The organism is Streptomyces sp. CA-210063 (genome assembly GCF_024612015.1).
Lineage (GTDB): Bacteria > Actinomycetota > Actinomycetes > Streptomycetales > Streptomycetaceae > Streptomyces.
The window spans coordinates 10,050,737-10,108,407 of the sequence record NZ_CP102512.1 but is presented as its reverse complement, the minus strand read 5'-3'; the positions used below and the strand labels follow the sequence as shown (position 1 = coordinate 10,108,407).

Annotated in this window: 38 protein-coding genes, 1 pseudogene and 1 riboswitch (2 of these 40 running past the window's edge); of the genes and pseudogenes, 27 read left to right on the top strand and 12 right to left on the bottom strand. The window is 72.2% G+C overall.

Going from position 1 to position 57,671, the window contains the following annotated elements:
* Positions 1-300, bottom strand: partial view of a DUF1775 domain-containing protein gene (locus JIX56_RS44020; protein ID WP_443031993.1) — the beginning only. It extends 471 nt beyond the left edge of the window; 300 of the gene's 771 nt are visible here — the first part of the coding sequence; the start codon lies at positions 298-300; its stop codon lies beyond the left edge, outside the window.
* Between the two features lie 276 nt (positions 301-576).
* A riboswitch (cobalamin riboswitch) is annotated at positions 577-758 on the top strand.
* A gap of 30 nt (positions 759-788) precedes the next feature.
* On the opposite strand from JIX56_RS44020, the gene JIX56_RS44015 reads away from it, so the two are divergent.
* Genes JIX56_RS44015 through JIX56_RS44000 form a run of 4 tightly spaced genes read left to right on the top strand, consistent with a single transcriptional unit; the run spans position 789 to position 3,572 of the window.
* Positions 789-1,499, top strand: a complete 711-nt coding sequence (locus tag JIX56_RS44015) for an energy-coupling factor ABC transporter permease (RefSeq protein WP_257549561.1) — start codon at positions 789-791, stop codon at positions 1,497-1,499.
* On the top strand, positions 1,496-1,945 hold the full coding sequence (locus tag JIX56_RS44010; RefSeq protein ID WP_257549559.1) for an energy-coupling factor ABC transporter substrate-binding protein: 450 nt from the start codon (positions 1,496-1,498) through the stop codon (positions 1,943-1,945). Before JIX56_RS44015 ends, JIX56_RS44010 begins: the two co-directional genes overlap by 4 nt.
* 6 nt (positions 1,946-1,951) lie before the next feature.
* Positions 1,952-2,707, top strand: a complete 756-nt coding sequence (gene cbiQ / locus JIX56_RS44005) for a cobalt ECF transporter T component CbiQ (RefSeq protein WP_257549557.1) — start codon at positions 1,952-1,954, stop codon at positions 2,705-2,707.
* Between the two features lies 1 nt (position 2,708).
* Complete coding sequence (locus JIX56_RS44000) at positions 2,709-3,572, top strand: energy-coupling factor ABC transporter ATP-binding protein (protein WP_257549555.1); 864 nt, start codon at positions 2,709-2,711, stop codon at positions 3,570-3,572.
* 18 nt (positions 3,573-3,590) lie between these two features.
* Here JIX56_RS44000 and JIX56_RS43995 read toward each other — a convergent pair whose 3' ends face one another.
* From JIX56_RS43995 to JIX56_RS43970, 6 genes are all read right to left on the bottom strand, one after another.
* A complete protein-coding gene (locus JIX56_RS43995; RefSeq protein WP_257549553.1) occupies positions 3,591-4,436 on the bottom strand; it encodes an amidohydrolase family protein in 846 nt (281 codons plus the stop codon).
* Between the two features lie 74 nt (positions 4,437-4,510).
* A complete protein-coding gene (locus JIX56_RS43990; protein WP_257549551.1) occupies positions 4,511-4,822 on the bottom strand; it encodes an L-rhamnose mutarotase in 312 nt (103 codons plus the stop codon).
* Positions 4,819-5,817 (bottom strand): aldo/keto reductase, encoded by a 999-nt coding sequence (locus tag JIX56_RS43985; RefSeq protein ID WP_257549549.1) that lies wholly within the window; start codon positions 5,815-5,817, stop codon positions 4,819-4,821. The genes JIX56_RS43990 and JIX56_RS43985 overlap by 4 nt, the downstream gene beginning before the upstream one ends.
* The gene (locus JIX56_RS43980) at positions 5,814-6,584 is read right to left on the bottom strand and encodes an SDR family NAD(P)-dependent oxidoreductase (RefSeq protein ID WP_257549548.1); all 771 of its coding nucleotides are present in this window, start codon (positions 6,582-6,584) and stop codon (positions 5,814-5,816) included. Before JIX56_RS43980 ends, JIX56_RS43985 begins: the two co-directional genes overlap by 4 nt.
* Positions 6,581-7,918 (bottom strand): L-fuconate dehydratase, encoded by a 1,338-nt coding sequence (locus tag JIX56_RS43975; protein ID WP_257549546.1) that lies wholly within the window; start codon positions 7,916-7,918, stop codon positions 6,581-6,583. The genes JIX56_RS43980 and JIX56_RS43975 overlap by 4 nt, the downstream gene beginning before the upstream one ends.
* A gap of 11 nt (positions 7,919-7,929) precedes the next feature.
* On the bottom strand, positions 7,930-8,982 hold the full coding sequence (locus JIX56_RS43970; RefSeq protein WP_257549544.1) for a fumarylacetoacetate hydrolase family protein: 1,053 nt from the start codon (positions 8,980-8,982) through the stop codon (positions 7,930-7,932).
* Positions 8,983-9,392: 410 nt separating this feature from the next.
* On the opposite strand from JIX56_RS43970, the gene JIX56_RS43965 reads away from it, so the two are divergent.
* The 4 genes from JIX56_RS43965 to JIX56_RS43950 all read left to right on the top strand — a co-directional run bounded on the left by JIX56_RS43965 (position 9,393) and on the right by JIX56_RS43950 (position 13,960).
* Positions 9,393-10,439: a sugar ABC transporter substrate-binding protein gene (locus JIX56_RS43965; RefSeq protein WP_257551464.1), complete on the top strand. Its 1,047-nt coding sequence runs from the start codon at positions 9,393-9,395 to the stop codon at positions 10,437-10,439.
* Between the two features lie 91 nt (positions 10,440-10,530).
* A complete protein-coding gene (locus tag JIX56_RS43960; RefSeq protein WP_257549542.1) occupies positions 10,531-12,162 on the top strand; it encodes a sugar ABC transporter ATP-binding protein in 1,632 nt (543 codons plus the stop codon).
* Between the two features lie 2 nt (positions 12,163-12,164).
* Positions 12,165-13,205, top strand: a complete 1,041-nt coding sequence (locus tag JIX56_RS43955; RefSeq protein WP_257549540.1) for an ABC transporter permease — start codon at positions 12,165-12,167, stop codon at positions 13,203-13,205.
* A gap of 47 nt (positions 13,206-13,252) precedes the next feature.
* Positions 13,253-13,960, top strand: a complete 708-nt coding sequence (locus JIX56_RS43950) for a FadR/GntR family transcriptional regulator (protein WP_257549538.1) — start codon at positions 13,253-13,255, stop codon at positions 13,958-13,960.
* A 76-nt stretch (positions 13,961-14,036) separates the two neighbouring features.
* Here JIX56_RS43950 and JIX56_RS43945 read toward each other — a convergent pair whose 3' ends face one another.
* Positions 14,037-15,377 carry a phytase gene (locus JIX56_RS43945; RefSeq protein WP_443031992.1) on the bottom strand — a complete coding sequence of 447 codons (1,341 nt, stop codon included), beginning with the start codon at positions 15,375-15,377 and terminating at the stop codon, positions 14,037-14,039.
* Positions 15,378-15,510: 133 nt separating this feature from the next.
* Positions 15,511-16,767 (bottom strand): DUF418 domain-containing protein, encoded by a 1,257-nt coding sequence (locus JIX56_RS43940; protein WP_257549534.1) that lies wholly within the window; start codon positions 16,765-16,767, stop codon positions 15,511-15,513.
* 189 nt (positions 16,768-16,956) lie between these two features.
* On the opposite strand from JIX56_RS43940, the gene JIX56_RS43935 reads away from it, so the two are divergent.
* Together JIX56_RS43935 and JIX56_RS43930 are read left to right on the top strand one after the other, a co-directional pair.
* Positions 16,957-17,634 (top strand): response regulator, encoded by a 678-nt coding sequence (locus tag JIX56_RS43935; RefSeq protein ID WP_257551463.1) that lies wholly within the window; start codon positions 16,957-16,959, stop codon positions 17,632-17,634.
* Positions 17,631-18,752 carry a sensor histidine kinase gene (locus JIX56_RS43930; RefSeq protein WP_257549533.1) on the top strand — a complete coding sequence of 374 codons (1,122 nt, stop codon included), beginning with the start codon at positions 17,631-17,633 and terminating at the stop codon, positions 18,750-18,752. The genes JIX56_RS43935 and JIX56_RS43930 overlap by 4 nt, the downstream gene beginning before the upstream one ends.
* Before the next feature lie 85 nt (positions 18,753-18,837).
* Here the strand turns inward: JIX56_RS43930 and JIX56_RS48225 are convergent, their stop codons facing one another.
* Together JIX56_RS48225 and JIX56_RS43915 are read right to left on the bottom strand one after the other, a co-directional pair.
* A complete protein-coding gene (locus JIX56_RS48225) occupies positions 18,838-20,997 on the bottom strand; it encodes a 2-oxo acid dehydrogenase subunit E2 (protein WP_443031991.1) in 2,160 nt (719 codons plus the stop codon).
* Between the two features lies 1 nt (position 20,998).
* Complete coding sequence (locus JIX56_RS43915) at positions 20,999-22,123, bottom strand: thiamine pyrophosphate-dependent dehydrogenase E1 component subunit alpha (protein ID WP_443032086.1); 1,125 nt, start codon at positions 22,121-22,123, stop codon at positions 20,999-21,001.
* A gap of 357 nt (positions 22,124-22,480) precedes the next feature.
* On the opposite strand from JIX56_RS43915, the gene JIX56_RS43910 reads away from it, so the two are divergent.
* The 8 genes from JIX56_RS43910 (at position 22,481) to JIX56_RS43875 (ending at position 46,918) form a co-directional block, all read left to right on the top strand.
* Positions 22,481-23,818 (top strand): cysteate synthase, encoded by a 1,338-nt coding sequence (locus JIX56_RS43910; RefSeq protein ID WP_443031989.1) that lies wholly within the window; start codon positions 22,481-22,483, stop codon positions 23,816-23,818.
* 288 nt (positions 23,819-24,106) lie between these two features.
* Entirely contained in the window at positions 24,107-31,786 is a 7,680-nt protein-coding gene (locus JIX56_RS43905; RefSeq protein ID WP_257549531.1) for a non-ribosomal peptide synthetase, read from the top strand.
* Between the two features lie 6 nt (positions 31,787-31,792).
* Positions 31,793-38,278 (top strand): non-ribosomal peptide synthetase, encoded by a 6,486-nt coding sequence (locus JIX56_RS43900; RefSeq protein WP_257549529.1) that lies wholly within the window; start codon positions 31,793-31,795, stop codon positions 38,276-38,278.
* 84 nt (positions 38,279-38,362) lie between these two features.
* On the top strand, positions 38,363-42,343 hold the full coding sequence (locus tag JIX56_RS43895) for an amino acid adenylation domain-containing protein (RefSeq protein ID WP_257549528.1): 3,981 nt from the start codon (positions 38,363-38,365) through the stop codon (positions 42,341-42,343).
* On the top strand, positions 42,340-42,552 hold the full coding sequence (locus tag JIX56_RS43890) for an MbtH family protein (protein WP_257549526.1): 213 nt from the start codon (positions 42,340-42,342) through the stop codon (positions 42,550-42,552). The genes JIX56_RS43895 and JIX56_RS43890 overlap by 4 nt, the downstream gene beginning before the upstream one ends.
* Positions 42,553-42,587: 35 nt before the next feature.
* Positions 42,588-43,301, top strand: a complete 714-nt coding sequence (locus JIX56_RS43885; protein ID WP_257549524.1) for a thioesterase II family protein — start codon at positions 42,588-42,590, stop codon at positions 43,299-43,301.
* Between the two features lie 11 nt (positions 43,302-43,312).
* A complete protein-coding gene (locus tag JIX56_RS43880; RefSeq protein ID WP_257549522.1) occupies positions 43,313-44,137 on the top strand; it encodes an SDR family oxidoreductase in 825 nt (274 codons plus the stop codon).
* 72 nt (positions 44,138-44,209) lie between these two features.
* A complete protein-coding gene (locus tag JIX56_RS43875; protein ID WP_257551460.1) occupies positions 44,210-46,918 on the top strand; it encodes a non-ribosomal peptide synthetase in 2,709 nt (902 codons plus the stop codon).
* On the opposite strand, the gene JIX56_RS43870 is transcribed toward JIX56_RS43875, so the two are convergent.
* Positions 46,912-47,166: an alpha-L-rhamnosidase C-terminal domain-containing protein gene (locus JIX56_RS43870; RefSeq protein WP_443031988.1), complete on the bottom strand. Its 255-nt coding sequence runs from the start codon at positions 47,164-47,166 to the stop codon at positions 46,912-46,914. The two genes, JIX56_RS43875 and JIX56_RS43870, sit on opposite strands and share 7 nt — an antisense overlap.
* On the opposite strand from JIX56_RS43870, the gene JIX56_RS43865 reads away from it, so the two are divergent.
* The 9 genes and pseudogenes from JIX56_RS43865 to JIX56_RS43825 form a co-directional block, all read left to right on the top strand.
* Positions 47,066-47,824: a substrate-binding domain-containing protein gene (locus JIX56_RS43865; protein ID WP_257549520.1), complete on the top strand. Its 759-nt coding sequence runs from the start codon at positions 47,066-47,068 to the stop codon at positions 47,822-47,824. The genes JIX56_RS43870 and JIX56_RS43865 overlap by 101 nt on opposite strands.
* A gap of 110 nt (positions 47,825-47,934) precedes the next feature.
* Positions 47,935-48,429, top strand: coding sequence for a MarR family winged helix-turn-helix transcriptional regulator (locus JIX56_RS43860; protein ID WP_257549518.1), 495 nt, complete (start codon positions 47,935-47,937; stop codon positions 48,427-48,429).
* Between the two features lie 214 nt (positions 48,430-48,643).
* Positions 48,644-48,808, top strand: a pseudogene (locus JIX56_RS43855) (transposase); the annotation flags it as partial.
* 357 nt (positions 48,809-49,165) lie between these two features.
* Positions 49,166-50,305, top strand: coding sequence for a LacI family DNA-binding transcriptional regulator (locus JIX56_RS43850; protein ID WP_443031987.1), 1,140 nt, complete (start codon positions 49,166-49,168; stop codon positions 50,303-50,305).
* 277 nt (positions 50,306-50,582) lie between these two features.
* Positions 50,583-51,935, top strand: a complete 1,353-nt coding sequence (locus JIX56_RS43845) for an ABC transporter substrate-binding protein (RefSeq protein ID WP_443031986.1) — start codon at positions 50,583-50,585, stop codon at positions 51,933-51,935.
* A gap of 1 nt (position 51,936) precedes the next feature.
* Complete coding sequence (locus JIX56_RS43840; protein ID WP_257549516.1) at positions 51,937-52,833, top strand: carbohydrate ABC transporter permease; 897 nt, start codon at positions 51,937-51,939, stop codon at positions 52,831-52,833.
* Positions 52,830-53,759 (top strand): carbohydrate ABC transporter permease, encoded by a 930-nt coding sequence (locus JIX56_RS43835; RefSeq protein WP_443031985.1) that lies wholly within the window; start codon positions 52,830-52,832, stop codon positions 53,757-53,759. Before JIX56_RS43840 ends, JIX56_RS43835 begins: the two co-directional genes overlap by 4 nt.
* Positions 53,760-53,807: 48 nt before the next feature.
* Positions 53,808-55,943: a beta-galactosidase gene (locus JIX56_RS43830; protein WP_257549514.1), complete on the top strand. Its 2,136-nt coding sequence runs from the start codon at positions 53,808-53,810 to the stop codon at positions 55,941-55,943.
* Positions 55,944-55,995: 52 nt separating this feature from the next.
* Positions 55,996-57,671: the 5' portion of an RICIN domain-containing protein gene (locus tag JIX56_RS43825; RefSeq protein WP_257549512.1), read on the top strand. It continues 130 nt past the right edge of the window; 1,676 of the gene's 1,806 nt are visible here — the first part of the coding sequence; the start codon lies at positions 55,996-55,998; its stop codon lies beyond the right edge, outside the window.

The following is a 57,671-nucleotide window of genomic DNA, read 5'->3' as shown; positions in this document are numbered from 1 at the left end:
GCCGTCGGGTCCCTTGTCGTAGGTGATGTCGGCGGGGACGATGCCCTCGGGCAGGATCACCTCCAGTTTGGTGATGCCGGCGGAGGAGGACTCCGACTCCGCGAAGAAGGTCAGTTCGACGTTCTGGTCGAGGGCCCGGGCGCCCTCCGCCTCGACCTCCGTGTGGGCCGCGGCCGGTCCCGCGGTGGCGACGGTGACCGCCAACACGACGGCGGTGAGAACGCCGAGACGGCGTGTGCTGGGTGCCAAGGTCGGGCGGTGCACAGCTGACTCCCTTGTGCCGATGGGTGAAGGCTGCATTCAAGCGCAGGGCGAGGGGCCCGGCCAAGGGCGGCCGGGGCCGTACCGGGAGGGCGGTCCGGCCCCGCCGGGAGGGCGATCGGGCCCCACCGGGAGGGCGATCGGGCCCCACGGGAGGAGCCGGCGCACCGGCAAAGCCGTCGTATCCAGGCAAGGGCGTCCGCTCTCCCCGGTGGTGTGTGCCGCAGGTGACGCAAGGGGTGTGCGCCGGGGTGTGTGCTGTTCACCATCGCTTTCGCGCCCCCGGCTCCGCTTGTCAGCGCCCTTGTGCGGGCACTACTGTCACCACGCCTTGGTGAACGGGAAATCCGGTGTGATGCCGGTGCGGCCCTCGCCACTGTGATCGGGAAGTCCGGCTCCAGTCCTCACGGACAGCCACTGGGTCCTAGACCCGGGAAGGCGGAGCACGGGCGGTGTCACCCGTAAGCCAGGAGACCGGCCAAGGCGCGTCAACCATCCACGAGGTGCTGGAGAGGGTCTGCTGAGCCATGCACATAGCCGAGGGTTTCCTTCCTCCGGCGCACGCGATCGCCTGGGGGGTCGCGTCCGCGCCGTTCGTCGTCCACGGAGTACGGTCACTCACCCGTGAGGTCAGGGAGCATCCCGAGAGCACACTGCTGCTCGGTGCCTCGGGGGCCTTCACCTTCGTCCTGTCCGCGCTGAAGCTCCCGTCGGTGACCGGGAGTTGCTCCCACCCCACCGGCACCGGCCTGGGCGCCATCCTGTTCCGGCCACCGATCATGGCGGTGCTGGGCACCATCACCCTGCTCTTCCAGGCCCTGCTGCTCGCGCACGGCGGCCTGACCACGCTCGGCGCCAACGTCTTCTCGATGGCGATCGCCGGGCCGTGGGCGGGTTACGGCGTCTACCGGCTGCTGCGGCGGTTCGGCGTGCCGCTGATGGTCACGGTGTTCTTCGGCGCGTTCGTCGCCGACCTGGTCACCTACTGCGTCACCAGCGTGCAGCTGGCGCTCGCGTTCCCCGACCCGAGCAGCGGCTTCCTCGGCGCGCTCGGCAAGTTCGGTTCGATCTTCGCCGTCACCCAGATCCCGCTCGCGGTGAGCGAGGGTCTCCTCACCGTGCTGGTGATGCGTCTGCTGGTGCAGTCGAGCAAGGGCGAACTGACCCGGCTCGGCGTGCTCCTGACCGGCAAGCAGGACCGGACCGAGACCGACGAGACCGAGGCGGTGGCCCGATGAACCGCAACACGAAGATCAACGCCCTGCTGCTGATCGTCGTGGCCGCGCTCGCCGTCCTGCCGCTGGCCCTCGGCCTCGGCGACCACAAGGAGGAGCCGTTCACGGGCTCCGACGGCGAGGCGGAGACGGCGATCACCGAGATCGAGCCGGACTACGAGCCCTGGTTCTCCCCCTTGTACGAGCCGCCGTCCGGTGAGATCGAGTCGGCGCTCTTCTCCCTCCAGGCCGCGCTGGGCGCGGGCGTCCTCGCCTACTACTTCGGTGTGCGCCGGGGCCGGCGCCAGGGCGAGGCGCGAGCCCGGGCGCGACTGGACGCGGCCGGGAACACCACCACGAGCGAGGCGACCGCGGTGAGCGCGACGGCGGCGGCCGCGACCGCCAGGACCGCGACCGGTGACGAAGGCCCGCCCGGTGGCGCCGCCGAGTCCACCGCGGGCCGGGTCTGATCCCGCGTGCTGCCGATCGACGCGGCGGCGCACAGCAGTCGCTGGCGCCGCCGCCACCCCGTGGACAAGGCCTTGCTCGGACTAGGTCTCACGGTCCTCGCGATCTCCCTGCCACCCTGGCCCGGCGCCGCCCTCGTGCTGCTGACCGCCCTCGCCGTGCTGCTGGGCCCGGCGGGCGTCCCCGGCCGTCGGCTGTGGCGCGCCTATCGGGTGCCGCTGGGCTTCTGCGTGACCGGGGCGCTGCCCCTGCTGGTCCAAGTGGGCGGGCCCGACGGGTTCGTCACCCTGGCCGAGGGCGGTCCGGTCCGCGCCGGGGAGCTGCTGCTGCGCACCTCGGCCGCCTCCCTCGGCGTCCTGCTGTTCGCCTTCACCACGCCCATGTCGGACCTGCTGCCCCGGCTGGTGAAGGCCGGGGTGCCCGCACCGGTCGTGGACGTCGCGCTGGTCACGTACCGCATGAGCTTCCTTCTCCTGGACTCGGTGCGCCGGATCCGGGAGGCGCAGGCGGCCCGGCTGGGGCACACCACACGGGCCGCCACCTGGCGTTCCCTCGCCGGGCTGGGCGCCACCGCGTTCGTACGGGCCTTCGACCGGGCGGCTCGCCTCCAGACCGGGCTGGCCGGACGGGGGTACGACGGCACCCTGCGCGTCCTGGTGCCCGAGGCCCGGGTCTCCGCCCGCTTCACCGCGGCCAGTGTCGCCCTGCTCGCGGCCGTGGCCGCCCTCACCTTCGTACTGGATTCGTCCTGGAAAGGCCGCTGACATGAGCGAGCCCGTGCTGGTCGCCCTACGGGGCGCGTCCTTCGCGTACGAGGACGGCCCGGCCGTGCTCAGCGATCTCGACTTCGCGGTGCACGAGGGGCGCGCGCTCGCCCTGCTGGGCCGCAACGGCAGCGGCAAGACCACGCTGATGCGGCTGCTCAGCGGTGGACTGCGGCCCCGTTCGGGCGAGTTGGCGGTCCAGGGGCGGCCGGTGACGTACGACCGCAAGGGTCTGACCCGGCTGCGGACGACCGTCCAGTTGGTCGTCCAGGACCCGGACGACCAGTTGTTCGCGGCGTCCGTCGCGCAGGACGTGTCGTTCGGGCCGCTGAACCTCGGGCTGTCCGACGCGCAGGTGCGGGCCCGGGTGGAGGAGGCGCTCGGCGCGCTCGGGATCAGCGCCCTCGCCGACCGGCCCACCCATCTGCTCTCCTACGGGCAGCGCAAGCGGACCGCCATCGCCGGCGCGGTCGCGATGCGGCCCCGGGTCCTGATCCTCGACGAGCCGACCGCCGGGCTCGACCCCGACGGCCAGGAGCGGCTTCTCGCCACGCTGGAGGAGCTGCGCCGGTCCGGCACCACCGTCGTGATGGCCACGCACGACGTCGACCTCGCCCTGCGGTGGGCCGACGACGCGGCGCTGCTCACTCCGTCGGGCGCCCGCACGGGCCCGGTGGCCGCGATGCTCGCCCGCACGGACCTCCTCCAGCAGGCGGGGCTACGGCTCCCGTGGGGCATCGCGGTCGCTCGACTGCTGCGCGAACAGGGGCTGTTGACGGGTGAGGAGCCCGGTCCGCGTACGCCGGAGGAGCTGGCCGCCATGGCGGGGGCGCACACCGCTCCCCCGCTACCGGCCGACGGCTGAGTTTCCGGCGAGGCCGCTTCAGATCCGCAGGCCGTAGGTGCGGATCGCGGTGCCCCCGAAGACCTCCCGGTCTTCGGCGAGGCTCACCGCGGACACCAACGACTCGGCCACGTCGATGACTTCCACGTAGTCGGAGGCGAGCAGGCAGACGGGCCAGTCCGAGCCGAACATCAGCCGCCCGGGGCCGAAGGCGTCGAGCACGGTGTCGGCGTACGGGACGAGGTCCGCGACGGACCAGGAGGTCCAGTCGGCCTCCGTGACCAGGCCGGAGAGTTTGCACACGGTGTTCGGCAGGGCGGCGAGCCGCCGTATCTCCCCCGCCCATGGCTCCAGTTCGCCGGAGGCGATGGGTGGCTTCCCCAAGTGGTCCAGGACGAAGGTGAGTTCGGGGAGCCGGGCCGCCGCCTCCACGGCGGCCGGGAGCTGGTGGGGTGTGACCAGGAGGTCGTAGACGAGTCCCGCGTCGGCGACGGCGGACAGGCCCCTGGTGACGTCCGGGCGCACCAGCCAGCGCGGGTCCGGTTCGCCCTGTACCTGGTGGCGGATGCCCACCAGGTACTCGCCGCCCGGCCCTTCCCGCAGCTTGGCGAGAGCGTCGGCGACATCGGGAGAGGTGAGGTCGGTCCAGCCGACGACCCCGGCGACCAGGTCGCTGTCGGCGGCGAGGGCCAGGAACTCGGGGGTCTCCTCGGGCACGGTGATCGTCTGCACCAGCACGGTGGCGGTGACGCCGGCGAATCGTGCCGCCGCCTCCAGCTCGCGGAGGGTGAAGTCGCGGCGCAACGGGGCGAGTTCGGGTCCGGTGATCCAGTCCTGGTCCCGGATCGAGAGGTCCCAGACGTGGTGGTGGGCGTCGACGATCACGGGGCGGGCGTCCGTGTCTGCCCCGGCTCCCCCGGATTTCGTACCGTTCGCAGGCCCGGGTACGTCCGCGCCGCTCACAGTTCCCACACCGCGGGCAGTCCGGCGTCGGAGCCCTCCGCCGAGTAGTCGTGGACGACGTCGAGGAGGTCGGCCATGCGGGCCTGCCAGGCGATGTTGACCGGCAGTTTCTCCAGTTCGGCGATCATCGCCGCGTAGTCCTCGACCTCCAGCAGATGGAAGAGGTCGGTGCCGCTGCGCCAGATCGTCCACTCGCTCACCCCGGCGGCGCGGATGGCGGTGGTCAGTTCCTCGGGGACCTCGCGATGGGCCGCCTCGTACTCCTCGATGCGGTCGGCGCGGACCTTGGTGTGCAGGGCGATCCTCACGACGGCTCCTTTTCTTCGAGAGGCACGGGGGCTTCAGGGGCCAGCAGGCCCTCCGCGCCCAGGTCGTCCCAGAGGGCGGCCGGTACGGGGCGGCGGAACTGCTCCACGGTGTCGCGGACCTCGCCGGGGGAACGTGCGCCGCTGAGGACGCTCGCGACGGCCGGATGGCCGAGCGGGAAGCGGAGGGCGGCGGCGCGCAGGGGCACACCGTGGCGTTCGGTGACCGCCTTCAGGCGCAGGGCCTGGTCGAGTACGGGTTCCGGGACGGGCGCGTAGTTGTAGGTGGCGCCCGGCTTCGGGTCGGTGAGCAGGCCGGAGTTGAAGACGCCGCCGATGAGGACGCTCCGGCCGCGGGTGGCGGCCTCGGGGAGCAGTTCGGCGAGGCCTTCCTGTTCCAGGAGGGTGTAGCGGCCGGCGAGCAGGACGACGTCGATGTCGGTCTCGCGCAGGAAGCGGGCCGGGAGCGCGGACTGGTTCATGCCGACGCCGATCGCCCCGACGACGCCTTCGCCGCGCAGCCGTTCGAGTGCCGGATAGGCCTCGTCGAGGGCCTGCTCGGCGTGGTCGTCGGGGTCGTGGAGGAGGACGATGTCCACCCGGTCCAGCCCGAGACGGTCCAGGCTGGCTTCGAGGGAGCGGCGGACGCCGTCGGCGCTGAAGTCCCAGACGCGGCGCAGGGTCGCCGGGACGGCGAAGCCATGGGCGAGGTCGTCGCCGCCTCCGTCGTCGGGCACGAGCAGGCGCCCGACCTTGGTGGAGACGGTGTACGTGTCCCGGGGGCGGTCGCGCAGGGCGGCGCCCAGGCGGCGTTCGGACAGGCCGAGGCCGTAGTGGGGTGCCGTGTCGAAGGTGCGGATCCCGGCGTCCCAGGCGGCGTCGATCGCGGCGGCGGCCTCCTCGTCGGGCACCGGGCGGTAGAGGTTGCCGATGCACGCGGCGCCGTACGACAGTTCGGTGACGCGGACATCGGTGCGGCCGAGGATCCTGGTCCTCATGAGCCCGCCGGGCGGAGCCGGAGCCCCTGCATACCGCCGTCGACGGCGAGGGCGGTGCCGGTGACGGAGGCCGCGGCGGGGCTCGCCAGATAGACGATGGCGGCCGCGACCTCGTCCGCGGTGACCAGGCGGCCCATGGGCTGGCGGGCGTTGAGGGCGGCCCGCTCCGCCTCGGGATCGTCGGCGGCGTCGAGGAGCCGGCCCACCCACGGGGTGTCGGCGGTGCCGGGGTTGACGCAGTTGACGCGGACGCCCTCGCGGACGTGGTCGGCGGCCATCGCCAGGGTCAGCGAGAGGACCGCGCCCTTGCTGGCGGAGTACAGGGCGCGCTGCGGCAGGCCGGCGGTGGCGGCGATGGAGCAGGTGTTGACGATCGCCGCGGTGCCCTGACGGGCAGTGGCCGCGTCGCGCAGATGGGGCAGGGCCGCCCGGCTGGTGCGCACCATGCCGAGGACGTTGACGTCGAGGACCCGCTGCCACTGGAGGTCGGGGTTGTCCTCGACGGTGCCCTGCGCGCCGATGCCCGCGTTGTTGACAAGGATGTCCAGGCCGCCGAACCGCTCGACGGCCTCCGCGACGGCGGCCCGTACGGAGGCGTCGTCGGTGACGTCGGCCTTGAGGCCGAGCAGCGGGGCCGACGCCCCGGAGGGGTCGAGGTCGAGGACGGCCACCGCTGCGCCGCGTGCGGCCAGCAGCCGGGCGGTGGCCAGCCCGATTCCGGACGCGCCACCCGTGACGATCGCGCGGAGACCTGTCAGATCCGTCATGCGACTTCCTCCTGTCCAGCGAGGTCGGCGGCCCAGAACGTGCCGTCCGGGTAACGGTATTCGGCGAGGGACCCGGGGTGCATGGTGGCGGAGAAACCCGGGGTCAGGGGGGCGACGTAGTGGCCCTCGCGCATCACCACGGGGGCGGTGAAGTGCTCGTGGAGGTGGTCGACGTACTCGATGACCCGGTCGTCGGTGGTGCCGGAGAGGGCCAGGTAGTCGAACATCGACAGGTGCTGGACCAGTTCGCACAGGCCCACGCCACCGGCGTGCGGGCACACCGGGACGCCGAACTTCGCGGCGAGCAGCAGGATCGCGAGGTTCTCGTTGACTCCGCCGACGCGGGCCGCGTCGATCTGGAGGACGTCGATGGCCTCGGCCTGGAGGAGCTGCTTGAAGACGATGCGGTTCTGGACGTGTTCGCCGGTGGCGACCTTCACCGGCGCGACGCCCCGGCGGACGGCGGCGTGGCCGAGGATGTCGTCGGGGCTGGTGGGTTCCTCGATCCAGTACGGGTCGAAGTCGGCGAGGGCCTGGGTCCACTCGATCGCCTCGCCGATGTTCCAGCGCTGGTTGGCGTCGATGGCGATGCGTACACCGTCGCCGACGGCGGCGCGGGCGGTGCGCATACGGCGGAGGTCGTCGTCGAGGTCGGCGCCGACCTTGAGCTTGATCTGGGTGAAGCCGTCGGCGACGGCCTGCTTGGCCAGCCGGGTGAGTTTCTCGTCGGAGTAGCCGAGCCAGCCCGGTGAGGTGGTGTAGCCGGGGTAGCCGCGCTCCAGCAGGGTCGCCTCGCGCTCCGCGAGACCGGTGCGGCCCTCGCGCAGCAGTTGGAGGGCGTCCTCGGGGGTGAGGGCGTCGGCGATGTAGCGGAAGTCGACCTGGGAGACCAGCCACTCGGGTTCGGCGTGGGCGAGGAGGCGCCACAGGGGCTGCCCGGCGCGCTTGGCGGCCAGGTCCCACACGGCGTTGACGACCGCGCCGATGGCCATGTGCATCACGCCCTTCTCGGGGCCGAGCCAGCGCAGCTGGCTGTCCCCGATCAGGTCGCGGTTGACCGAGCCGGGGTCGGCGCACAGCTCCTGAACCGAGCGGCCCAGGAGGTGGGGCCGCAGGGCGCCGATGGCGGCGACCTGGACATCGTTGCCGCGGCCGATGGTGAAGGTGAAGCCATGGCCTTCGAGGCCGTCGTCGGCGTCGGTGCGCAGCACGACGTAGGCGGCGGAGTAGTCGGGGTCCGGGTTCATCGCGTCCGAGCCGTCCAGCTCCCGCGAGGTGGGGAAGCGGATGTCATAGGTGTCGACCGCGGTGATCCGGGCGGGGGTTGCAGTCAAGGGGGTGCCTTTCACGCTTGGCCGAAGATCTGGCGCTGGCTCCCGAGTCCGTCGATCTCTAGCTCGACGGTGTCACCGGGGCGGAGGTAGGGGGTGCCGGGCAGGCCGAGGGCCACGCCCGCGGGCGTACCGGTGTTGATCACGTCACCGGGCTCCAGAACCATGTACTGGCTGAGGTACGCCACGATCCGGTGGACCGGGAAGATCATGTCGCGGGTGTGCCCGTGCTGGCGTTTGACGCCGTTGACGCTCAGCCGCAGACCGAGGTCCTGCGGGTCGCCGGCCTCGTCGGCGGTGACGAGCCACGGGCCGATGGGGTTGAAGGTCTCGCAGGACTTGCCGAGGTCCCACTGCGAGGAGTACTCCAGCTGGAACTCGCGCTCGGAGACGTCATGGCTGACCGCGTATCCCGCGATCACCTCGGCCGCCTCCTCGGGGCCCTCCAGATAGCGGGCCCGTCGTCCGATGACGACGCCCAGCTCGACCTCCCAGTCGGTCTTGACCGAGCCGCGGGGGATCAGCACCTCGTCGTACGGGCCGACGACGGTGCCCGGGTCCTTCATGAAGACCACGGGGCGGGGCGGGATCGCGGCGCCGGTCTCGGCGGCGTGGTCGCGGTAGTTCAGCCCGACGCAGATGACTTTCCCGGGGCGGGCGACGGGGGCGCCGATCCGCAGGCCGTCGGGGTCTAGTGCCCCGGCAGGCAACGTTTGCCCATTGAGGAGCGGCGTCCGGTGCGTGCTCTCGGCGTGCCGGCCGGAAGTCCTCGTACTGGATGTACTTGGGCTTTCGGCCGGTGCGGCGGTGGGGGCCCCTCCCGTTCGAGCGAAGCCGAGAATGGGGGAGCGTGCCGGGCGTCGTGACGGGGCGAACGTTGCCTGTCGGGGCACTAGCTCGGACAGTCCGCCCGCCTCGACCGCCGCGCGGGCCCGGTCGACTCCGCCGGAGGCGAGGAAGGCGCCGTCGATGTCGGAGGCCACGGGGGACAGGTCCAGCAGCCGGCCGTCGTCGGTCAGGACGGCGGGCCGCTCCTCTCCCGGGACGCCGACGCGTAGCAGTTTCACTGGGGCAGCTCCCTTGCCATGAGGGTCGTTTATTCATCGGAGGAATGGCGCACCGTGACTTTAAGGGCAGTTCGGCGGGCTGACAACGCATTCCTCGGATGTATTTGTCGAGCAGGGAGTAACCGGCAGCTCACGGGTCCGGCATGTACGAAATGAGCAGTGATGCGCGTCACCCTCATCCGAAGATCGTGTGCGCAATTGGTGCGGAGCGACCCCTTGTCAACTCCGGCAATGCCGTCGTAACGTCCTCGACGTCCGAGATACATCGGAGGAATTGCACCACTGAGCCGTGGGCCGTTCAAACTCCGCTACTCGTTCACCGGTTGAACCCCCTGTCCCTCCCCTCCGACGGTCCACGCATGCCTGTCCCGGAGGGCGGCCTCCCCGTCCTGGCTAAGGAGAACCCGGCCATGAAGCTCGCTCGCACCCGCTCCACCGCCGCAGCGGCCTGCGCCGTCGCGGCCCTCACCCTCCTCACCGCGTGCAACCGTGACAGCTCCGGGTCCGCCGGCTCGGCCGGTGACCAGCCCGCCATCGGGATCGACCTGCCGCGCTCCGACTCGGACTTCTGGAACTCCTACGCCGAGTACCTGAAGAAGGACGTCAAGTCCGAGGACATCAACGCGCTGCCGCTCAGCAACTCGCAGAACGACATCACCAAGCTCGTCGCCAACGTCCAGGTGTTCCAGAACACGGGCGCCAAGGCCGTCGTCATGGCCCCGCAGGACACCGGTGCCATCGCCTCCACCCTCGACACCCTCGCGTCGAAGAAGATCCCCGTGGTCAGCGTCGACACCCGGCCCGACAAGGGTGACGTCTACATGGTCGTGCGCGCCGACAACCGGGCGTACGGCACCAAGGCCTGCGAGTTCCTCGGCGAGCAGCTGGGCGGCAAGGGCAAGGTCGCCGAGCTGCAGGGCGCCCTGGACTCGATCAACGGGCGGGACCGCTCCGAGGCCTTCGCCCAGTGCATGAAGGAGAAGTTCCCGGACATCAAGGTGTTCGAGCTGCCCACCGACTGGAAGGGCGACGTGGCCTCCGCCAAGCTGCAGAGCCTGCTCGCCCAGCACCCCGACCTGAACGGCATCTACATGCAGGCCGGTGGTGTCTTCCTGCAGCCGACCCTGTCGCTCCTCGAGCAGAAGGGCCTGCTCAAGCCCGCCGGGGAGAAGGGCCACATCTCGATCATCTCCAACGACGGCATCCCGCAGGAGTTCGACGCCATCCGCAAGGGCCAGATCGACGCGACGGTCTCCCAGCCCGCCGACCTCTACGCCAAGTACGCGCTGTACTACGCGCAGGCCGCCGCCGAGGGCAAGACGTTCAAGCCGGGCAAGACCGACCACGACTCCACGATCATCGAGATCCCCAACGGCCTGGAGGACCAGCTGCCGGCGCCGCTGGTGACCAAGGACAACGTGGACGACAAGACCCTCTGGGGCAACAACGTCGGCTAGCCGCGAACCGGCCGACGACAGGGAGGAGGGACGCGGCCCGTCCCTCCTCCCGCACCCCCTCGCAACCACCCCACGAAGGACGGTATCCACCATGGCGGACACCGCGACCGCCCCGGCGGGCGGCGGCGGGAACCCGGCCGCCGGGAGCCCCGCCCCGGTGGCCGAGGCCACCGGCATCAGCAAGAGGTTCGGCGCCACCGTCGCGCTGCGCGACGCCCGTATCACCATCGCTCCGGGCGAGGCGCACGCGCTGGTCGGCCGCAACGGCGCCGGCAAGTCGACGCTGGTGTCCATCCTGACCGGACTGCAGCACGCCGACACCGGCACCCTGCGCTTCAACGGCGAACCGGCGCCCGTGGTCGGGGACATCGACGCCTGGCGCTCCAAGGTCGCCTGCGTCTACCAGAAGTCCACGATCATCCAGGACCTGACCGTCGCCGAGAACCTCTTCCTGAACCGGCAGAGCGACGGTCCGATGCGGCTCATCCGCTGGAAGCAACTGCGCGGACGGGCCGAGGAGTTGCTCGCCGAGTACGGCGTGGACGTGGACGCCGGCGCGCGGGCGAGGGACCTCACCGTCGAGCAGCGGCAGTTCGTCGAGATCGCGCGGGCGCTGTCGTTCGGCGCGCGCTTCATCATCCTGGACGAGCCGACCGCGAAGCTCGACGCCCGCGGCATCAACCGGCTCTTCGACAAGCTCCGCGACCTCCGGCGGCAGGGCGTCGCCTTCCTCTTCATCTCGCACCACCTCCAAGAGGTGTACGACCTCTGCACCACCGTCACGGTCTACCGCGACGCGGCACACATCCTGACCGCGCCCGTGGCCGAACTCGGCCACCAGGCGCTGGTGGAGGCCATGACCGGGGAGACCACCGTCACGGCGGCGGCGACCGTCGAGAACCGCCCCCCGGTACGGGCCGACTCCCCCGAACTCCTGACGGTCGAGGGCCTCACGCTGCCCGGCGCCTGCCAGGACCTGTCGCTGTCGGTGCGCGCGGGCGAGGTGGTCGGGCTGGCCGGCGCGACGGCCAGCGGCAATGTGCGGGTCGGCGAGGCCATCGCCGGACTGCACCGCCCCGAGGAGGGCACGGTCTCGGTCCGCGGGCGGCAGGTGCGCGGCGGCAGTGTGCCGTCGGCGCTCGCCGTCGGGGTCGGGCTCGTCCCGGAGGACCGTCATCTGCAGGGGCTGGTGAACAACCGCAGCGTGGCGGAGAACGCGACGCTCACCGTCACCGACCAACTGGGCCCGTACGGCACCGTGTTGCCCGCCCGGACCAGGACCTTCGCCCAGCGCATGATCCGGGACCTCGACATCAAGACGCCGGGCGGGTCCACCCCCGTGTCGGCCCTCTCGGGCGGCAACCAGCAGAAGGTCGTCGTCGCCCGGGCCCTGGCCACCGATCCGCATGTGCTGGTGGCGATCCGGCCCACCAACGGGGTGGACGTCAAGTCCAAGGAGTTCCTGCTGCGCCGTATCCGCCAGATCGCGGACGGCGGGAAGGCCGCGCTGATCGTCTCCGACGAACTGGACGACCTGAAGGTCTGCGACCGGCTCGTGGTCATGTTCCACGGGCGGGTCGTCGCCGAGTTCGACCGCGGCTGGAAGGACGAGCACGTGGTCGCCGCCATGGAGGGTGTGGCCGACCGGGCCGAAACATCGGGCACCGCCTCCGACACCGCCGCCGACACCACGTCGGGCACCACCGAAGAGCACGGAAGGTAGTCATGTCCGCCACCACTGATGTCACCGACCCCGCCACGAGCGTGGCGCGGGAGACCGCCGGAGACACCCGCCGCGGGCTCGACCTCGGTCGCTTCCGTGAGCTGTCCCTGGTCCCGGCGATCCTCGTCCTCGGCCTGATCGGCTTCATCGTCTCGCCGGCCTTCCTGACCGCCGACAACCTCATCGGTGTGGCCCAGCAGTCCACCGAGCTGAGCCTGCTGGTGCTGGCCACCGCGCTGATCCTGATCTGCGGACGGATGGACCTGTCCCTGGAGTCCACGATCGGTGTGGCGCCCGTCATCGCCGTATGGCTGGTCCTGCCGACCAGCGGCGCCCGGTTCACGGGGCTAGGGCTGCTGCCCGAGTGGACGGCCGTGCCGCTCTGTCTGCTGGTGGGCGTGGTGATCGGGGCCGTCAACGGGTTCCTGATCCTGAAGCTGCGTCTCAACGGCTTCATCGTCACCCTCGGCATGCTGACCATGCTGCGCGGCCTCCAGGTCGCGCTCTCCGAGGGCCAGTCCATCGTGGAAATGCCGTCCTCCTTCACCTACCTGGGCAAGGCGTCCTGGCTGGGTGTCCCGGCCGCGATCTGGATCTGCGTGGTGCTGTTCGTCATCGGCGGCAGCGCGCTGGCCTGGCTGCGGCACGGGCGGGCGCTGTACGCGATCGGCGGCAACGCGGAGGCGGCCCGCACGGCCGGTATCCGGGTGGACCGGATCGTGTGGGCGGTGCTGATCCTCGGCAGTGTGCTGGCCGCGTTCGCCGGCATCCTCTACAGCGGGCACTACGGGTCGATCTCCGCGACCCAGGGCAGCGGCTGGATCTTCCAGGTCTTCGCCGCGACCGTCATCGGCGGCGTGAGCCTCAACGGCGGCAAGGGCTCGATCTTCGGGGCGCTCACCGGTGTGCTGACGCTCCAGCTCGTCGTGAACGTCATGACGCTGGCGGGTGTGCCGCCGCTGTGGAACCAGTTCCTCAACGGCGCGATCATCATCGTCGCGCTGATCATCTCCCGCTTCGCCTCGGGCGAGAAGCAGGAGTAGCCCCGGTACGGCGACAAGCGGCGGTAACCGGTACAGGGAGGCACCTCGTGGCACTGACGGACGAGGCGATGGACAAGATCAAGGCGATGATCGTGGCCGGCGAACTGGCGCCGGGCTCCCGCCTTCCGAAGGAGGAGGTCCTCGCCGCGCAGCTCGGTCTGTCCCGCAGTTCGCTGCGGGAGGCCGTGCGGGCGCTGACCGCGATGCGGATCCTGGTCACGCGGCAGGGCGACGGCACATACGTGTCCAGTCTGGAGCCCCATCTCCTGCTGGAGTCGCTCTCCTTCGCCTCGGACGTCTCCCAGGGGCAGACGGCCCTGCAACTGCTCCAGGTACGGCGGCTGCTGGAACCCCAGGCGACCGGGGTGGCCGCCGCGCTGCTCACGGCGGACGACCTCGACGAACTGGCCGCCGTCCTGGAGCGGTCGCGGGCCGCCGCGACGGTCGAGGAGTTCGTCGGCCACGACATCGCCTTCCATCTGCGGATCGTGGAGGCGGTCGGCAACCCGGTGCTGTCGATGCTGCTGCGGGTGCTCTCCACCCGCACCCAGCGGGCCCGCATCGTCCGGGCCACCCGCACGGAGCGGTCCGTGGAGCACGCCCACCGGGAGCACGAGGAGATCCTCCGCGCCCTGAGGGCCCGCGACGCCGCACTGGCGGTCTCCGCCGCGACGGTCCATGTCGCCGCCGTGGAGCAGTGGCTGGCGGCCGACCTCGTCGAGGAGAGGGACCCCCTCTGCGTGATCGAGGGCTGAGCACGGGCGGAAGAGGTCCGTCACGGCCGCCGGGCGGGCTGCCCCGGTGGCCGTGACGGATCGTCGGACGCGGACGCTACATGTCGGTGGCGTCCACCAGCTTGCCCAGGTCGACGAACTTGAAGCCGGTGCCCGTGCGGGTGCCGCCCTCGCCGTCGGGGACCTCGGGGGTCTCGTGGCCGTCCTGGACGACGAGGAGGCCGCGCGGATAGCGGCTGCCCAGCGGGGCGTTGAGGACGGCGGCGCCGTCGCACTCCTCCACGCTGTCGAGCGTCTGGGAGGCGGCGCCGATCCTGAAACCGCCCTCGTACTCGTTGGCCTCGCTCACCTCGCGGTCGTACAGGGCGAAGGTGTTGTCACCCTGGCTGGAGGCGAGCAGGTAGCCGTCCCCGTCGCTCTCCTGGTAGATGGTCAGGCCCTCGACATCGGCCGACAGGCGCTTCCCGCCGTAGCCGGGGTCGGCGCCCGGCGTGCACTCCTCGGTCTCCTCGTCGTACGTCCCGGGGACGCCGTACTCCTTGGTCCTGTCGACCAGGACCGGCTTGCCGGTGAGGTCGGCGGGCAGGCGCCAGATGCCGATGTCCTCCTGGCCGGCGTAGAGGGTTCCGGTGGCCGGGTCGACGACCATGCCCTCGATCTGCGGGAGTTCGCCGGGTTCGCCGCAGGGGCTCCAGGTCGTGCCGTCGGGCAGGCGGAAGGAGGCGGGCAGGTCGAGGGTGCGGACGTTGCGGTAGCCGACCTTGCCGTTCGCCGCCGGGACGAGTTCGAGCAGGGCGAGACGGGTGCGCTCGCGCCGGCTGACCAGGGCGTAGGTGCGGCCGGTGGCCTTGTCCGTCCAGGTGGCGAGGCCGTACGCGGTGTGCTGGTCGTTGATCTCTGCCTGGTCGGCGGAGAACACGGGGGCGGCGGCCGGGTCGGTGATGTCGGTCAGGGGGCCGTTCGGGGCGGAGGGGTCGATGCGGTAGATCCGCAGCCGGTCGTTGCCCCGGTCGCTGACCACCGCCACGTCGGCCCGGCCGGCGGAGGTGCGCAGGCCGGTGACGAGGTCGACGTTGTTGTAGCGGCCGGGGGCGTCGTCCTCCGTCGGCGGCTTCGGCGCGGACACCGACTGCACGAGGCGGGCGTCGAGGTCGTAGACGCGCAGGCCGCCCTCCTTGGCGGTGGCCACGACGAGGCTGCGGCCGGGGTCGGCGGGGTTCCGCCAGATCGCCGGGTCGTCGGCGTCGGAGTTGCCGCCGGCCTCGTCGTCGAAGAGCGCGGCCGACTCGCTCGTCGCGGTCACCGTCGCAAGGCCGGAGGTGCCCGCTCCCGCGGGCGCCGCCGCGAGGAAGGTGGTCAACGCGGTGCCGGAGGCCAGGAGGGCGACTCTTCTTTTGGCGCGGGACGTTCTCACAGGCGTTCGCTTCCTTACCGTCATGAATGCGTCGATGATCGGTGACATGCAGATGGTGCGGAGAGAAGCTTGCGCGTAGGCGGACGTGATCTGTCCATGCCGTCATGGTGAATCGGCGGTCGTTCGGCTGAAGTTCGTCCGGATGTGCCGTGAGGCGTCACCTGATGAAGCGGGCCGGTCGGGTGCTGACGTGCAGCAGGTACTCCAGCGGTCCACGCCGGAACCATCGGGTCCAGGCGGTGGCGAGCACCATCGCGGTCAGGCTGAAGACGAGGAGGTCGACGAGAGCCGGACCGTGCTCGTCCTCCATGCCGAACTGCCGGATGGCGAGGATGTGGAGGACGTACGCGGTGAGGGCCGTCATACCGACGGCGCGGACGGGGATGGCGAGGCGCCGGACACGCGGCAGTCGGTCCGTGGCGGTGACGCACAGCGCCACGACGAGGAGCGCCGCACCGGTGTTGCCGAGGATGGAGAAGGTCGTCTGGCTGTGCGGCGCGCCCACCAGGAGCCAGGCCGCCGGGGTGTCGTCGACGAGGTAACCGACCGTGTCGGACCACCAGGCCGAGGCGGCCGAATCGCCGTCCGTGGCGGCGGCGACGGTGGATTGCGCATGCGGGACGAGGCGCAGTGCCAGCCAGGATCCGCCGTAGCCGAGCACGGCCAACGCGCCTCCGGTGACGGCCAGTTGGGTGCGAACCGCACTTCGGGTGAGGTCGAGGCGGGCCACCGCCATGCCGGCGAGCATGAACGACATCCAGGTGAGCACGGGGTACTCGCCCGTGAACAGCAGTTCCATGAAGCCGTCCGTGCCGCTGACCCGGGCCAGCGGGTCCCAGGCGACGACCGTGTCCGCCCAGCTTCCCTCCTCGACCAACAGACGGATCCCGTACAGGACTTGGGGCATGGCGAGTGCGCAGACGGCGGCGACTGTCGCGAGCGTCCGGGCCCGCAGCCGGTACAGCGGGAGGACGGCGAGGAAGGTCAGCCCGTAGAAAGCGAGGATCACGTCGACCTCGGTGTCGAGGGCGGTCAGGGCGAAGCCCAGGACGATCAGGACGACGGAACGGATGACCATCCGGCCCACCGCCTGCCGTCCGGCACGCCCGGTGCGCGGCTGCGGGCGGCCGGTGATCAGCACGAGGGTGAAGCCGGCGAGCAGCGCGAACAGCGCGGAGGAACGCCCCCGAGCCAGCTCCATGACGAAACCCAGCGGCCCGCCGACCGCCGGGTCCGGGCCGACGTGGGCGGCGTACATGCCGAAGACCGCGAGACCCCGGGCCAGATCGAGGCCCACCAGCCGCCCGGTCGACGGCCCTCGGGGGACTGCGGCGGTGCGCCCCGCTTCGGTGGTGGTGGCGACGGTGGTGGTGCCCGACTTGGACGACAGGTCCGATGACGTGTCTGGTGTCATGCACTTCACCGTCGGGGGCGCCACGGGTGTGTGCCCATCCGGCGGATGGCTGAAGATGCCCCGCCGACCAGCCGGAGTCACCCCCGCCAGGTGACCGGAAAACGGGAGGAAAGGAACCCGGAGGCGGCCCCGGACGTCGTAGGGATCCAGAACAAGTCCAGTGGTGGTCCGACGGCGAGCGGGGCACGGGTGATCCGGGTACTGGTGGTCGACGACGAAGCCCTGATCCGTACGGGCTTCGAGCACATCCTCAACTCGGCGGACGACATCGACGTCGTGGCGGCTGTCCCCGGCGGCCGGGCGGTCCACGCGGTGCGGGAGCTGCGTCCCGAGGTCGTCCTGCTGGACATCCGTATGCCGGATGTGGACGGGCTCACGGTCCTCGCGGAACTCCGCAGACTGCCGCGCCCTCCTGTGGTGGCCATGCTCACCACCTTCGACATGGACGAGTACGTGGCGGCCGCCCTGCGGTCGGGGGCCGCCGGTTTCCTCCTCAAGGACACCGATCCGGAGCAACTTCCGTATCTGGTACGGACGTTGGTGGCCGGCGGGGTCGTACTGTCGTCCCGGGTGACCCGTACCGTCGTGGACGGCTATCTCGACAACGGCCCCCGGGAGGCCGCCGCCCGGCTCGTCGACCGGCTCACCGAGCGCGAGCGTGCCGTTCTCGTCCTCATCACCGAGGGGCTGTCCAACACCGACATCGGTGACCGGATGCATCTGAGCACCGGGACGGTCAAGGACCATGTGAGCGCCCTCCTGACCAAGCTGGAGGTCGGCAGCCGTGTGCAGGCGGCCCTGCTGGCCGAGCGTGCGGGCCTGTTGAGGCCGTCGCGCTGCCCCGGCCGGGACGGGGAGGGCGGATGAGGTCCCCCGGCCGTACCCCGCACGCGCCGATGACGGCCGCCGCGCTGGTGACGGCCTCCCTGGTGGACGCGTGGATCCATGACACGGGCGCCCATCACCCCCGGGAACTGGCCTCCGCCCTGCTCGCGGCCCTCGCGCTCGTCCTACGCCACAGGCTCCCGCTGCCGACCTTCCTGCTCACCCTGCCGACCGCCCTGTTCACCGACGCGGTGTTCGCCACGCTGGTGGCGCTGTACACCCTCGCCTCGCGCACCCATCACCGCATTCTGCTGGCCGTCTGCGCGCTGGGGTTCACGGTCTGCGACCTCACCTGGTGGTCGTGGCCGTCACCGGAGTTCGCCGACCTGGACGACCGGCAGGCCCTGATCCCTCTCTCCTACAGCCTGGCGCAGGCGACCGCGCCCCTCTTTCTCGGGCAGCTCGTCCAGGCCCGCCGGGAACTGTCCCTGCGTCTGGTCGAGGTGTCCGAGGCGCGTGAACACGAGCGGCTGCTGGTCGCGCAGAGCGTGCTGGCGAAGGAACGCGCCCAGCTCGCCCGGGAGATGCACGACGCCGTCTCCCACCAGGTCAGTCTGATCGCCGTCCGCGCCGGGGCACTCCAGGTCGGCAGCCGGGACCGGGAGGCGAAGGAGGCCGCGTCCACGATACGGCTGCTCAGCGTGCAGACCCTGGACGAACTGCGGCACATGGTCGGCGTACTGCGCGCCTCCGGCAGCCGTCCCACCGAGCTGACGCCGCAGCCCTCCCTCGCCGACCTCGACCGGCTGGTCACCGGCAGCGGCATCGAGACCGACCTGCGGACGGACCTGCCCGCCGATCTCCCACCGCCCGTGCAGCGCGCCGTCTACCGCACGGTCCAGGAAGCCCTGACCAACATCCGCAAGCACGCTCCCGGCGCCACGGCCACCATCCACATCCGCCACCGGGACGGCACCGTCCGCGCGACCGTCACCAACACCGCGCCCAGCCGCCCGGCCCTCTCCCTGCCGGGCGCCCATCACGGCCTGATCGGCCTGCGCCAGCGAGCCGAACTCCTCGGCGGAACGGTGACGTCCGGGCGCCTGGGGGACGGAGGCTACGAACTGCGTCTGGAACTGCCGGTGGACGGCTCACACTGACCCGCCCCAGGGCTGGTCGGCGCCACGGGCCACGGGCCGCGACGCGCCCCGCCCCCAGCACCGCCGCGGTCGGTGACCGCTCACGTCACCGGCCCTGCTCCGGGCCTCGGAACGCGGTGAAGCCGTCGATGACATGGCGGAGGAAGCCCGCCGCGGTGCCGCCGTCGCAGACGCGGTGGTCGAAGGTCAGGGACACGTGGAGAACCTTGCGTACTTCCACCCGGCCTTCCACCGCCCAGGGGCGGTCGACGAGGCGGCCGATGCCGAGCATCGCGGACTGGGGATGGTTGAGGATCGGGGTGGCGCCGTCGACGCCCAGGGGACCGTAGTTGTTGAGGGTGAAGGTGCCGCCGGTGAGGTGCGCGGCGGGGACCGCGTCATGCCGCGCCAGGTCGGTCAGACGGCGCAGTTCGGCGGCCAGCTCGTCGAGCGGCAACCGGTCGGCGTCCCGTACGACGGGGACGACCAGCCCGTGGGTGGTCTGGGCGGCGAAGCCGAGGTGCACCCGTGACAGCCGGACGGTCTCCGAACGCTCGGCGTCCACCCGGGCGTTCAGTTCGGGGAAGGCGCCGAGCCCGGCGACACAGGCCCTGGCCAGCAGCGGGAGCAGGCCCGTGCCGAGGGCGTCGCGGGCCGCGAGCAGGCCGGTGGCGTCGGCGTCCGCCCAGATGGTGACGGCGGGTATGTCCCGGTGGGCCCGCAGGAACTTCGCGGCGGCTGCGTCCAAAGCGGCGCGCATTCCGGGCTGTTGAGGGCCTGCGGGCTGTTCCGCAGTCAGTACGAGGCTGCCCCGCGCCCCGCCTGTCCCGTACCCGGTGAGGACCGCCCCCGAGTCGTCGGCGCCCGCGTCCTCGGCGCCCGCGGCGTTGTCGGCGCCCGCGTCCTCCGGCTCCGGTGTCGGCTCGGCCACCGACAGCAGCGGTGCGCCGACCTCTATGGTCTCTCCGGCGCGGCAGTGCAGGGCGGTCACCGTTCCGGCGAAGGGGCTCGGCAGGGTGACGACGGACTTGGCCGTCTCGACCTCGGCCACGGTCTGGTCGACGGTGACGTGGTCGCCCACGGCCACCATCCACTCCAGTACCTCCGCCTCGGCCAACCCCTCACCGAGGTCGGGCAGTTCAAAGGTCCGTACGGTCCCACGCTCGGTGTCCGCAGCGGCGGCGCGGGCCCGCACCGGACGCCGTACGCCCGTTCCGTCACCCGGCAGCAGACGGCGCAGCCCTGCCAACGCCCGCTCGGTGCCGGGCAGATGGGCCCTCTCCAACAGGGGCGGCGGATAGGGGATGTCGAGGCCCGTGACGCGCAGCACCGGCGCGCGCAGTGCGTCGAAGCAGCGCTCCTGTACGCGTGCCGCGATCTCGGCGCCGACGCCGGCGAACCCCTGGGCCTCGTGCACCACCAGGCAGCGGCCGGTGCGCCGTACCGACGCCGTGAGCGCGTGGTCGTCGAGTGGGACGAGGGTGCGCAGGTCGAGCACCTCCACGTCCAGGCCCTCGGCCGCCGCCTCCCGCGCCGCCGCCAGGGCCACGGCGACCGACGGGCCGTAGGCGACGAGCGTGGCGTCCGTTCCCGGGCGGCGTACCGCCGCCGTGCCGAACGGCTCGGTGCGCAGCGGGAGACGGACGTCCTCCTTGGTCCAGTAGTGGCGCTTGGGTTCCAGGAAGACCACCGGGTCCGGGTCGTCGATGGCCTCCCGCAGGAGGGAGTACGCGTCCGCCACGGTCGCGGGGGTCACCACCTTCAGGCCCGCCGTGTGCGCGTAGTACGCCTCGCTGGAGTCGCTGTGATGCTCCACGCCGCCGATCCCGCCGCCGTACGGGATGCGGATGACCATGGGCAGGGCCAGGGCGCCTCGGGTGCGGTTGCGGAGCTTGGCCACGTGGGAGGCGATCTGTTCGAACGCCGGATAGGCGAACGCGTCGAACTGCATCTCCACCACCGGCCGGAACCCGGCCATCGCCATACCGACCGCGAGGCCCGCGATGCCCGCCTCGGCCACCGGCGTGTCGAAGCAGCGGCGTTCGCCGAACGTGTCCGAGAGTCCTTCCGTGATCCGGAAGACGCCGCCGAGCCGGCCGACGTCCTCGCCGAAGACGACGACGCGTTCGTCCGCGTCGAGCGCGTCCCGCAGGGCGGTGTTCAGAGCCTTCGCCATCGTGGTGGCCGTCGTGGCGGCAGCACCGGCGGTGCCGGTCGTGGGAGCCGTCGTCGCGGCGGCCCCGTTCCGCTCAGCCGTCTCGGTCATCTCAGCGGCCCTTCAGCTCGGCGCGCAGAGCCGCGCGCTGCTCGGTCAGTTGAGGGGTCGGGGCACTGAACACGTGGTCGAACAGGCCGAGCGGGTCGAGGGTGGGGTCCTCGGCGAGCCGGGTGCGCAGGTCGGCCGCGTACGCCTCGGCCGCCGCGGCGGCGGCCATGACGTCTTCCCCGGTGAGCAGGCCCCGGTCGCGCAGCCCGGCCTCCAGCCGGTCGATCGGGTCGCGGCCCCGCCAGTGCTCGACCTCCTCGGCCGGCCGGTAGCGGGACGGGTCGTCGGCGCTCGTGTGCGGGGCCATGCGGTAGGTGTGCGCCTCGACCAGCCAGGGGCCGCCGCCCGCGCGCGCGTCCTCGATCGCCGTGCCCAGGACGGCGAGTACGGCCGCCACGTCGTTGCCGTCCACCTGTTCCGAGCGGACGCCGTAGCCGACGCCCTTGTACGCCAGGCTCGGTGCGGCGCTCTGGGCGGAGAGCGGGACGGAGATGGCGTAACGGTTGTTCTGTACGAGGAAGACGACGGGTGCCCGCAGGACGCCCGCGAGGCCCAGCGCCTCGTGGAAGTCCCCCTCACTGGTGGCCCCGTCGCCGACCAGTGCGAGGGCGACCGTGTCCGTGCCCTTGAGGCGCTCGCCGTGGGCGAGCCCGGTGGCGTGCGCGGCGTGTGTGGCCAGCGGGGTGCACTGGGGCGCGGTGCGGTGCCGTACGGGGTCGTAGCCGCAGTGGCCGTCACCGCGCAACAGGGTGAGCGCCTCGACCGGGTCGATGCCCCGGCTGACCAGGGCGACGCAGTCGCGGTAGGTGGGGAACAGCCAGTCCGTCGGGCGGAGTGCGAGCGCGGCGCCCACCTGGCATGCCTCCTGGCCGAGGCTGGAGGGGTGGACCGCGAGCCGGCCCTGTCGGGCGAGCGCGGTCGCCTGCTCGTCGAAGCGGCGCCCGAGCACCATTTTCCGGTAGGCGGAGAGCAGCGACTCGGGCGCGGGCTCGCGATATTCGCCGTATTCTCCGGCGCGCGCGTGTTCCCGGTCTTCACCATTCACCGGGAAGAGGGAAACCGGAACCGGCGACGGCAGCCATGGCAATGGAGAAGTATTTGCCCACTCCGCCGGGAGTTCATGCATCGGCTTCTCACCCATTCCCGCGGTCCTCTCGTCAAGGCGTGTGCGTCTCGCATGGTTGCCCAGGACATGCGTGCCATCAACCGCCGGTCAGAGAAGGAAAGATGAAGCGGAATTGAACAGTCCACAGGTGTAGACCGGTTCACAGGAACGAACGGAATGTCAACTGTCCATTGGTGAAACGGTAATGCGCGGGTCACCCCCTCTTTGCGCAGTCTCGGCTGCAATTGACCAGCGAACTGCGCACCATTGTGGAAGGCAAGGAAAATGTCCCGAGTACGCCCCCAAGTACACCCGGGAAATCGGCACTACAGGGTCGTCTGCTCCGCATGCGGAGCCCGCTACGAGGACGACGGCCTGATGCTCGACTGCACCGAGCCGCACGAACCGGCGCTCCTACGGACCGAGTACGCGATGCACGACGGGACCTCTGCGTATGACGGGTCCTCTGCTCGTGACGGGTCCTCCGCTCGTGACGGGTCCTCCGCTCCTGACGGGTTCACCGCTCCTGACGGGTTCACCGCTCCTGACGGGTTCACCGGCAGCGCCGGACACACCGTCACCGGACTGTTCCGGCACGCCCGGTTGCTCCCCGTGGCGCGGACCTTCACGGGCGTGCCCGGTCCGGTCGTGTACCACGCCGACCGGCTCGGCCGCCGGATCGGTCTCTCCCGGCTGTGTGTCGCCTTCAACGGGTACTGGCCGGAGCGCGGTGCCGGGCTGCCCACCTGCACGTTCAAGGACCTGGAGGCCTACACGGTGCTCGGTCGGCTGCCCGATGACCCGCCCGTGCTGGTGATCCCCTCGGCGGGCAACACCGCCGCCGCCTTCGCCTGGGCCGCGTCCCGCCGCCAGGTGCCGTGTCTGATCGTCGTGCCCGCGCCGGCCCTGGACGGCATGCGCTTCCCCGGCCCGCTCGACCCCTGCGTCCGTATCGTCGTCCTGGACGGCCTCGCCACCTACAGCGACGCCATCGAATGCGCCGACCTGCTGGCCCGGCTTCCCGGCCACCGGGCGGAGGGCGGCTGCCGCAACGTCGGGCGCCGTGACGGCCTCGGCAGTGTGATGCTGGCGGCGGCCGAGGCGCTCGGGCGCCTGCCCCGGACGTATGTACAGGCCGTGGGCAGCGGTACCGGAGCCATCGGCGCCCACGAGACGGCCGGCCGGATCCGGACGGACGACGAGCCGCTGCCGCGCCTGCTGATGTGCCAGAACGCGCCGTTCGCCCCGCTGTTCGAGGCCTGGCACTCCGGCGGTCGGGCTCCGGCCCATCGCGAACACGAGCCCCTGGCCCGCGAACTGACCAACCGCCGCCCGCCGTTCACCGTACGCGGCGGGGTGCGCGAGGTGCTCACCGAGAGCGGCGGCGATGTGCTGTGCGCGGACAACGTTGCCACGCTCGCCGCCATGGCCCTGTTCGAGGAGACCGAGGGCATCGACATCGAGCCCGGTGCGGGAGTCGCGCTGGCCGCCCTCGCCGACGCCGTACGCGCCGGGCGCGTCGAACGTGACGAGTTGGTCCTCCTCAACATCACCGGTGGCGGCCGGGCCCGCCAGGCCGGCGACCTGCCGCTGGTCCCGGCCGAGCCCTGGCTGCGCGTCCCGTGGCCCGCCGACGGCGACGGCCCGCGCGCGGTCGCGGACCAGGTGGGACGGCTGCTGTCGTACGTCCCCGCCCCCACGGGTGCGGGCCGTTGACCCCGCGCCGCCTCCACACGAGCGCCCCACCAACGCCGCCCCACCTCCGCCGAGGCAGCCCGATCCCCTGCTGCCTCCACGAGAACACCCCACCGACGCCGCCCCACCGCCCCCACGGCGACGCCCCGAAGACCCACCGCCCTCACGCGACCACCCCGCCACCGTCCCTCCGCTCCCGCACAAGCACCTCGCCCGTAACCCATCGCCCGCCGGCAGCGCGCTGATGATCCGCCGCGCCCCCGGCAGCCCGTTCGCCCCCATCTCCACCGCCCCCACCGGAGCCCGCCGATGACCGTACGCCCCGGACTTGATCCGTCCGCCGCCCAGCGCTCGATGTGGTTCGGTCAGCGACTCGACGGGGGCGGCGCCGCCTACAACGTCGGCGAGTACACGGAGATCCATGGTCCGGTCGACCCGGATCTGCTCCGGACGGCCGTACGGCAGGTGGTCGACGCCACCGAGACGCTGCGGTCCCGGTTCGCGGCCGACGACGACGGCGTACGGCTGTTCGTCGACGCCGACACCGAGGGGAGGGGTCCCGGCGGGATCCTGCCCGTCGTCGACGCGGGCGGCGCCGATGCCGCCCGGGAGTGGATGGCCGGCGACTTCGCCACGCCCTTCGACCTCGACCGGGGCCCGCTGTTCCGGTACGCGCTGCTGCGGCTCGCCGGCGACCACTGGATCTGGTACCAGGCGTACCACCACATCGCGGTCGACGGCTTCAGCTGCTCGCTGATCGCCCGGCGGGTGGCCGACGCGTACACCGCACTCGTGGCGGGCACCCCGCACTCCCCGCCGCCCGCGCCCCTCGCCCCGCTGCTCGCCGCCGACGAGGCACACCGGACGAGCGAGCGGTATCAGCGGGACCGCGCGCACTGGACACGCGCCCTCGCCGACCGGCCCGACCCGGTGGGCCTGACCGCCCGCCCGCCGCACGTCGCCGGCCGTTTCCTGCGCCGCACCGGCCATCTCCCCGAGCCCGCCGGGGACTTGGTCCACTCCGCCGCCGAACGCGCCGGCACCCGCTGGTCCCGTGTGGTCCTCGCGGCGACCGCCGCCTATCTGCACCGGCTCACCGGCGCCCGGGACATCGTCCTCGGCCTCGCCGTCACAGCCCGGGAGAGCGAGACGGAACTCTCCACTCCGGGCATGGCGTCCAACGTGCTCCCGCTGCGGCTGTCCGTACGCCCGGACACCCCCGCCGTCGACCTCGTACGGCAGGCCGCCCGCGCCACCCGGGACCTGCTGGCGCACCAGCGTCACCGTGGCGAGGAGCTGTGCCGTGAGCTGGACTGGCCGCAGGGCGGGCGCCGCTTCTTCGGCCCGGTGGTCAACATCATGGCCTTCGGGCCGGAGTTGCGCTTCGGCGGACACCCGACCACCCGCCACAACCTCTCCACGGGGCCGGTCGAGGACCTCGCCGTCAACGTCTACGACCGCGCGGACGGCGAGGGGATACGGGTCGATCTCGACGCGAGTCCCGAGCACTACACGGACGCCGAACTGACCGCCCATCACCGGCGTTTCGTCCGCTTCCTGGAGCAGTTCGCGGCGGCGGCCGTCGGGCCCGGCACGGTCGTCGGGCGGGTGGAACTGGTGCTGCCCTGGGAAGGAGCACTGCTCGACGGGCCGGTTCCGGTCGCGAGCGGCCGCAGCGTCCCCGACCTCTTCGCGGCCCGCGCGACCGCCGATCCCGACGCCGTCGCGGTCGTCCACGGCGACCGCACCACCGGCCGCGGGGAGTTGAACACCCGCGCCAACCGGCTCGCCCACCGTCTGCTCCGGCTCGGTGTACGCCCCGAGGACCGGGTGGCGGTCCTGACGCACCGCTCCGACGAGCTGATCGTGGCATTGCTGGCCGTCCTCAAGGCAGGCGGCGCCTACGTCGGCCTCGACCCGCGCGCCCCGGCCGCCCGCACCCGACGGATCCTCGCCGAGACCGGCGCGACGGTGCTGCTGACCAACGGCTCCGACGGCACCGACAACGCCGACAGCTCCGACGACACGTACGACGGTCTCACCGTCCTCCCCTGCGCCGACCCGTCGCTCGCCGCCGAACCGGAAAGCGACCCGGAAATACCCCTGCACCCCGATCAGTTGGCGTACGTCAGCTACACCTCGGGCTCCACCGGCACCCCCAAGGGCGTCGCCGTCACCCATCGGGACATCACCGCGCTGACCGCCGACTCGGCGTTCGGCGGCGGTGCGCACGCCCGGGTCCTCGTCCATTCTCCGACCGCGTTCGACGCGTCCACGTACGAGATGTGGGTGCCGCTGCTGAACGGGGGCACCGCCGTGGTCGCCGGCCCGGACGAGGGCATGGACGCGGCCGCCGTGGCGCGGCTGACGGCACGGCACGGGCTGACGGCGCTGTGGCTGACCGCCGGGCTGTTCCGGCTCGCGGCCGAGCAGGACCCGGGCTGTTTCGCGGGCCTGCGGCAGGTGTGGGCCGGCGGCGAGGCCGTCCCCGCGTCCGCTGTGCGCCGAGTGCTGGCGGCCTGCCCCGGGCTGACCGTCACCAACGGCTACGGCCCGACCGAGAGCACCACCTTCGCCACGTCCCGCCCTTGCGCCGACGCGGCCGAGGTGCCCGACGCACTGCCCATCGGCCGCCCGCTCGACGGCATGCGCGCCCACGTCCTCGACGGTGCCCTGCGACCGGTTCCCCGCGGCACGGTCGGTGAGTTGTATGTGGCCGGCCCCGGTGTGGCCCGTGGCTACCTCGGCCGCCCCGACGCCACCGCCGAACGCTTCACCGCCGACCCGTACGGCCCGCCCGGCGCCCGTATGTACCGCACCGGCGACCAGGTCCGGCTGAACGGAAACGGCGAGCTGGAGTTCCACGGGCGCGCCGACGGCCAGGTCAAGCTGCGCGGCTTCCGCGTCGAACCCGGGGAGATCGAGACCGCCCTCGCCGCCCACCCGGAGGTCGCCCAGGCGGTCGCCCTCGTCCGCGAGGACCGCCCCGGCGACCGCCGCCTGGTCGCCTACGCCGTTCCCGTCGAGGGCACGACACCGCACCAGGACGCCCTGCGGGCCCACCTCGCCGACCAACTGCCCGCCTTTATGGTCCCCACCGCCGTCGTACGGTTGGAGCGGCTGCCGCTGACCGCCAACGGCAAGCTGGACCGGGCCGCCCTGCCCGCCCCCGAGGCCATGGCAGCCGGGACGCGCTCGCCGCGCACCCCCGAGGAGGAAGCCCTCTGCGGCCTCTTCGCGGATGTCCTCGGCCTGCCCGGCACCGGCCCGGACGACAGCTTCTTCGCCCTCGGCGGCCATTCGCTGCTCGCCCTGCGTCTCATCGGCCGGATCCGCGACACGCTGGGCGCGGACCTGACGCTGCGGGACGTCTTCGGCGCGCCGACTCCGGCGGCCCTGGCCGGCCTGGTCGGCAGGGGCACCGTCGCACGGCCCGCCTCCCGGACGTGGTCGCCGGGAGCCGTCCCCGACGAGGCTCCGCTGTCCTCGGCCCAGCGTCGGCTGTGGTTCCTCGACCGGCTGGAGGAGTCCGGCGCGGCCTACCACATCCCGCTCGCCGTACGCCTCACGGGCGCCGCCCTCGACCGGAACGCCCTGAGCGCCGCACTGGCCGACCTGGTCACCCGGCACGAGATCCTGCGCACCGTCTACCCGGACGTCGACGGCACCCCGCACCAGCGGCTGCTGGAGCCGGCGGCCGCCCGTCCCGGGTTGCGCGTCGAGCGGGTCGTGGAAGCCGAAGTGCTCGTGCGGCTGGCTGAGTTGGCGGGCCTGGAGTTCCGGCTCGCCGAGGACATCCCGTTCCGTGCCCACCTCCTCGTCCTCGGCCCGGAGGACCACGTGCTGCTGCTGGTGCTGCACCACATGGCCGCCGACGGCCGGTCCCTGGAACCTCTCGTCCGCGATCTCGCCACCGCCTACCGCGCCCGGCGGGAGCACCGGGACCCCGTATGGGCGCCACTGCCGGTGCAGTACGCCGACTTCGCCGTCCGGCAGCGGGAGCTCCTGCTCGACAGCGATGTGATGGAACGTCAGGTGACTTACTGGTCAGGGGCGTTGGCGGGACTCCCCGACGAACTGGCGTTGCCCACCGACCGCCCCCGCCCGGCTCGCGCCACCCACCGGGGCGGCGACATCCCCGTACGGCTGGACGCGGCGCTGCACAGGCGGCTGCGCCACCTGGCCGGGGAGACCGGCACGACCGTGTTCATGGTCGTGCAGGCGGGGCTCGCCGCCCTGCTCACCCGGCTCGGCGCGGGCACCGACATCCCGCTCGGCACGCCGGTCGCGGGCCGCGCCGACGAGAAGCTGGACGACCTGGTCGGCTGTTTCCTCAACACCGTCGTCCTGCGCACCGACACCTCCGGCGCCCCCACCTTCCGGGAGCTGCTCGTCCGGGTCCGGGAGACCGACCTCGCGGCCTTCGCCCACCAGGACCTGCCGTTCGAGCAGTTGGTCGAGGCGCTCAACCCGCCTCGCTCACTGGCCCGGCACCCGCTGTTCCAGGTGATGCTGGCCTTCCGCCCCGGCACCACCGAACCCCACCTCGACCTGCCGGGGCTCACCGCGCACGCGCTCGCCGTGGAGACCGGCACCACCAAGATCGACCTCACCTTCAACCTCGGCGAGCGACGCGCCCCCGACGGTTCCCCGGACGGCATCGAAGGCATCCTCCAGTACAGCGCCGATCTCTTCGACCGGGGTACGGCCGAGGCCCTCGCCGCCCGCCTGGAACGGCTGTTGCGGGCCGCCGTGGACGCCCCCGACCGGCCCGTCGGCGTACTGGACATCCTCGGTCCGGACGAACGGCGGCGGCTGCTCGTCGAGTTCAACGACACCGCGCGTGAGGTGCCGGAGACGACCTTCCCCCGGCTGTTCGAGGTGTGTGCGGCGAAGACACCGGACGCGGTGGCGGTGACGGACGCCCGAACGGCCCTGACATACCGTCAACTCAATGCGTGGGCAGACCGGTTGGCGCGGGTACTGGCCTCGTACGGCGCCGGTCGGGGAACAGTCGTCGCCTTCGCGCTGCCCCGGTCCGTGGACCTCGCGGTGGCGGTGCTGGCCGTCCTCAAGGCGGGCGCGGCCTATCTGCCGCTCGACCCGGACCATCCCGCCGAGCGGACCGCGTATCTGCTGTCGGACGCCGACCCGGTGTGCGTCATCGCCCGGGAGCCTATGACCGCCGACTGCCCGGTCGTGAGCCCCGACACGGACGCGCCCGGTGCCATGACCGAGTTGGCTGAGGCACGGCCCGCCGACCCGGCCTATCTGATCTACACCTCAGGCACCACCGGGCGGCCCAAGGGCGTCGTCGTCGAACACCGCAACCTCACCACCTACCTGGCCCGTTGCGCGGAGGTGTACCCGGGTCTGCGCGGTGCCTCGCTGCTGCACGCCACCATGTCCTTCGACGCCACGGTCACGACCCTGCACGGCGCGCTCGCGGTGGGCGGCCGGGTGCACGTCGCCGCCGTCCACGAGGCGGGCGCCGACCCGCTGCCCGGCGGCTACACCTTCCTCAAGGCCACGCCCAGCCATCTGGCGCTGCTGCCCGCCCTGCCGCACGACATCTCGCCCACCGAGGAGTTCATGCTGGGCGGTGAGGCCCTCGTCGGGGAGGCCCTGCGCGTTTGGCGCCGGGACCACCCCGGCGTACGGCTGATCAACCACTACGGCCCCACCGAGCTCACCGTCGGCTGCACCGACCATCGCATCGAACCCGGCGACGACCTGCCGTCCGGGCCCGTGCCCATCGGGCGCCCCATGTGGAACACCCGGGCGTATGTGCTCGACGCCTGGCTGAACCCGGTCCCGGCCGGTGTCGTGGGCGAGCTGTACGTGGCCGGTCACCAGGTGGCCCGCGGTTACCGGAACCGGCCCGGTCTGACCGCCGAGCGGTTCGTCGCCGACCCCTTCGGACCGCCCGGGGAGCGCGTGTACCGCACCGGCGACCTGGCCGTGCGCCGCACCGACGGCACCCTGGAACTGCGCGGGCGGGCCGACGGCCAGATCAAGATCCGGGGCCTGAGGATCGAGCCCGGCGAGATCGAAGGTGTGCTCACCGCGTACCCGGCCGTCGAACAGGCCGCGGTCGTGGTGCGCGAGGACCGGCCCGGCGTCCGGCGTCTGGTCGGGTACCTCGTCGGGTCGGCGGTCGACGGCGAAGCCGTACGGGCGCATGCGGCACGGCGGTTGCCCGACCACATGGTGCCGGAGGCGTTCGTGGTGCTGGACGGCCTGCCGATGACGGCCAACGGCAAGCTGGACCGGGCCGCGCTGCCCGCACCCGAGGTCACGGCCGGTGAGACCCGCGTCGCCCCGCGCACCCCGCAGGAGGAGACCCTGTGCGGGCTGTTCGCCGAGGTGCTCGGCATCGACCGCCGAGGTGTCGGGGCCGATGACGGCTTCTTCGACCTCGGCGGCGACAGCATCGCCTCCATCCACCTGGTCAGCCGCGCGCTCGCGGCCGGGCTCCGACTGACCCCGCGTGATGTGTTCGAACAGCGCACGGTCTCCGGGCTCGCCGCGGTGGCCGCGAGCCGTCCGGCCCCGGCTGAAGGGCCCGCCCGGGAGTCGGCGGTCGGTGAACTGCCGCTCACCCCGGCCCTGCACCGGTTGCGCGAACGTGGCGGCCCCATCGGCTCGTTCAGCCAGTCGGTCCTGCTCGTCACCCCGGCCGGGGCGGACGAGAAGCGGCTGGCGGGCGCCCTCCAGGCCGTACTCGATCACCATGACGCGCTGCGGACGCGGCTGACGACCGACGGCGACTGGGCCGCGTACATCCCACCGCCCGGGAGCGTGAACGCGGCCGGACTGCTGGAGCGGGTCGCCGTACCGGACGGGGATTTCGGGGCGGTGCTCGCCGCGCCGGCAGCACACCGGCTGCGGCCGGAGGCGGGTGAACTGGTGTACGCGGTCTGGTACGACGCCGGGCCCGAGCGCCCCGGACGGCTCCTGCTGACGGTTCATCATCTGGCGGTCGACGGGGTCTCCTGGGGCATCCTCCGCACCGACCTGGCCGCCGCCTGGCGGGAGGACGAACTGCCGCCGCCCGGTACGCCGTTGAGGCACTGGGCGCGGCTGCTGGAGCGGGAGGCCCACACGCGGACGGCCGAACTGGACGTCTGGCGGCGGATGCTGGAGGCTCCCGACCCGCCGGCGGACACCCACCGGCCCGACCCGGCGCGGGACGTCGTCGGCGCCATGCGTCATCTCACCGTCGACCTCCCGCCCGAGCCGACCACCGAGCTGCTCACCTCGGTCGCCGCCGCCTTCCACGCCGGCCCCGACGACGTCCTGCTCTCCGCCCTCGCCCTCGCCTTCGCGCGGTGGCGGCATCACCCGGCACTGCTGCTGGACATCGAGCGGCACGGGCGCGAGGAACCGGCCGAGGGGGTCGATCTCTCCCGCACGGTGGGCTGGTTCACCAGTGTCGTCCCGGCCCGGCTCGACCTCACCGGCCTCGACCTCGCCGATCCCGCGCAGGTGCTGCGCAGTGTCAAGGAGCAGCTGCGCGCCGTACCCGACCACGGCATCGGCCACGGTCTGCTCCGCCACCTCAACCCGGAGACCGGCCCGGTTCTCGCCTCGCTCCCGGCACCGCAGATCGGCTTCAACTACCTGGGCCGCACGGCCCGCGAGCGGACGTCCGACGGGCGGCCGGCCGACTGGTCGACGGCCCCGGAGGAACTGCCCGGCGCGCTCGCCCTCGGAGCCGCCCACGACCCCGACCTCCCCGTCGCCCACGGTCTGGAGATCACCGCCGTGGCCGGCGACGACGGGCTGCGGGCCACCTGGTCCTGGGCCCCCGGCCGCTGGTCCGAGGACGACGTACGCGCCCTCGCCGACCTGTGGCGCGAGGCCCTGACCACCCTGAGCCACACCGGCCCGGCGGGCGGACACACCCCGTCCGACCTGCCGCTGGTGTCGCTGTCCCAAGCAGAGATCGACGAACTCGAAGCCGAGTTCGGAAGCGAGTGGAGGTAACCCACGGTGACCCGGTCCGGAATCTCCGACGTCCTGCCCCTGTCGCCGTTGCAGGAGGGGCTGCTCTTCCACGCCCAGTACGACGACGACCGCGCCCCCGACGTCTACGCCGCCCAGCAGATCCTGGAGCTGACGGGCGACGTCGACCCCGCCGCCGTACGGGCCGCCGGGCAGGCGCTGCTCGACCGGCACCCGAACCTGCGCGCCTGCTTCCGGCGCCGGGACGCCGGGCCTCCGCTCCAGATCGTGCCCACGGACATCGAACTGCCCTTCACCCAGGCCGACTTGTCCGCGCACGACGAGCCCGGCCGACAGGCGGCATGGGAGCGGCTGCTCGACGTGGAGCGCACCCGTCGCTTCGACCTCGCCAAGCCGCCGCTGCTGCGCCATCTGCTGGTGCGGTGGGCTCCGGACCGGTACCGGCTGGTGATCACCAATCACCACATCCTGCTGGACGGCTGGTCCAAGCAGCTGCTCGTCCGCGAGTTCGGCGCCCTGTACGCGGGCGAGCACCCGATCTCGCTCCCGCCCGTGCCGCCCTACCGCGACTATCTGGCGTGGCTGGCCCGGCAGGACCGTGGCGCCGCCGGACGGGCCTGGCAGGACGCCCTGTCCGGGGTGACGGGACCCACCCTGGTGGCCCCTGCGGCTTCCGCCGATTCCGCCGATTCCGCCGCTTCCGTCCTCCCGCACGAACTCGTCGTGGAACTGTCCGAGGAGGCGACCGCTCGCGCCGAGGCGACGGCACGCGCGCTCGGCGTCACCCTCAACACGGTCGTCCAGGGCGCCTGGGGTGTGCTCCTGGGCCGGCTGACCGGCCGTGACGACGCCGTCTTCGGCCAGACCGTCACGGTCCGCCCGCCCGAGCTGCCGAACGTCGCGTCGATGGTCGGCTTCTGCATCAACACCGTTCCCACCCGCGTCCGTTGGACCGACGAGGACACCGTCGCCGACCTGCTCACCGGGCTGCGGAGCCGGCAGGCGGGCCTGCTGCCGCACCAGTACCTCGGTCTCGCCGACATCCGGCGCGTCACCGGCACAGGGGACCTCTTCGACACCCTGCTGGCCTTCGAGAGCTACCCCGCGTCCGCCGCCCGGGGGGCGTCACAGGTCACCCAGCTCGCGGGCCGTGACGCCACGCACTACCCGCTGACCCTCTCCGTCCTGCCCGGCAGCCGGCTGGCTCTGCGTCTGTCCTACCGGCCCGTTCTGTACGACGAGACGGGTGCCCGCGCCCTGCTGGACCGTTTCGCCGGGGTGCTGGGGGCCCTGGCGGCCGACCCGTCGCGCCCCGTCCGCGAGGTGGAGGCGCTGCTCCCGGGCGAGCGGGAGCGCCTGCTGTGCGGGGCGAGCACCCCCATGGCAGCGCCGGCGGTCACCCTTCCCGAGCTGTTCGCCCGGCAGGCCGCCCGCACGCCCGACGCCACGGCCGTCGTGCACGACGGAACCCGCCTCACCTACACGGAACTGGACGAGCGGTCCAACCGCCTCGCGCGGCTGCTCGCCGCGCGCGGCGCGGGCCCGGAGCGCTTGGTCGCCCTCGCGCTGCCACGCACACCGGACCTGGTGGTGGCCGTCCTGGCGGTGCTGAAGACCGGTGCCGCGTATGTGCCGATGGACCCGGAGTACCCGGCGGAGCGACTGGCCTTCATGCTGGCCGACGCGGCCCCCGTGCTCCTGGTGACGACGGACGGCGGGTCCGCGGGGCTGCCCGTCGGCGAGGTCCCCGTGGTCACGGTCGCCGAGTCGCTCGACCACCCTTCGACGGCACTCTCCTCACCGGGCCCCGACCCCGCCAACACGGCGTACGTGATCTACACCTCGGGCTCCACGGGCCGCCCCAAGGGCGTCGCGGTGCCCCACTCGAACGTCGTACGCCTCTTCGAGTCCACCCGGCACTGGTTCGACTTCGGGCCGGACGACGTGTGGACGATGTTCCACTCGTACGCCTTCGACTTCTCGGTGTGGGAGCTGTGGGGCGCGCTGCTGCACGGCGGCGCGCTCGTGGTCGTCCCGTTCGCGGTGAGCCGGGAACCGGCGGAGTTCCTGCGGCTGCTCGCCCGCGAACGCGTCACGGTGCTCAACCAGACGCCGTCGGCCTTCGGCGAACTGCTGTCCGCGGACGCCGCCCTCCCGGACGTGGGCCGTCAACTCGCCCTGCGGTACGTGGTGTTCGGCGGCGAGGCACTGGACTTCACGGGAGTCGCCGAGTGGTACACCCGGCACCCGCAGGACGCGCCGGTCCTCGTCAACATGTACGGGATCACCGAGACGACGGTCCATGTCACCGGCCTGCCGCTGACCGAGGACACGGCACGCACCGGCCAGGGCTCCATCGGGCACGCCATACCCGACCTGCGCGCGTACGTCCTCGACGCCGGGCTGCGGCTCGTACCGCCGGGCACGACCGGTGAGTTGTACGTCGCCGGGGCGGGCCTCGCCCGCGGATACCTGGGCCGGCCGGGCCTGACGGCCGGGCGGTTCGTGGCCGACCCGTTCGGCGGCCCCGGCGACCGCATGTACCGCACGGGCGACCTGGCGCGCTGGTCGGCGGACGGTGAGCTGGTGTACGCGGGCCGGGCGGACGACCAGGTCAAGATCCGCGGCTTCCGCATCGAACTCGGCGAGGTCGAGGCGGCGCTCGCCGACCACCCCGACGTGACGCGCGCGGCCGTCCTCGTACGGGACGGACGGCTGGTCGGCTATGTCGTGGGCGGCGCCGCCCTCGACGGGGACGAGCCGCGTCGGCACGCGGGACGGAGCGAAGTCGGGCGGGCCGTCGACGCGGACGAGCCACACCGGCACGCGGGACGCAACGGTGCCGGGCGGAACCTCGACGCCGACGAGCTGCGCCGGCACGTGGCGCGCACGCTTCCCGAGCACATGGTGCCCGCCGCCGTGGTCGTCCTGGAGCGGCTGCCGTTGACCGCGAACGGCAAGCTGGACCGGGCCGCCCTGCCCACGCCGGTGGCACCCTCCGGCGGGGGCCGCGCCCCGCGTACCCCGCAGGAGGAGATCCTGTGCGGCCTGTTCGCCGATGTGCTCGGCGTGGCGGCGCACCGGGTGGGCGCCGACGACGGCTTCTTCGACCTCGGCGGCGACTCCCTGCTCGCCATGCGCCTGGTCGACCGGATCAGGGGCGCGCTCGGCACCGCGGTGCCCGTCCGCGCGGTGTTCGAGTCACCGACACCCGCCGGACTGGCCGAGCGCCTGACGAATGCCCAGGACGACGTACGGCGGCCCGAACTGACCCCGGTCGAGCGCGGACACGCCCCGATTCCGCTGTCGTACGCCCAGCAGCGCCTGTGGTTCATGAACCATCTCGGCGGCGGCAACACCACCTACACCGTGCCCTGGGCCCTGCGCCTCACCGGCGCCCTCGACCGGCAGGCCCTGCGGGAGGCCCTCGCCGACCTCGTGACCCGGCACGAACCGCTGCGCACCCTCCACCCCGACTTCCAGGGCACCCCCTACCAGCGGATCCTCGACCCGGACGCGGGCCGGCCGGACCTCGCCGTCGTGACGGCCACCGAGGCGGAACTCCCCGCGCTGCTCACCGCCGCCGCCCGGCACCGCTTCGACCTGTCCGGCGAACCCCCGCTGCGCACCACGCTGTACGCGCTCGACGACGACACCCACGTCCTCCTCCTGCTCGCCCACCACATCGCCGTCGACGGCTGGTCCATGGCACCGCTGATGCGCGACCTGGAGACGGCCTACGCGGCACGGACCACCGGCGGCGCCCCGCAGTGGCGGCGACTGCCCGTGCGGTACGCCGACTTCGCGCACTGGCAGCGCGAGCTGCTCGGCTCCACGACCGCCCCCGAGAGTCCGATGTACCGTCACATCTCCTTCTGGCGGGACGCGTTGGCGGGCGCACCCGACGAACTGCCCCTTCCGGCCGACCGTCCGAGGCCCGCAGAACCCAGCGGCGACGGCGACCGTGCGGCCCTCACCCTCGACGCCGACGTGCACGCGGGCCTCGTCGACCTCGCCGACGCCTCCGGGGTCACGCTCTTCATGGTGCTCCAGGCGGGACTGGCCGCGCTGCTGACCCGGTTCGGCTCGGGCACCGACATCACCCTCGGCACCCCGGTCGCCGGACGCGCCGACAGCAGGCTGGACGACCTGGTCGGCTTCTTCGTCAACAGCCTCACGCTGCGCACCGACACCTCGGGCAACCCCACCTTCCGCGAACTGCTGCACCGCGTCCGGGAGTTCGACCTCGCGGCCTACGCCCACCAGGACGTGCCGTTCGACCTCCTCGTGGACGCGCTCAGCCCGGAACGCACGCTCGCCCGCCATCCGCTCTTCCAGGTCGTGCTGGCCTTCACGGGCCATGCCTCGCATCCGGGTCTGTCCCTGCCCGGACTGGGTGTGGTCCGCGAACCCGTCGAGACCGGGGCCGCGCGCTTCGATCTCTCCCTCTACCTGAGCGAGCGCCGCGACGCCGACGGCGGCCCGGCGGGGATCGACGGCATCGCCGAGTACAGCACCGACCTGTTCGAGCCGGCCACGGTCGAGCGGCTCGCGCGGGCGCTGGTTCGGTTCCTGGCCGTCGTCGCCGCCGATCCCGCGGTGCGGATCGAGGACGTGGACCTCCTGGGGGACGACGAGCGTTCCTCCCGGGAACCGGAGCGCGAGACGCCACCGGTGACACCGCCGACGGCGGAGGCCACGGGAGCCCCCGCCGGACAAGAACCGGCGACCCCGGCCGAACGTATCCTCGCCGCGCTCTTCCGTGAGCTGCTCAAGCTGCCCGAAGTCCCGCTCGACGAGGACTTCTTCGCGCTCGGCGGCGACAGCATCGCCTCGATCCGGCTCGTGAGCCGGGCGGCCGAGGCCGGGGTCGTGATCAGCGCCCGGGACGTCTTCAAGCACCAGACGGTGCGGGAGTTGGCGGCGGTGGCGCGTGGGCCGGTCGGGGGCTCCGGTGGCGGCGCGGCAAGGGCAGACGCCTTTGATGGCGGCGCGGGAACGGCCGACGGCCCCAGCAGCGACCCGGGAGCGGCCTTCCCCCACGTCCCGGACGACGGCACGGGCCCGGTCCCGCTCACCCCCGTCATGCGGTGGCTGCTCGAACGCGGCGGCCCGATCGACCGGTTCAGTCAGTCCGTCCTGCTGACGGTGCCCGCGGCGGCCGACCGGCCCCGGCTGGCCTCCGCCCTGCAGGCCCTGCTCGACCACCACGACATGCTGCGGTCCCGGCTCACCGTCGGCCCGGAGCTCGACGTGCGCCCGGCCGGCACCGTCGGCGCCGCCGACCTGCTCGACCGCCGGGACATCTCCCACACCTTCGATGCGAGCGACCTCCACGCGGCCGTGGCCGAGGAGTTCGACCGGGTCGTGGGGCTGCTCGATCCGGCGGCCGGGGCCATGGTCCGGGCCGTGTGGTTCGACGCCGGGCCCGAGCGGCCGGGGCGTCTGCTGCTGGTCGTGCACCACCTGGCCGTGGACGGCGTGTCCTGGCGCGTCCTCGTCCCCGATCTGGCGGCCGCCTGGAAGGCGGTCGTGGCGAGGCGGCGGCCCGAACTGCCCGCTGTCGGCACGTCGTTCCGTCGCTGGTCAGCGGTGCTGGACGAGCAGGCGCGTACGCCGTCGCGGCTCGCCGAGGCCGAGCTGTGGCGCGCTGTCGCGGACGCCCCGCGCACCCCGCTGGGCACGCGGCCGCTCGACCCCGACCAGGACACCGCCGCCACGACCCGCTCGCTGCGGCTGACCCTGCCGCCCGAGACGACCGGCCCGCTGCTCACCACCGTCCCGGGCGCCTTCCGCGCCGGCGTCCAGGACGTCCTGCTCACCGGCCTCGCCCTGGCCGTCGCCGAGCGGCAGGGCTCCGGGCACGTCGTGCTCGACGTCGAGGGCCACGGCCGCGAGGAGCCCGTGCCCGGGCTGGCACTGTCGCGCACGGTGGGCTGGTTCACCTCGATCTACCCGGTCCACCTGGATCTGGAGGGCGTGGACGTGGCCGACGCTCTGGCCGCCGGAGCCGCCGCCGACCTCGCCGTCGGCCGGGTGGCCGAGCGCCTGCGCGAGCTGCCCGACCACGGCATGGGGTACGGCCTCCTCCGCCACCTCAACCCGGACACGGCAGCCGAGTTCGCCAAGGCTCCCGTTCCGGCGATCGGCTTCAACTACCTCGGCCGGTTCACCGCCCCCGACCCCGGCGACTCCGCTCCGTGGGCCTTCGCTCCCGAGTCGTCGGCGCTGGGCGCCGGTTGCGATCCCGGCCTCGCCGCCGCCCACGTCCTCGAGGTCAACGCGGTGGTCCGCGACACCGGCACCGGCCCGTATCTGCGGGCCGACTGGTCATGGCCCGACGGCGTACTGACCGAGCCGGAGGTGCGGGCGCTGGCCGAGTCGTGGTTCGCCGCGCTCACCGCGCTCGTGTCCCGGACCGGCGAGGGCGCCGGTCCGTCGGTCGGGGGCCTGTCGGTGGCGGATCTGTCCCACGACGAGCTGGACGAGCTGGCCGCGGGCCTCGACGGCTGACGACCGGGAGAGCCGCCAGGCCCCGGCGGACCGGAAGAGCCTCACCAGGCACAGCGAGACGAGAAAGCGAAACGAGACGACGACATGACGCAGCCCGCGCTGGCCGACATACTCCCCCTCACCCCGCTCCAGGAGGGCCTGCTCTTCCACGCCCTGTACGAGCACGAACGGGACGCCCCCGACGTGTACGTCGTGCAGCTGGTCTTCGAACTCGACGGCCCGGTGCACGCCGGCCGCCTCCGTGCCGCCGCACAGGCGCTGCTGGACCGCCACCCGAACCTGCGGGCGGCCTTCCGGCGGCGCCGTGGCGGCCGGCCGGTGCAGGTCGTCCCGCACCGGGCGACGCTGCCGTGGACCGAGGCCGATCTGACCGAGCCGGGCACCGACACCGAGAAGGCGTGGGCCGCCCTGCTGGACGAGGACCGGGAGCGCGGGTTCGACCCGGCCACCCCTCCCCTCCTGCGGTGCGCCCTCGTCCGCACCGGCGAGCACCACCACCGGCTGCTGGTCACCCACCACCACATCCTGCTCGACGGCTGGTCGGTCTCCGTGCTGCTCCGGGAACTGCTCGCCCTGTACGCCGCCGACGGCGACCTGGCGGTCCTCCCACCCGTCCCGCCGTACCGCGCCTTCCTCCAGTGGCTGGAGAGCCGGGACCGTGACGCCGCCGAGGCCGCCTGGCGGGACGCGCTGTCCGGCGTGCACGAGCCGACCCGGCTGGCCCTGGACGCCCCCTCGGGGACCACCGACCTGGTGCAGGCCCGCATCGAGCTGTCCGCTGCGACGGGAGCCGCCCTCACGGCCCGCGCCCGAAGCCTCGGCGTCACCATGAACACCCTCGTCCAGTCCGCCTGGGCGATCCTCCTCGGCCGGCTGACCGGTCGCGACGACGTCGTCTTCGGCACCACCGTCTCCGGCCGCCCGCCCGAGCTGCCCGGCGTCGAGTCCATGGTCGGCCTGTTCATCAACACCGTCCCGACCCGGGTCCGGCTGCGCCCCGCCGATCCCCTCGGCCGGCTGCTCCACGAGGTCCGGGACACCTACGTCCACCTCCTCGACCACCACCACCTCGGCCTGGCCGACATCCAGCGGGCGGTCGGCGTCCCGGAGCTCTTCGACACCCTCGTCGTCTTCGAGAACTATCCGGTGGACCCGGAGGCGACGGGCGACGGCGACGCCGGTGAGGGCGAGCTCCGGGTCGTCGGTTCGGGCGGGCGGGACGCCACCCACTACCCGGTGACCCTCGTGGCCCTCCCGGGCCCCCGGCCCCGTCTCCGGCTGGCCTACCGTCCCGGGCTGTTCCCCGCCGGCTGGGCCGACGCCACACTCGCCCGTCTGGTGCGGATCCTGGAGGCCATGGCGGCCGACCCGGACCTCCCGCAGGGCCGCCTGGGTCTCCTGGCCCCCGAGGAACTCCCCCGCCGGACCGAACTCCCGCCACCCGCGACCCGTACCCTCACCGACCTCTGGTCGGCCCAGGTCGCGGCCACCCCGGACGCCGAGGCCGTACTCGACCGGGGCACCCGTCTCACGTACCGCGAACTGGACGACAGCGCCGAGCAGTTGGCACACCGCCTCACCGCCCTCGGTGCGGGCCCCGAACGTGTCGTCGGCATCGCCCTGCCCCGTACGGCGGAGCTGGTCGTCGCCGTCCTCGCCGTACTGAAGTCCGGTGCCGCCTATCTGCCGCTCGACCCCGCCTACCCGGCCGACCGCCTGGCGTACATCGTCGCCGACGCCCGTCCGGTCGTCGTCCTCACCACCACCGGCACCGCCGGGGCGCTGCCCGAGGGCACCCGGACGCTCGACCTCGACACTCAGCCCACGACTGGTCCGACGGTCAGCGACGCTCCCGCGATCGCATCGACGGCCGACAACCTTGCCTTCATCACCTACACCTCCGGCTCCACGGGCCGCCCCAAGGGGGTCCTGACCACGCACCGGAGCGCCGTCGAGTTCGTCGAGTGGACGCACACGGAGTTCGGCCCCGACCGGCTGGCCGAGGTGCTGTTCTCGACCTCGCTCAACTTCGACGTGTCGGTGTTCGAGATCTTCTCGCCGCTGCTGTGCGGCGGCCGTATCGAGATCGTCGAGAGCCTCCTCGCACTCACCGACGGCACCCCACGGGACGCCGGTCTGATCAGCGGCGTCCCCACGGTCATGGCCACCGTGCTCGACGAACGACCGGCGATCTCACCGCACACGGTGGCCCTCGGCGGCGAACCGATCTCCCCGCGACTCCGCGCCGACATGGCAACCGCCTTCCCCGGAGCCCGGCTGGTCAACTTCTACGGCCCCACCGAAGCGACGGTGTACGCCACCGCCTGGCAGTCCGACCCAAGCTCCGGCCAGGGCAGTTCGGACGCGGGCGAGCCGCTCGACAAGGCCGGCCCGCCCATCGGCCGTGCCCTCGCCCGCAACCGGATCCACCTCCTCGACCACGCCCTGCGTCCCGTGCCCGACGGGGCCGTCGGAGAGGTGTACGTAGGGGGCGGCGGGCCCACCCGCGGCTACCTCGGCCGGCCGGGTCTGACGGCCGAGCGGTTCGTCGCCGACCCGTTCGGCGGGCCGGGGGAACGCCTGTACCGGACGGGCGACCTGGCGATGCGCGGCCCCGACGGTCAGCTGACCTTCCTGGGCCGGGCCGACCAGCAGGTGAAGGTCCGGGGCTTCCGTGTCGAACTGGGCGAGATCGAGGCCGCACTCGCCGCGCATCCGGCCGTCGCCAAGGCGGCGACGACGGTACGGGAGGACGGCCGCGGCGAGAAACAGCTGATCGCGTACGTCGTCCCGGTCGGGGGAACGCCGGCGGAGGGCGAGCTTCGCGACCACCTCGCCCGCGCCCTCCCCGCCCACATGATCCCTTCGCTGTTCGTCACCCTCGACGCTCTCCCCCACACCGCCAGCGGCAAGCTGGACCGGAAGGCGCTGCCCGCCCCCGAAGCGCCACTGTCCGCCAGGACGGCCCCGCGTAACGGGCGCGAGGAGACACTGCGCGGCATCTTCGCCGAGGTCCTCGGCCTCGTCCCGGATCGAGTCGGCGTCCACGACGGCTTCTTCGACCTCGGCGGCCACTCCCTGCTGGCCCCCCGTCTGACCGCGCGCGTCCGCGCCGAACTCGGCGTCGAGGTGCCCATGCACGCGCTCTTCGACACACCGACCGTGGCTGCCCTGGCTCGTCGGACGGCCGACGGCGACCACCACGGAGTGCCCGGCAACCCCGAAGGTCCCGGCCGCGACCATGCCGGCACCTCGGGTACGGCCCCGCTGGGCCCCCTGCTCCCCCTGCGCACCCGAGGCCACCTCGCGCCCCTGTTCTGCCTCCCGCCCGCTTCCGGCCTGTCCTGGGGCTTCGCCGGACTCGCCCGGCACATCGACCCCGGCCGACCGTTGTACGGACTGCAGTCCCGGGGCCTGATCCCGGGCCGGGAACCGGCCGGCACCCTGGCCGAGGTGGTCGCCGAGCACACCGCCCGTATCCGTGAGACACAGCCGCACGGCCCGTACCACCTGCTCGGCTACTCCATGGGCGGCCTCGTCGCGTACGAGGTGGCCGTCGGCCTCCGGGCAGCCGGCGAACAGGTCGGCCTCCTCGCCCTGCTCGACGCCTTCCCGGGGTCCTGGACCGCGCAGGGCCCCGCCCCGTCCGACCGCCCGGCGCTGCTGCGCAGCCTCCTCGCCATCCTCGGCCGCCCCGTGCCCCTGGACGGGGACGAGCACGGGCCACTGACGGACAGGCGGTTCGCGGAACTGGTCCGTCGTGTGCCCGACATGCCCGGCATCCTCGATGACGCCGAGCTGGCCGCGCTGGTCGACGTGACGGCCGGCAACCGGCGCCTGCTGGGCGAGTTCGCCCCCACGTCGTACGACGGCGACCTGCTGTTCTTCACGGCCGCACAGGATCCGGACGCGCTCCCCGACCGGTACGGCTCCTGGCAGCCGTACGTCGAAGGCCGTATCGACAACCACGACCTTCCCTGCACCCACGGGGAGATGACCCGGCCCATGTCACTGGACCGCATCGGCCCGGTGCTGGACAGCCACCTCAGGAGGAACCCGGCATGACCACCAACCCCTTCGACGACGACAGCATCGAGCACCTGGTGCTGGTGAACGACGAGGGCCAGCACTCCCTGTGGCCCGCCTTCGCCGAGGTCCCGGCCGGCTGGACCGTCGTCCACGGCCGGGCGAGCCGCCGGTCCTGTGTGGACTACGTCAACGCGCACTGGACCGACATGCGCCCCAAGAGCCTGATCGAGGCCATGGGCGAGTGAGCGTCCGTCCGACCCACAAGGAGACCCCCGCACCCATGACCACCCCTGACACGACCAAGCTCGTATGCCTTCCGTACGCCGGGGCGGGCGCCTCGTTCTACCGTCCCTGGGTCGCCCTGGCGGGGGACGCGTTGGAGATCACGGCGCTGCAACTGCCGGGCCGGGAGCGGCTGATCGACGAGGAGCCGTACCGGGACGCGCACCAGGCCGTCGACGGGCTGCTGGCGCAACTGCGGGACAGGCTCGCCGAGGACGGCGGCCGGGTGGCCCTTTTCGGGCACAGCCTCGGTGCCGTGCTCGCCTACGAACTCGCCCACCGGCTGGTGACCGAACCCGGCGTCGAACTCGTCCACCTGTTCGTCAGCGGGTCACCGGAACCCGACCGTGGCCGTGAGCGGCGGGCCACCGGCCTGTCCGACGAGGACTTCCTCGCCCGCGTCGGCGAGTTCGCGGGCTACAGCCACCCCGCGCTCGACGACCCGGAGATGCGCGAACTCCTCCTGCCCACCCTGCGCGCGGACGTCGAGATGCATGAGAACTACGTCCGCAGCACCCGACTCCCGCTGGACGTGCCGATCACGGTCGTGCGCGGCGAGGACGACGACCTGGTCGGCCACGAGGACGCCGTGTCCTGGAACAAGGCGACCGGCCGCGACTTCGCCTCCGTCGAGGTCCCCGGCGGCCACATGTACCTGACGGAGGACGCGCCCGCCCTCCTCGACGTCATCGTCGCGACTCTGGCCTCGTGAAGGAGTTCCCGATGCGTCTGCACGGAAAGTCGGTCCTGGTCACCGGCGCCGCCCGCGGACTCGGCCGGGCCATCGCGGTCGCCTGTGCGGCCGAGGGCGCCGACCTCGTCCTGCTGGACATCTGCGCCGACCTGCCCGGCGTGCCCTACCCGCTGGGCACGCCGGGCCAGTTGGAGCACACCGCCGCGCTGTGCCGGGAGACGGGGGCCGCGGTCCTCACCGCCGAGGCCGACATCCGCGACCTGCTCGCCGTACGGCAGGCGGTGACCCGCGCCGAGGACCGGTTCGGCCGGATCGACGTCGCCGTCAACAACGCGGGCATCGCCGCGCCCTCGGGCACACCGGTGCACGAGATCAGCGAGGACGAGTGGTCCCTGATGATCGACGTGGACCTCACCGGAGCCTGGCGGGTGATCCGCGAGGTCGGCAAGGCCATGAGCACCCGGCGCGGCGGCAGCATCGTCAACATCGCCTCCACCGCCGGACTCGTCGGCTACCGGCACTTCGCCGGATACGTCGCCGCCAAGCACGCCGTCATCGGTCTCACCAAGGCCGCCGCGCTCGACTACGCGCCGACGAAGGTACGCGTGAACGCCATCTGCCCGGGCTCCGTGCGCGACGACACGGGCGCCGAGGGCCGGATGCTCGCCGAGATCGCCAGAGCACTGGACGTACCCGTCCACGAGCACGAGAAGACCTTCGTCGAGGCCCAGCCCATGAACGCCCTCATCGAACCCGAGGACGTCGCCGCCGCGGTCGTCTTCCTCGCCTCGGACGAGTCCCGGCAGATCACCGGCTCGGTCCTGACCGTGGACGGCGGCTTCAGCACCCGCTGAGACCTCTCAAGCCCGGCCCCTGCTCTCCCGATCCTCCCGAACGACCAAGGAGTACGGCCCGTGTCCGCCTCGCTGTCCGATCCCCTCCTCCCCGGAGCCCACTGCCACGCGCTGCGCGTCAGGCCGGGCCGTTCCGAGGGCCCCACACTCCGACCCGAGGGGTGGACCGAGCCCGAGTGGTGGATCGAGGACCTCTCCGTCCCGGCGACGGACCAACGGGCCGAACGCCGTCGCGCCACCGAGCTCGCCCGCCCGAGCCGCGTTCCGCGCGGCGTTCTCCTGCGCTACGCCGACGGCCTGTCCGACCTGATCGTCGTCGCCCCGCGCGGACGCTGGGACCGTACGGCCCTCGACCGACTGGCAGCCGGGGAGCCCATGGCACCGAGCGACGCTCCCTCGGCTCCCGAGCCGCCCATCCTCGCGCCCCCACCCGCCTGGGGACTGGCCGACGAAACCCCCGGCACCCCCCACCACATCCCCCTGGACGACGGAGCCGACGGAGGCGACGAGGCGAGCTGGCTCACGGCACTCGCCGTCACCCTGCGCCGCTACGACCCCGAGACGCCGCCGGTCATCGGCACCGGCCACGGCTGCTTCACGGTCGAACCGGCCGCCACACTCGGCGAGTCGAAGCCCTCCCCGGCGACGGGCCCCGCACTGACGGGCCTGCTCTTCGACGCCACAGGCCATCCGGGCGAGGGTGAGGGGGATGGTGAGGGGGATGGCGAGATCGGGACCGAGACGGGGACCGAGACCGAGTACGTTCCCTGCCTCGCACCCCCGTTCCCGCTCACCGTCTCCGTCATCCGCGACTCGAGCGGCCTGCGACTGCGCTGCGACCACATGGGCAGTCACTTCTCCGCGGAGATCGCAGCACAGTTCGTACGCCACCTGGTGCATGTGCATCAACAGGTTCTGCACCGCCCGCACACCCCGTGGGATGAGGTCGAACTGCTCGACGAGGCGGAACGCGCCCGCACGGCGGCGCTCGGCCGGCCGCTCCGCCCCCCGGCCACCGCCACCGCCACCGCCACCGGGCCGGCGAGCGTGCCCGAGGCGTTCGCCAGGATCGTGGCGGCGACGCCGGACCACGTCGCCGTGACCGACGGCACCACCGGTCTGACGTACCGCGAACTCGACGAGCGGGCCGCCCGGTTGGCGTCCGGTCTACGGGCGCGTGGAGTCGTCGGCGGCGACCGGGTGGGCGTATGCCTGGAGCGCTCCGCCGAACTCGTCGTCACCCTCCTCGCCGTGCTGAAGGCCGGCGCGACCTACGTCCCTCTCGACCCCGCCTACCCGGCGGACCGGCTCGCCCACACGGCACGGGACGCGGAGCTGGGCGTGGTGGTCACCGGGCTCCCGGAGTTCCCGCCCGTGGCGGACTGTGTACAGGTGACTCCGGACGGCCTGACGGCCGAGCCGCTCGACGGACCGCCGGAGCCGCCGCCCCCGTCCCCCGATGACGCCGCCTACGTCATCTACACCTCCGGCTCCACCGGCCGCCCCAAGGGCGTCGAGGTGCCGCACCGCAACGTGATCGCCCTGATCGACGCGACCCGCGACGAGTACGGGCTCGGCGAAGCGGACGTATGGACCTGGTTCCACTCCAGTGCCTTCGACTTCTCGGTATGGGAGATCTGGGGCTGCCTGCTGACCGGCGGACGGCTGGTCGTGGTGCCGTACTTCGTCTCCCGGGAACCCGACCGTTTCCGCGATCTGCTGGTGGCGGAGAAGGTCACTGTCCTCAGCCAGACCCCGTCGGCCTTCGCGCAGCTCCTGGCCGAGGACCACGCGGAGGTGGGTGTCCGCCTCGTCGTGTTCGGCGGCGAACCACTCGACGCGCGCATGCTGCTGCCCTGGTTCGACCGGCACCCCGAGCCCGGGTGCCGGGTGGTGAACATGTTCGGCATCACGGAGACCACCGTCCACGTCACCGAGGAGACCCTCACCCGGCGACTGGCGCTCGCCGGCACCCGGTCCGTGGGACGCGCCCTGCCCGGCTGGCACCTCTACGTGCTGGACGCGGCCGGACGCCTGCTGCCGCCCGGAGTGGCGGGCGAGATCTGTGTCGGCGGCGCCGGGGTGGCACTCGGCTATCTGGGCCAGGAGGACCTGACGGCCCAGCGGTTCGTACCGGACCCCTTCGTCGGCGGCACGATGTACCGCAGCGGCGACCTCGGACGGCTGCGGCCCGACGGACGGCTCGAACACCTCGGGCGGATCGACAGCCAGGTGAAGATCCGCGGCTTCCGCATCGAGCTGGACGAGATCCGCGCCGTCCTGCTGGAGGACCCCGAGGTACGCACAGCGGCCGTCGTGGTCCATCGCGACGACCCGGCCGACGCCGCCACGGCCAGGATCGACGCCTACGTGGTCCTGTCCTCCGGGGGTGTCCCCGCCACGGTCCGCGAACGAGCCGCCGGCATCCTGCCCGCACACATGCTCCCCGCCACGGTCACCGCACTGGACGCCCTCCCCCTGACCCCCAACGGCAAACTGGACACGGCACGACTGCCCGCCCCTGTCCGCGCGTCGGGACGGGACGAGAGCCCCGCCGTCCGCGCCGACGACACCCTCACCGCCACCCTGACGGAGATCTGGGGCGACGTGCTGGGCGTGCCCGTCGGCCCGGACGACGACTTCTTCGAACTGGGCGGCAACTCCCTGTTCGCCGTCCGTATCGGCGCCGCCCTGCGGGCCCGCGGCCTGCCGTCCCCACGGCTGCGGGAGCTGTACCGGCACCCGACCGTCCGGTCCACGGTCGCGAGCCTCTGTCAGTGAAGGTCGGTGGTCAGTCGGTACCGGCCAGAAGGCAGTCGGAACGAAGACACCCCGTCGGAGTGGCCGAGGAGACGCACACCGTCCACTCGTGCCAACGGGGTTCGCCCCTCGCGGACCGCATCGGCGGAGGCGGCCGGCAGACTCAGGATGGCCTCGCTGTTCGCGGGGACGACCGCCTCGTACGCGAGGGTCCGGCCCCCGCCCTCGACAGCCCACTCGCTTCTGATCTCGCCGTACGGCGGGCTCATCCTCGTCGCACCCGTGTCGTCACGTGCTCACCTGGAGCAGGTCGCCACCGCGGTGCCGACCGTCGTCGTCGGCCGGCACGGGTCCTCGCCGCTGTACGACACGGTGACCGACGACGACATCGCGGGCGCGTCCCTGGTCGTCGGCCACCTCGCGGCTCTCGGGCACCGTCGGATCGCCCACATCGAGCATCACGAGACCGACGCGACCCGCCTCACGGAGATGCCCAACGCCCGGCGCGCCGAAGGATATCGGCAGGCCATGCGGGCGCATGGGCTGGAGGAGTCGATCGACGTGGTCTCCACCAGCTATACCCAGGAGGGCGGTTACGAGGCCGCGAAGGAGTTGCTGGCTCGTCGCCGCCGGCCGACAGCGGTGTTCGCCGGGGCGGACATCGCCGCCATGGGGGTGCTCGACGCGGTCGCCGAGGCCGGGTTGTCCGTTCCCGGGGACCTCTCGGTGGCCGGCTACGACAACACCACGTTCGCCGCGTTCGGTCCGATCTCCCTCACCAGCGTCGACCAGGGCGGCCACGAGCTGGGCAGCGACTCCGCGCGCCTCCTCCTGGAGCGCATCGCCGACCGGAGCCGACCGCCGGTGCAGGTCACCCTCTCCCCCACGCTCGTGCCCCGCCGCACCACGGACCGACCGCCGAAGTAGGCCCACGCATGCCGAGCCGTACGAGGGCTGTTCAGCGGGAGCTGTTCAGTCGTCCGCCCAGGCATGATCGGTAGGGTGGCAGTCGGGATCAGGAAAGGGGCGGCGCGGCCGTGAACGACGAGGCGGGCATCGAGACGGCGAAGGAGGCCGCCGATCATGACCTCATCCTGGCGTTCGGGCGGCTGCAAGGGGCCGCCAACCGGCTGGAGTACATCCTCGGGCGGGCGCTGGAGGTCGAGTGCGGCATCAGCCACCTGATGTTCGAGGTGTTGCTGATTCTCGGGCGGGCGGGCGAGCCGGGGCTGTCCATGCGAGCCATCGCCCAGGAGCAGGTCCTCACCACCGGCGGTGCCACCCGGCTGGTCGACCGCATGGAGGCGGCCGGGCTCGTGACCCGGGCGGAGTCCCCCGCCGACCGGCGCGGCAGGCTGGTGCGGCTGACCCCGCTGGGCGAGGAGACGACGGTCCGCGCTTCGCTGATCCATGTCGAGAACATCAAGCGGTACTTCCTGAACCCCCTCCCGGTGGCGGACCGCGAGCGGTTCGCGGAGGATCTCCGCATCCTCAGCCACACGGCTCGGGACGTACTGCCCCGACTGCCCTGACCCGCACACCGACGCTCTTCCAGCAGGAACACGTCTGGGTCGCCGACACCCCCGCCCCCCGCCACCGACTTCGCGGTCTCTCTCCCCCCGGCCGGCCGACGTGGTGGTCACCTCCCCCGTGAGGGAGCGGCTCGCGGCTGTCCGACGCGTATCTCGGCGATCTGGAGGCGGTACTTGGCCGCCTCGTCGGAGGCTGGTGCACCGAGCCTGGTGACAGGGCGTCTCCTCCCACCACCTCCGTCAGGAGTTCCCCGACCTGGTGCGCCACTACTGGCGGGCCAACAAGCTCTGGTCCGGCTCTCACTTCGCCGGAACCGTCGGAGGCGCCCCGCTCTCCGTGGTCAGGCAGCACATCGAACAGCAGAACCGGCCGGTGTGAACACCGCCCGGCCCTGCCGGGACAAGCCCTCGCGACGCTCCAGCCTGCTGAGCTGGTTCAGCTCGCCTCGCAAGGGGGTGTCGAGTCACCGGCCGGGCGCCCCGGTCGAGGCACCACAGGCCTTGAATCGTTTCAATGATCGGGCTTGCAAGCGCAAGCCTCAGCTCTCGGACAACGCCATGTCAATGGTCCGGGAGCAAGAAAGCCGTGCACGTACGCCCAGTCCCGGAAACGTGTCCGAACTCTTGACGGAGCCCTTATGACTGCGTAGACATGACCGCGCAGACATGACTGCGCGGTCATGCGGGTCGCGTCTGGCATCATCGGACTCGATTCGTGCGGTCACCGGGAGCCACCATGACGCGAGGAAAGACGGGACGGGGCGGAAGTTCCCCGGCACCCAGCAGCGTGGATGTGGCCCGGCTGGCCGGCGTCTCCCAGAAGACCGTCTCCAGGGTCTTCAACGACGAGCCGTATGTCTCCGCCGAGGTCCGCCGACGCGTCCTCGAAGCCGCCGAACAGCTCGGCTACCGGCGCAACAACGCCGCCCGGGCACTGGCCTCCGGGCGGACCCGCTCGATCGGCGTGGTCACGCTGGGAACAGCCCTGTACGGACCCGCCTCACTCCTCATCGGTGTCGAGCGAGTCGTCCGCGACACGGGATACGCGCTCCGTGTGGTCAACACGATGGAAGGCGACCCGGCAGGCCTTGCCGGCGCCGTGGACTCGCTCCTCGACCAGGGCGTGGACGGCATCGTCATCTCCGAACCGATCGACGAGCAGAGCCCCGGTGGAGGAGAACCCCTCCGTATCGACGTGCCGGTCGTCGCCTTCGGCGCACCACCACCGCCCGTCACCGCGCCGACGGTGCTGACGGCAGGGCGCGGCGCGGATCTGATGGCCCGCGCCGCCACCGAACACCTGCTGGCGCTCGGCCACGGGACCGTCCATCACCTGGCCGGCCCGCAGCGGTGGTACGCCGCCCGGGACCGCCTGACGGGATGGCGGGCGTCACTGACCGAACAGGGGCTGGACGCACCTGCGGCCATCGAGGGCGACTGGTCGGCCGCGTCCGGCTACCTGGCCGGACGCGAACTGGCCGAGAACGGCGATGTCACCGCCGTCTTCGCCGCCAACGACGACATGGCGATCGGTCTGATTCGCGCGCTGACGGAGGCCGGCCGGCGCGTGCCGGAGGATGTCAGCGTGGTCGGCCTCGACGACATCCCCGTCGCCGCCTATGTGACTCCTCCCCTGACCACGGTGCGGCAGCCGTTCGACGCCATGGCGCAGGAGGGGCTCAAGCGTCTGGTGCACGCCATCGAGAACCCGAACGCGGACCCCTTGCCGCCGAGCGGACCACCGGTCGACCTGATCGTCCGCGCGTCGACCGCGCCACCGCCCAGCCGGACGACCCCGGCTCACGGGCGACGCACGGTGATCGCGCGGCGACCGCCGTCCGGGCACCCTCACCCGGGCGATCCGAAGTCGCCCTGAACCCAGCGTGGCGCCAGCGGGCTCTCCATACCTGACTGAACGTCATCAGCCTCTCCAGGCCGCGATTCCCGCTCCACGACTCGTGGTGCGTCACCGTCGCCTGTCCGAGCGCGCGCGGCCCCGGCCACGTGGGCTTCGGCAGCCCGGTCATCGCGTCCGTGCCTCCGACCCCCATCCCCTCGCACGCCCTCGCCAGGCGTGCCGCCTCAGCCACCGGCGGGAGTTCACCATGCCCAGAACCGTATCCACATCCACCCTTTCGTCCGCCCTTTCACCCATGAGCCGCCGACTGTTCCTCACCACGACCGGCGCCCTGTCGCTCGGCGCCGCCCTCACCGCGTGCGGCGGCGGGGACTCCGGCGGTTCCGCCTCCGCCGAGCCGGTCAGCCAGGCCGACATCGACAAGGCGATGAAGACGCCGACCGAGCTGACGTTCTGGACGTGGGTCCCGAACATCGCCAAGGAGATCGCCCTCTTCGAGAAGAAGTACCCGGCGGTCAAAATCAAGGTCGTCAACGCCGGCCAGGGCACTCCGCAGTACACCAAGCTGCGTACGGCTCTGAAGGCGGGCAGTGGCGCTCCGGACATGGTGCAGATCGAGTACCAGGCGATCCCGACCTTCACCATCACCGACAGCCTGCTGGACCTGCGGCCGTACGGCGCCGCCGAGTTGAAGGACCGGTTCGTCGACTGGACCTGGGGCCAGGTCAGCGGCGACGACGGCGAGGTCTGGGCGATCCCGCAGGACACCGGCCCGATGGGCATGCTCTACCGGCAGGACATCTTCGACGAGCACGGCATCGACGTCCCCAGGACCTGGGACGAGTTCGCCGCCGCGGCGCGCAAGCTCCACAAGGCCGACCCCGACGTCTACCTCACCAACCTCGCGGCGAACCAGCCCGCCGCCTGGCACGGCCTGCAGTGGCAGGCGGGCGCCAAGCCCTATGTGACCTCCGGCAAGAGCGACATCACCATCAGCGTCGACGACGCCGCCTCCAGGAAGCTCGGCGAGTACTGGGGCGGGCTGGCCAAGGAGGGGGTCATCGGCGTCGAGCCGGACTTCACCGACGGCTGGTACGCCGCGCTGAACAAGGGCAAGTACGCCACCTGGATCACCGCTGCCTGGGGCCCCGTCTTCCTCTCCGGTTCGGCCAAGGCCACCGCGGGCAAGTGGCGGGCTGCCCCACTGCCGCAGTGGGACGCGTCCAAGCCCAGCTCGGGCAACTGGGGCGGCTCGACGACCGCGGTCATCCGGTCGACCAAGAACCCGATCGCGGCGGCGATGTTCGCGCAGTTCCTCAACACCGACCCGGCGAGCGCGCGGATGTTCGCCACCGAGCAGTTCTTCTTCCCGGCGACCAAGGCCCTGCTCACGGACGCCGAGTTCGTCGGCCAGGCGCCCTCGTTCTACGGCGGCCAGAAGGTCAACCAGCTGTTCGCGGACATCAGTTCCACGGTCAACTCCTCCTTCCAGTGGCCGCCGTTCCTCGACCAGGCGGCGACCGACTGGACCGAGACGGTCGGCAAGTCCCTCGCCGACAAGACCGACACCGTCCGCGCGCTCGGCACGTGGCAGTCGCGGCTGACCACGTACGCCAAGGACCAGGGCTTCACCGTCAAGGGGAGCTGAGATGGCCGTCACCACCGCGATCTCCGCCAAGGGGAAGCGCCGGGCGGCAGGGCCGCTGTTCGTCGCACCGTTCATGGTGCTCTTCCTCCTGCTCTTCCTCGCCCCGCTCGGCTACGCCGCCTACCTCAGCCTGTTCCAGGAACGCCTCATCGGCGGCACCGCCTTCGTCGGGCTGGACAACTACGTCAGAGCCGTCCAGGACCCGCTGCTCATCCACGGCGTCGGACGGGTCGCACTGTTCTTCGTCATCCAGGTCCCCGTCATGCTGCTGCTGGCGCTGCTGTTCGCCCTCGCACTCGACAGCGGCCTGCTGCGCCTGGCGCGCGTGATCCGGCTGGGCATCTTCGTCCCGTACGCCGTGCCCAGCGTGGTCGCCGCACTCATGTGGGGCTACCTGTACGGACCGGACTTCGGCCCCTTCGCCCAGCTGAGCCGGAGTCTGGATCTGCCGGCCCCGCGGTTCCTCACCGAGGGCTGGATGCTGGGCAGCCTGGCGAACATCGTGACCTGGGAGTTCGTCGGCTACAACATGATCATCCTGTACGCCGCCCTGCGCACCGTCCCCCAGGAGCTGTACGAGGCGGCCGCGATGGACGGGGCCGGCGCCTGGCGGATCGCCTGGTCCGTCAAACTCCCGGCCCTCAAGCCGGCGCTGATGCTCACCCTGCTGTTCTCCGTGATCGGCAGTTTCCAACTGTTCAACGAGCCCAACCTGTTGATGAAAGTCGCCCCGGATGTCATCAGCAGCTCCTACACCGCCAATCTCTACGCCTACTCCCTCGCCTTCACCGGCCAGCAGGTCAACTACGCGGCCACGGTGTCCTTCCTCCTCGGCCTCGTCATCGTGATCGCCTCCTACGCCGTCCTGCTCACCGCGAACCGCAGGAGGACGCCGTGACGACCACTACGCCCCCGGCCGCGGTCACATCGACGGTCACGGAGCCGGTCCACGCAGTTCGTCCGAAGAGGCGCCCGGTCCGGCGCAGCACCCCGCTGACCATCGCCATGCTGGCAGCCCTGGCCTACTTCCTGCTCCCCCTGTTCTGGCTGCTGATCGCCTCGACCAAGAGCACCCAGGACCTGTTCAACAGCTTCGGCCTGTGGTTCTCGGACGCCCCGCGACTGCTGACGAACATCAAGGAGACCTTCACCCAGGACGACGGGGTCTTCGTGCACTGGCTGCTCAACACCGTGATGTACGCCGTGGTCAGCTCGCTGGGTGCCGCCCTGCTCGCGGCCTCGGCCGGCTACGGCTTCGCCAAGTTCCGCTTCCGCGGCGACCGGGTCGGCTTCAACCTCGTACTCGGCGCCGTCATGGTCCCCACCACCGCCCTGGCGATCCCGACCTACCTGCTCTTCGCCGAGGCGGGCCTGGTCAACACCCCCTGGGCGATCATCCTGCCCTCCCTGGTCAACCCGTTCGGTCTCTACCTCATGCGCGTCTACGCGCAGGACGCCGTGCCCGACAGCATCCTGGAAGCCGCCCGCATCGACGGCGCCGGGGAAGCCAGGATCTTCTTCACGATCGCCCTGCGACTGCTCGCGCCGGGCCTGGTGACCGTCCTGCTCTTCACCCTCGTGGCGACCTGGAACAACTACTTCCTCCCACTGATCATGCTCAACGACCCGGACCTGTACCCGATCACGGTCGGGCTCTCCTCCTGGGCCGCCCAAGCCCAGAACGGCGGGGCCGGCGCCAGCAGCGACATGCTCGCCCTCGTGGTGACCGGCTCCCTCATCTCGATCGTCCCCCTCGTCGTGGCCTTCCTCATGCTGCAGCGGTACTGGCAGAGCGGCCTGGCCACGGGCGGCGTCAAGCAGTAGAGCGCGCCGTCCTCGTACCACTCCCCCCTTCCCCGGAGGTTTCCCTTCATGGCGGCTCTGCCCGACCGCGTCCTCTTCGGCGCCGCGTACTACCACGAGTACCGGCCCCCCTACGGCACCGACCGTCCCGCCGAACGCCTCAAGACCGACCTGGACCTGATGGCCGACGCGCACTTCTCCGTCATCCGGGTCGGCGAGTCCGTGTGGTCGACCTGGGAGCCCACGAGCGGCGTCTTCGACCTCGACTGGCTCCAGCCGGTCCTCGACGGGGCGCACGAGCGCGGTATCTCCGTACTCCTCGGCACACCGACGTACGCCGTCCCGCCGTGGCTGGCCCGCCAGTACCCGGAGATCACGGGCGAGCGGCGCACCGGCGAACGCATCGGCTGGGGAGCCCGCCAGGAGGTCGACTTCACCCACCCCGCGTTCCGGTTCCACGCCGAGCGGGTCATACGGAAGGTCGTCGGCCGGTACGCCGACCACCCGGCGGTCATCGGATTCCAGGTCGACAACGAACCCGGCCTGCATCTCTTGCACAACCACGGTGTCTTCCAGCGCTTCGTAGACCAACTGCGCGAGAAGTACGGCGACGTCGAGACCCTCAACCGGGAATGGGGCCTGGTCTACTGGTCCCACCGGCTGTCGACGTGGGCCGACCTGTGGACGCCGGACGGCAACGAGCAGCCGCAGTACGACGTCGCCTGGCGGGAGTTCCAGGCCCAGCAGGTCACCGAGTTCATCGGGTGGCAGGCCGACATCGTCCGTGAGTACGCCCGGCCCGAGCACTCCGTCACCACCTGCATCTCCTACACCCGCCAGGCGGTCGAGGACGACGAGCTGACCGACCGCCTCGACGTCGCCTCCGGCAACCCGTACTACGACATGCAGGACGGTTTGCTGCTCCCCGATCCCACGCCCGACGGCCACGAGCAGAAGTGGAAGACCACCGGCGTGTGGGCGCTGTACCAGACCGCCGACTGGATGTTCTCCTCCCGCCAGGAGCCGTTCCTGGTGACCGAGACCAACGCCGGCTCGATCGGCTTCGCCTGGGAGAACCGGCCCGCCTACGACGGTCAGTGGCGGCAGGCAGCCTGGGCGCTCGTCGGTCGGGGCGCCCGGATGATCGAGTACTGGCACTGGCACACCCTGCACTTCGGCGCGGAGACCTACTGGGGCGGCATCCTCCCCCACACCGGGCAGCCCGGCCGCACCTACGCCGAACTCGCCCGCCTGGGAGCCGAGTTCGAGGCGGCCGGACCGCTCGTCGCCGGGCTCGAACCGGACGCCGACATCACCATGGTGTACTCGACGCCCAGCAAGTGGCTCATGCAGAAGTACCCGCCGCTCGCCGCGCCGGACGGCGCACCGGACCCGGCCGCCTACCACCGTATCTTCGACCCCTTCTACCGCGGCGCGTTCGAGGCGGGGCGCCAGGTCCGCATCGTCCACGCCCGGCAGTTGCACGACCCGCGCGGGGAGCGGGAGGGCCTTTCACCGGAGGAGGCAGTCCGCCGTCACCCGGTCCTCGTCGTCCCGGCGTTGTACATGGCCGCCGACTCGACCCTCGACTGGCTCGCCGCCTACGCCCACGCCGGTGGCCATCTGGTCCTCGGCCCGCGCACCGGCTACGCCGACCACGAGGCCCGGGCCCGGCACGAACCGGCCCCCGCCCGTCTCACGGACGCCGCGGGCGTCACCTACGACGAGTTCAGCAACCTCGTACGGGAGATCCCCGTGCGGTCGGCGCCCGATGGCCCGCTGGACCTGCCCGAGGGTGCGACGGCGACACGTTGGGCGGACGGCCTGACCGTCGCCGACGCCGATGTCCTGGCCACGTACGACCACCCGCACTTCGGCCGCTGGCCCGCGATCACCACCCGCGGCCACGGCGCGGGGCGTGTGACGTACGTCGGTACGGTGCCCGGTCGTGGCCTCGCGCGGGCGCTCGCCGAGTGGTTGACGCCGTCCGCACGCCACGCATGGCGGGACCTCCCGGCGTCCGTCACCGCCACGACCGGCACCTCACCCGACGGGCGCCGGGTCCACATCGTCCACAACTGGAGCTGGGAGCCCGCGAGCGTCTCGGTCCCGGTGAACCTCTCCGACGCCCTGAACGGCACACCACTTCCCGCGGGCGCAGCGCTGGACCTCGGCGCCTGGGACGTACGCGTGTTCGTCTCCTGATCCTGATCCGACCCCGACCGGCATCACCACGGCCATCCCCCGAGGAGGGGCAATGCACAGAAGAAGAGCAGGGAAAGCGCTGGGAACGTTCGTCGCGTCAGCCGCGATGCTGGCGATACCCGCCTCCGGTGCGCAGGCGTACAACCCGACGGGCGGCGTCCTCTACCAGCTCGGAAACGAACCGTGCCTGAAGGGTCGGGGCAACTGCGCGGTCTACCCGAAGTCGGCGCAGCTGCCGAGCGGACGTCTGGTCGCGTCGTTCGAGAAGTCCACGGTCGTGTCGGCGACAGGCAGCGCCGACAGACAGACTCTCCCGGTGTACAAGAGCGACGACCACGGAACGTCGTGGCAGCCGCTGTCCGAGGTCAAGGCCCCGGCGTATCTCTCCAGCGACCCCAAGTACGCCAAGTACACGAGCAACTGGACGAACCCGTACCTGTACACGCTTCCGCAGGACGTCGGGGACCTGAAGCAGGGCACGCTGCTCCTGGCGAGCGTCGTGTCGGGCGACGACTACTACTACCGCGAGCACAAGGCGGCCGACCCGAACTGGATCCCGTCCAACGACGGTGACCGCAAGGACCTGGCGATCGCCCTGTACTCCAGCACCGACGACGGTGCGACGTGGAAGGTTCTCAACGTCGTCGCGACAGGCGGATGGCAGGGCGGCAGCGCGGGCGCGGTCGGCCGGAACATCGCGGCCGCGAACACGAACAAGCAGGTGGATCCCCTCTGGGAGCCCTACCTGATGGTCCACAAGGGCAAGCTCGTCTGCTACTACTCCGACGAGAACGACTACACCGGCTTCGACCCGGCCACCGGCATCCCGGCCCTGGACCCCGCGAACGACACCGCTACGGACTCGCACGGCCAGATCCTCGTGCACAAGACCTGGGACGGCCGTAGCGCGAACTGGAGCGCGCCGGTCGTCGACATAGCCGGCCTGACCCAGGACATGGGAGGCGGCAAGAGCGAGATCGGCGGCGGACGGCCGGGCATGACGAACGTCGTCCGCACGACGGACGGCAAGTGGCTCCTCACCTACGAGTACTGGGGCGGCGGTGCCGACACCCGGTACCGGATCGCCGACGACCCGCTGAAGTTCTACACCGGCTCGCCCACCGGCACCGGGGTCGGCTCACTGCCCGTCGACACCGGTTCACACGCCCTCTCGGCGGGCGGCAGCCCGGTGCTCATCAGGCTTCCCGGTGGGCGCCTGGTCTACAACGCCGCGGGCAGCGGCAACGTCTGGGTCAACGAGAGCGGACGCGGCGACGGCGTGTGGAAGGAGTACCAGACGACGTCGCAGGCCGGCTACAGCCGCAACCTGCAGTACGTCGACGGCACCGGCCGCATCTCGATACTCAACAACCAGGGCACGTCGACGCTCAGGTTCGCCGAGGTCGATCTCGGTCACTCCGACGGCCCCTACCACCAGTTGGTGAACCGCAGGACGGATCAGGTGATCGGCACCGGCGGCAACACCAACGACGCGAACCTCGGCAACGGCGACGTACCCGACGTCCGTCTGGAGGCCCCCGGCTCGGCGGCGAACGCGGACACCCAGTTCTGGCACGTGGTGACCGAGCCCAACGGTGGCGTGACCCTGCTGAACAAGTCGGGCGGACGCGCGGCGGCCATCTGGACGGGGAACGCGACGGTCGGGCAGAAGATCGGCCAGTGGGTGGACAACAGCAGCACCGGCAGCTGGAACCTCGTCAAGACCAG

Bases quoted from the DNA above. Each gene is read 5' to 3' on its own strand.
- JIX56_RS44015 (WP_257549561.1), top strand. From the start codon at position 789: ATGCACATAGCCGAGGGTTTCCTTCCTCCGGCGCACGCGATCGCCTGG.
- JIX56_RS44010 (WP_257549559.1), top strand. From the start codon at position 1,496: ATGAACCGCAACACGAAGATCAACGCCCTGCTGCTGATCGTCGTGGCC.
- JIX56_RS44000 (WP_257549555.1), top strand. From the start codon at position 2,709: ATGAGCGAGCCCGTGCTGGTCGCCCTACGGGGCGCGTCCTTCGCGTAC.
- JIX56_RS43985 (WP_257549549.1), bottom strand. From the start codon at position 5,817: ATGAGGACCAGGATCCTCGGCCGCACCGATGTCCGCGTCACCGAACTG.
- JIX56_RS43980 (WP_257549548.1), bottom strand. From the start codon at position 6,584: ATGACGGATCTGACAGGTCTCCGCGCGATCGTCACGGGTGGCGCGTCC.
- JIX56_RS43965 (WP_257551464.1), top strand. From the start codon at position 9,393: ATGAAGCTCGCTCGCACCCGCTCCACCGCCGCAGCGGCCTGCGCCGTC.
- JIX56_RS43960 (WP_257549542.1), top strand. From the start codon at position 10,531: ATGGCGGACACCGCGACCGCCCCGGCGGGCGGCGGCGGGAACCCGGCC.
- JIX56_RS43955 (WP_257549540.1), top strand. From the start codon at position 12,165: ATGTCCGCCACCACTGATGTCACCGACCCCGCCACGAGCGTGGCGCGG.
- JIX56_RS43945 (WP_443031992.1), bottom strand. From the start codon at position 15,377: ATGACGGTAAGGAAGCGAACGCCTGTGAGAACGTCCCGCGCCAAAAGA.
- JIX56_RS43940 (WP_257549534.1), bottom strand. From the start codon at position 16,767: ATGACACCAGACACGTCATCGGACCTGTCGTCCAAGTCGGGCACCACC.
- JIX56_RS43930 (WP_257549533.1), top strand. From the start codon at position 17,631: ATGAGGTCCCCCGGCCGTACCCCGCACGCGCCGATGACGGCCGCCGCG.
- JIX56_RS48225 (WP_443031991.1), bottom strand. From the start codon at position 20,997: ATGACCGAGACGGCTGAGCGGAACGGGGCCGCCGCGACGACGGCTCCC.
- JIX56_RS43915 (WP_443032086.1), bottom strand. From the start codon at position 22,123: ATGCATGAACTCCCGGCGGAGTGGGCAAATACTTCTCCATTGCCATGG.
- JIX56_RS43910 (WP_443031989.1), top strand. From the start codon at position 22,481: ATGCTCGACTGCACCGAGCCGCACGAACCGGCGCTCCTACGGACCGAG.
- JIX56_RS43905 (WP_257549531.1), top strand. From the start codon at position 24,107: ATGACCGTACGCCCCGGACTTGATCCGTCCGCCGCCCAGCGCTCGATG.
- JIX56_RS43895 (WP_257549528.1), top strand. From the start codon at position 38,363: ATGACGCAGCCCGCGCTGGCCGACATACTCCCCCTCACCCCGCTCCAG.
- JIX56_RS43890 (WP_257549526.1), top strand. From the start codon at position 42,340: ATGACCACCAACCCCTTCGACGACGACAGCATCGAGCACCTGGTGCTG.
- JIX56_RS43885 (WP_257549524.1), top strand. From the start codon at position 42,588: ATGACCACCCCTGACACGACCAAGCTCGTATGCCTTCCGTACGCCGGG.
- JIX56_RS43880 (WP_257549522.1), top strand. From the start codon at position 43,313: ATGCGTCTGCACGGAAAGTCGGTCCTGGTCACCGGCGCCGCCCGCGGA.
- JIX56_RS43865 (WP_257549520.1), top strand. From the start codon at position 47,066: ATGGCCTCGCTGTTCGCGGGGACGACCGCCTCGTACGCGAGGGTCCGG.
- JIX56_RS43870 (WP_443031988.1), bottom strand. From the start codon at position 47,166: ATGAGCCCGCCGTACGGCGAGATCAGAAGCGAGTGGGCTGTCGAGGGC.
- JIX56_RS43850 (WP_443031987.1), top strand. From the start codon at position 49,166: ATGACGCGAGGAAAGACGGGACGGGGCGGAAGTTCCCCGGCACCCAGC.
- JIX56_RS43845 (WP_443031986.1), top strand. From the start codon at position 50,583: ATGAGCCGCCGACTGTTCCTCACCACGACCGGCGCCCTGTCGCTCGGC.
- JIX56_RS43840 (WP_257549516.1), top strand. From the start codon at position 51,937: ATGGCCGTCACCACCGCGATCTCCGCCAAGGGGAAGCGCCGGGCGGCA.
- JIX56_RS43830 (WP_257549514.1), top strand. From the start codon at position 53,808: ATGGCGGCTCTGCCCGACCGCGTCCTCTTCGGCGCCGCGTACTACCAC.